This window comes from Rhizobium sp. SL86 (assembly GCF_026672545.1).
In the GTDB taxonomy this organism is placed as follows: Bacteria; Pseudomonadota; Alphaproteobacteria; order Rhizobiales; family Rhizobiaceae; genus Neorhizobium.
This window is the reverse complement of record NZ_JAPPRJ010000001.1, coordinates 1,852,652-1,908,128: the sequence shown is the minus strand read 5'-3', so window position 1 is coordinate 1,908,128 and position 55,477 is coordinate 1,852,652. Positions and strand designations below refer to the sequence as shown.

The window sequence follows — 55,477 nt, the reverse complement described above, 5'->3', positions numbered from 1 at the left end:
CCAAGCTTCAGGGCCTGGCCCGGCAACAGGAACAACAGAAGCCCGATCAGCGCAGTGGCGCCGGCGCCGAAAAAGGCCAGCTGTTCGGGAAGTTCGGTGGGAAAATAGAGATCCATGCCCGATCCTGTTCGAGAGATTGGCGTTTCGCCCGCCATAGCAGCCGCAAGGTGATTCTCAAAGGAAGCTTTGCGGATCGACATCCAGTTGGACATGCACCGTACCGCGCACCTTCGGCCCGGCGGCCAGCATGCTGCGCAGATAGGCTTGCATGTCGCTGTTGCGCCGTCCGTGCACAAGAAGGCGAAACCGGTGGCGCCCGCGCACCAGCGCCAGCGGCGCTTCGGCCGGGCCGAGCACGGAAATGCCGCTGACCTTCGGCGCCGCCGCCCGCAGGCCGCGGGCATGGGTTTCGGCATCCACGCGCGTATCGGCCGAGACGATGATCGAGGCGAGGCGCCCGAAGGGCGGCAGAAGTGCCTTTTCCCGTTCGCCGATCTCGCGCTCGTAGAAAGCGGACGCATCACCGGAGACGATCGCCTGCATCACCGGATGCTGCGGCTGGTAGGTTTGCAGCAGGCCATGGCTTTTCAGACCGGTTCGCCCGGCGCGGCCTGTCACCTGGCTCAAGAGTTGGAAGGTCCGTTCGGCGGCACGCGGATCGCCGTTTGCCAGACCGAGATCGGCATCGACAATGCCGACCAGCGTCATCAGCGGGAAGTTATGCCCCTTGGCAACGAGCTGCGTGCCGATGACGATGTCCGCCTCGCCCTTGGCAATCGCCTCAAGCTCCAGCCGCAGGCGTTTGACCCCGCCAAGCAGATCCGACGACATGACGATGGTGCGCGCCTCGGGAAAATGTTTCTCCACCTCCTCGGCAATCCGTTCCACGCCCGGTCCGCAGGCGACCAGATGGTCAAAGGTGCCGCATTCCGGGCAGGCTTCCGGCGTCTTTTCCGAATAACCGCACTGATGGCACTGGATCTGCTCCTTGAACCGGTGTTCGACCAGCCAGCTGGAGCATTGCGGGCACTGGAACCGGTGGCCGCAGACACGGCAGAGCGTGAGCGGCGCATAACCGCGCCGATTGAGGAAGAGCAGCGCCTGCTCCCCCTTCTCGATCGTCTTCTTGACCGCCCGCAGCATGACCGGGGACAGGAAACCGCCGCGCTCCGGCGGATGGCGGCGCATGTCGACAAGATGAAGATCGGGCATCGCCGCCTCGCCGAATCGCGTCGGCAGATGGACGAGATGATAACGCCCGCTCTGGCCATTCACCTGGCTCTCCACCGAAGGTGTCGCCGAGACGAGAACGATGGGGAAGGAGCCGATCCGGGCCCTGACCACCGCCATGTCGCGGGCATTGTAGAAGACCCGGTCCTCCTGTTTGTAGGCCGGGTCATGCTCTTCATCGACGACGATGAGGCCGAGTTCTTCGAAGGGCAGGAAAAGCGCGGAGCGCGCGCCGGCCACCACCCGCACCTCGCCCGTCACCACCCCGCGCCACACCTTCTCGCGCATGCGCGGCGCGAGATCGGAATGCCATTCGGCGGGTTTCGCCCCGAACCGGTCCTGGAAGCGCTCGAGGAAACTTGCCGTCAATGCGATTTCCGGCAACAGGATCAGCACCTGCTTACCCCGCCGCAGCGCTTCGGCAATCGCCTCGAAATAGACCTCCGTCTTGCCCGATCCGGTGACGCCGTCGATCAGCGAGGCGGAAAAACCGCCGGTCTGCATCGCTTCGATGATTTCGGAGGCCGCCTGCTTCTGTGGTCCTTCGATGCGGGGCGCGACATAATCCGGATCGGGCGCCGCCACCACCGGCGGAGGCGGCAGGAAGACCGATTCGAACAGGCCCTGTTTCACCAGCCCGTCAATGACGCTGAGCGAGACACCCGCCGCATGCGACAGCCCGCTGCGGGTGAAGGGGATCTCATCGCGCACCAGATCGAGCACGCGGGCACGCGCCGGTGTGATGCGATCCGGCTCGCCGCCACGGTAACGCAGTGCCTCGACCATCGGCTCCGGCTCCAGGGCCGCCGGCGCCCGCACCGCCATGCGCGCCACGAGACCGGGCGGCGAGAGCGTGTAGGAGGCGACCCAATCGACAAAATTGCGCATCTCGCGCGTCAAGGGCGGGCAATCGAAGACCTGGGTGATCGGCCGCAGCTTCTTCGGGTCGATACGGGGATCGTCCTCGCCGTCCCAGACGACGCCGATCACCTGGCGGGGACCGAGCGGCACCTGCACGACGGAGCCTGGCTCCACCGCCATCGTCTCCGGCACGGCATAACTATAGGCTTCCGGCACCGGCAGCGGCACCAGAACCGGCACGACGCGGTTCGTCGACGGCGGATCGAACAGGGCGCCAAACAGATCGGACGAATCTTTTCCCATGGAGCGGGACCATGCCCCGAGGCGGACCGAAAGGGAACCGGAATCAGGCCGCGGACTGCAGGTTATCAGCGAACTGGAACCGCGCATCCGGGTTTTCGGCAAGCTCGAACACGGTATGCCGTTCCAGCGCGCGGGTCACCAGAGCCGGATCTCCATCCAGCTCGTCCGGCGAAATCATCTGGCCGATCGAAAAGTCGAACAGGTCACCCTTCTTGTTCAACAGTTCATAAAAGACGGTCATGTCGCGCAGTTCGGTGGACCACTTGGCGAACCAGTAGAACAGGCCGGAATTGCGGGCCGTCATGTGCATCGGCAGGATCGGCAGATTGTATTTGCGCGCCAGGCTGACGGCAGAGGTCTTCCACGGCCGCTCGTTCAAGCAGCCATTGTCCCAATAGGCGATGCGGCCGGAGGGAAACAGCACCGTCACCTTGCCGGTCTCAACCGCGTGATTCGTCAGCCGCAGCGTTTCGCGCGCCTTCAGCTTCGTTTTGTGCTCCTCGCGCCATTCCACCGGAATGATCATTTCGGAAAAGCGCGGGTTCACCCGCACCGCATCCCGGTTGGCAAAGAACATCATGTCCGGCCGGCGATCCTTCAGGAGATCAAAGACCGCGACGCCATCGGCAATGCCCGTCGGGTGATTGCTGACAAGAATAAAGCCACCCGATGTCGGGATGCGCTCGGCATTGCGCACCCGGATCTCGAGTTTCAGCAGATCGCTGAGATAGGAGAAGGATTCGAAACCCGAAAGGCCTTCGATACTATCGGTAAAACGGATGGCGCTGCTGTAGCGCAGCAACGAATACAGGAAAGGCCGCATCAGGGGCCACAACGGATGTTTGACGATCCGTGTGCCGCGCTCGGCAATCAGCGTATCAACGATATGCCCCGGATTGCCCTGGGAAATGAGCGCTATGGACTGAGCCAGGTGTCCGATCGAAGACATCGATTCACGGCGTTGCATGGAAACTCCCGCCTGCACATCCCGTCGTTTTCGCAGCCGTCTGTGATCGAACTATGACAATCGATCGAATGATCACAATCCGCACTGCAGGCATATTAGCGAATTGGTAAGGCACGCATCCCAATGTGGAGCAGAGACAGGCAAAATCAACGGGCGCAGCGTGAACGAAATCCTCATCCCCGGCTCTCCCGAACTGATGGAAAAACGCCGCGAGTGGCTGCAAAGCCTTGAAAATGAACGGCGTCTGGCTAGCAATACGCTGGAAGCCTATGAACGGGACACACGCCAGTTCCTGCTTTTTCTCACAGCGCATCTCGGGGCTCCTGCAAAACTGTCGGACATCCATACGCTGCGCACGGCGGATCTGCGCGCCTTCCTGGCGCAGCGGCGACGTGATGGCGCAGGCGCCCGCTCGCTGGGCCGGCATCTGGCGGGCCTACGCTCCTTCCTGCGCTATCTGGAGCGCAAGGGGCTGATCAATGCGGCAGCCGCCGGTGCGATCCGTGCGCCAAAACAGCCGAAATCTCTGCCGAAGCCGTTGAGTGACATTCAGGCGCTGGACGTGGTGAGCATGGAGGCCCAACTGCATGAGGAACCGTGGATTGCTGCCCGCGATGCGGCGGTGCTCACTCTTCTTTACGGCTGCGGCCTGCGTATTTCCGAGGCGCTGGATCTGACGGCTGCGGATATTTCGCCCACGGCAACCTCGCTGCGCGTCACCGGCAAGGGCGGCAAGACCCGGCTCGTACCGCTGCTGGCGGTCGTTCCGAAGGCGGTGGAACATTACAAGGCGCTCTGCCCCTATCATCTGGCGCCGGAGGAACCGCTGTTCCGTGGTGCGCGCGGCGGCAAACTGAACCCCTCGATCATCCAGCGGGAAATGCAGAAGCTGCGCGGCGCGCTCGGCCTGCCGGACAGCGCGACCCCGCATGCGCTGCGCCACTCCTTTGCCACGCATCTTCTGGCCGGCGGCGGCGACCTGCGCACGATCCAGGAACTGCTTGGCCATGCCAGCCTCTCCACCACGCAGGTCTATACCGGTGTGGACCAGGCCAGACTTCTCGACGTCTACGACCGGGCCCATCCCCGCGCCTGAGATTGGCACAGAAGCAACCGCCGGCCCACAGATTAACCATGTTTGTTAAGCCATCATGGAGGCCCGACGGATAAAACGATACCATGATCACACGCGCCTTTTCCCGATCCGCTTCCCTGTTGCGCCGTCCCGGCGACCTTGCCCTGTGGGCGCTGGCCACCTTGCATCTTCTGCTGCTGTTCTCCTTCCTGCTGGTCATCGGCAGCCTGCAGCCGGCCCGCGCCGCAGACGAAGCCTGCCACGGCAAAAACCTGCTGACGGAGATGCAGGCAAACGATCCCGCAGGTTATGCGACGCTTCAGGCGGAGGCGGACCAGGTTGAGAACGGCAAGAGCATCTTCTGGAAGATCGAAAAGCCGGGCGTTGAGACCTCCTATCTGCTCGGCACGATGCATGTGACCGATCCCCGCGTGCTCGCCATGCCGAAGGGCGCGGCAGAGGCCAAGGCGGGTTCGAAGGTCGTGGTCGTCGAATCGGACGAGATCCTCGACGAGAAACAGGCCATGGGCCGGCTGCTCGCCCAGCCGCAGCTCACCATGATGACGAACGGCAAGTCGATCACCGATTACCTGTCGCCCGAGGATCAGAAGACACTGGAGGCCGGGCTGAAGGCACGCGGGATTCCGCTGTCGGCGGTCTCGCGCATGCAGCCCTGGATGCTCTCAAGCTTCATTGCGCTGCCGGCCTGCGAACTGGCGCGCAAGAGCGGCGGCGCCGACTTCCTCGACAAGAAGCTGGCGGAAGATGCCGTGCGCGAAGGCAAACCCGTCAAGGGCTTGGAGACGATGCAGGAACAGCTGGGCGCCATCGCCTCTATTCCCATCGATTTTCACATCAAGTCACTGATCGAAATGGTGCGTCTGGGCGACCGGATGGATGACGTGACGGCCACGATGACCGACCTCTATCTCAAGGGTGAGATCGGCATGATGATGCCGATGCTGAAACGCGTCGCGCCCGACAGTTCCGAAGGCGAAGGTTATGCCGAGTTCGAGGAACGGGTGGTGACGGACCGCAATCAACGGATGGCGGACCGTTCGCTGCCGGTCCTCGAACAAGGCGGCGCCTTTATCGCGGTGGGCGCCCTGCATCTCGTCGGAGACCAGGGCCTGGTGGCGCTGTTGCGCAAGGCCGGCTACACGCTCACGCCTGTTTCCTGACCCCGTGGGTCATGCGGGCCAGCACATCCGTCTTCCAGTAGAACTGGTGGACGAGTGCGCCGGCGACATGCAAAAGCAGCAAGATCCACATCAGCAGCTTCATCGGCCCGCCATGCACGAAGCCGGCGACCTCCACCCCGCCATAATAGGCGGCAATGCCGGATAGCGGCATCGCAAAGAACAGAAGATAAAGCAGGCCGTGCGTGACCTTGGCCACGATCTTCAGCGCCGGCGGCTCCGCGGCGGGCGCCTCCGGCACACCCTGCAGGAAGCGCAGACAGAGCCGCAGAATAGCGAGCGCCAGAATTGAAATCCCGACATAGGCGTGCAGATTGGCACCGAACACATCGTCCGCCGGGGGTGTGGCGCCCTCTTCAAGCGCATCGAAAACATGCTCCATGCTTTCGGCAAACAGCAGGTTGAAGAGAATGAACAGCGCCATCAGCCAATGGACGGCGCGCTGGGGAATGGAGAAGGAGAAGGGCTGCATGGGAAGATCCTCGGGAAACCGGTGACTGCTTGCCCGAAGATGAAACGGCCCCGCCTGACACGCAAGCGGGACCGTTCAACCTGTCCGATTTGTCATCCTGAACCTGACAAAGATCAGGATGCGCCGCTCCTTACATATGGATCGGCTTGAAGAAGGTGGCGAGGGCGGCTTCCTTCACGGCTTCCGACATGGTCGGGTGCGCATGGCAGGTACGGCCGAGATCTTCGGACGAACCGCCGAATTCCATCAGGACGGCGGCTTCGTGGATCATTTCGCCGGCGCCGAAGCCGATGATGTGAACGCCGAGCACGCGGTCGGTGTCCTTGTCGGCGAGAACCTTGACGAAACCGTCGGTCGCCTGCATGGCGCGGGCGCGGCCATTGGCGGTGAACGGGAACTTGCCGGCCTTGTAGGCGACGCCTGCGGCCTTCAGCTCTTCCTCGGTCTTGCCGACGGAGGCGACTTCCGGCTGGGTGTAGACGACGCCCGGAATGACATCATAGTTCACATGGCCGTGCTGGCCGGCGAGGATTTCGGCGAGCGCCACACCTTCGTCTTCCGCCTTGTGGGCGAGCATCGGGCCCTTCACCACGTCGCCGATGGCATAGATGCCCGGCACGTTGGTGGCATAATGACCGTCGATTTCGACACGGCCGCGATTGTCGAGCACGACACCTGCCTCTTCCAGGCCGAGACCGGCGGTGAAGGGCTTGCGGCCGGTGGCAATCAGCACGACATCGGCATCGATCGTCTGGGCGTCACCGCCCTTGACCGGCTCGAAGGTGACCTTGGCGCCGGTTTCCGTCTTCTCGACGCCGGTGACCTTGGCACCCAGATTAAATTCCATACCCTGCTTGGCCAGGATGCGCTGGAACTGCTTGGAAACGTCGCCGTCCATGCCGCCGAGAATGGTGTCGAGATATTCGACGACGGTGACCTTGGCGCCGAGGCGCATCCAGACCGAACCGAGTTCGAGGCCGATGACGCCGCCGCCGACCACGACCATGTGGCCCGGCACCTTGTCGAGCGCGATGCCGCCGGTGGAGGAGACGATGACCTTTTCATCGATCTCGACCGGAACGCCCGGAATGCCGGCAACGTCCGAACCGGTGGCGATCACGATGTTCTTCGTTTCGATCTCCTGGACGGCGCCGTCTTCCGCGGTGACGGAAACCTTGCCGGCGGAAACGATCTTGCCGGTGCCGATGAAGCTTTCGATCTTGTTCTTCTTGAACAGGAAGGCCACGCCATCGACGTTGGCCTTCACGGTCGCATCCTTGTGGCCCATCATCTTGTCGAGGTTGAGCGTGGTGCCGGAGACTTCGACACCGAGTTCTTCCATGCCGTGCTTGGCATGCGCGAAGACTTCGGAGGCGTGCAGCAGCGCCTTGGACGGAATGCAGCCGACATTCAGGCAGGTGCCGCCGAAGGTGGCGCGCTTTTCGACCACGGCCACCTTCATGCCGAGCTGAGCCGCCTTGATGGCGCAGACATAACCGCCGGGGCCGGTTCCGATTACAACAAGATCATAAGCCATGGATAAGTCCTTCGTTCTGGGCGGTCTATCTGCCGCCGCTGACATTCATGATGGCACCCGTCACGTAGGATGCCTGTGGCGACAGGAGGAACAGCACCGCCTCCGCCACTTCATCCGCCGAGCCGGCGCGTTGCATGGGCACCGAAGGTGCCAGATCTTTTGCCCGATCCGGCAAACCGCCGGAGGCATGGATATCGGTATCGATGATGCCGGGCCGGATCGCATTGACGCGAATGCCTTCCGTCGCGACTTCGCGCGACAGCCCGATCGTGAAGGTATCGACCGCACCCTTGGCGGCCGCATAATCCACATATTGTCCGCCGCTGCCGAGCACGGCGGCCATGGACGAGATATTGACGATCGCGCCGCCCTTGCCGCCGTGGCGGGTGGACATACGTTTAACAGCTTCCGAGGCACAGCGGATCTTGCCGATCACATTGATGGCGAACATCCGATCGAGGCGTTCGCGCGACATCTCGTCGACACGGGCTGTCTGGTCGACGACGCCGGCATTGTTGACGAGACCGTCCAGCCGGCCGAACTCCCGGTCGACAGCATCGAAGATCGCGGCGATGCCCTCTTCCGTGCCGGTATCGCCCTTCACGATACGGGCGGAGCCGCCCTTTGCCGCGATGGCATCGGCGACCGAACGGGCAGCCGACTCGTTCTGCGCGTAGTTGATCAGCACGGACCAGCCCTGTTCGGCGGCCTTCAATGCGCATGCGGCGCCGATGCCGCGGCTTGCGCCGGTGACAAGTAGGACGGGGTGTTCGCTCATCGGATGATTCCTTGGCGTTCTGCTAGACCATCAGGCCGATAATCATGAGGCCGAGGCCAAGAAGCGACCCCAACCAGACCAGCGAGCGGATATAGGGAATGCCGGCGAGGTAAAGGGGAATATAGGCGATCCGGCAGAGGAACCAGATCCATCCGCCGATCAGGCCCCAGCCGCTCGCATCACTGTAGAAGGCGAGCGCGAGGATCAGACCGACAAAGGCGGGATAGGTTTCGCGAAAATTCGAAGAGGCGCGTTCGGCGCGGCCGGCAAGCGGCGATTTGGGTTTCAGGCCTTCATCGCGCGGCCCGGCATTCCATTGGGAGCCGAGTTCACGCGTGGCCAAAAAGCCCTGCAGCATGACGTGGAGGACGAGAAGCACCACGGAAAGAACCAGCAACGCGAGATAGGGCGTGGCGAGTGCTGTAACCTGGTCCATCTCGTCCTCCTGTATTGGTTATTAGAGATCGAGAACCAGACGTTCCGGATCTTCCAGGCTTTCCTTGACGCGCACCAGGAAGGTGACGGCTTCCTTGCCGTCGACGATGCGGTGATCGTAGGAGAGCGCGAGATACATCATCGGACGTATGACGATCTGGCCGCCGACGACGACCGGGCGATCCTGGATCTTGTGCATGCCGAGGATGCCGGACTGCGGCGCGTTGAGGATCGGCGAGGACATCAGCGAACCGTAGACGCCACCATTGGTGATGGTGAAGGTGCCGCCCTGCATGTCGGCCATGCCGAGCGAACCGTCGCGGGCTGCCTTGGCAAGACGGCCGAGTTCCTTCTCGACGCCAGCGATCGACAGCTGGTCGGCATCACGGATGACCGGAACAACGAGACCCTTGTCGGTGCCGACAGCCATGCCGACGTGACAATAATTCTTGTAGATGATGTCGGTGCCGTCGATTTCGGCGTTGACGGCCGGCAGTTCCTTCAGCGCATGCGTGACGGCCTTGGTGAAGAAGCCCATGAAGCCGAGCTTCACGCCGTGCTTCTTCTCGAACACGTCCTTGTACTTGTTGCGCAGGTCCATGACCGCCTTCATGTCCACCTCGTTGTAGGTGGTCAGCATGGCAGCCGTGTTCTGGGCGTCCTTCAGGCGCTTGGCGATCGTCTGGCGCAGGCGCGTCATCTTCACGCGCTCTTCACGTACGGCATCTTCCGTCGTGGACGGTGCACGCGGCGCTGCCGGAGCAGCCGGTGCGGCAGCAGCAACCGGACCCTTGGCGATGGCGGCGAGAACGTCACCCTTCAGCACCTGGCCACGCTTGCCGGAACCATCGACGTCGGCCGTCGAGATATTGTTGTCGGCGGCGAGCTTGGCAGCAGCCGGAGCGGCCGGCATGGCCGAAGCTGCAGCGGGTGCCGGTGCGGCGGCCGGAGCCGGAGCGGCAGGGGCAGCAGCCGGAGCAGGCGTTGCGGCCGGAGCGGATGCGCCTGCGGAGCCTGCAGCGCCTTCGGCGATCTGGCCGAGCAGCGCGCCGAGACCAACGGTTTCGCCGGCCTGGGCAACGATTTCCGTCAGCACGCCGGAGGCCGGTGCCGGCACTTCGACGGTCACCTTGTCGGTTTCCAGCTCAACGATCGGCTCGTCGGCGTTCACCGTGTCGCCGACCTTCTTGAACCAGGTGCCGACGGTTGCCTCGCTGACGGATTCGCCGAGAGTAGGGACGCGAATTTCGGTTGCCATGTTCTGTTTCCGTGTTTGATCCGATGTCGTGTTTCGCAAGTGAAGGCGCTAGCGGCTGAAATCAGCCGCCGAGCGCGTCTTCGAGGAAGGCTTCGAGCTGTGCCAGATGCTTCGACATCAGGCCGGTTGCCGGAGAAGCGGCAGCCGGGCGGCCCGTGTAACGGACGCGCTGATACTTGGCATCGATATGAGCCAGCACCCATTCCAGGTACGGGTCGATGAAGGCCCAGGCGCCCATGTTCTTCGGCTCTTCCTGGCACCAGACCATTTCCGCATGGCGGAAACGGGACAGCTCGTTGATGAGCGCCTTGGCCGGGAACGGGTAGAGCTGTTCGATGCGCAGCAGATAGATGTCGTCGATGCCGCGCTTTTCGCGCTCTTCCAGCAGATCGTAATAGACCTTGCCGGTGCACATCACGACGCGACGGATCTTGGCATCCTTCTGCAGCTTGATCGGGCCGTCCTTGATGACTTCCGCATCATCCCACAGCAGGCGGTGGAACGAGCTTTCGCCTGCCATTTCCGCCAGAGTCGAGGTGGCGCGCTTGTGACGCAGCAGTGACTTCGGCGTCATCAGGATCAGCGGCTTGCGGAAATCGCGCTTCATCTGGCGACGCAGGATGTGGAAGTAGTTGGCCGGCGTCGTGCAGTTGGCGACCTGCATGTTGTCTTCGGCGCACATCTGCAGCCAACGCTCCAGACGAGCCGACGAATGTTCCGGACCCTGGCCTTCATAACCATGCGGCAGAAGGCAGACGAGACCGGACATGCGCAGCCACTTGCGTTCACCCGACGAGATGAACTGGTCGAACACCACCTGTGCGCCGTTGGCGAAGTCACCGAACTGGGCTTCCCAGAGCGTCAGCGCATTCGGACGAGCAAGCGAATAACCGTATTCGAAGCCGAGAACCGCCTCTTCCGAGAGCATCGAGTTGATGACTTCGTAGCGGGCCTGGTTCGGCGCGAGGTTGGCGAGCGGGATGTAGCGCTCTTCGGACTCCTGATCGTAGAGAACCGAATGACGCTGCGAGAAGGTGCCGCGTTCGCAATCCTGGCCGGACAGGCGAACCTTGTGGCCTTCCGTGACCAGCGAACCGAAGGCCAGTGCCTCGGCCATGGCCCAGTCGATGCCCTCGCCCGTCTCAATCATCTGAGCGCGGTTTTCCATGAAGCGCTTGATCGTGCGGTGCGCGTTGAAGCCGTCCGGAACGGTCGCCAGCTTGCGGCCGATGTCCTTCAGGCTCTTCATCGGCACGGCAGTCTTGCCGCGGCGCTGTTCGTCCGCATTGTCGGCGGAGCGCAGGCCGGACCACTGACCGTCCAGCCAGTCTGCCTTGTTCGGCTTGTAGCTCTGGCCAGCTTCGAATTCCTGCTCCAGATGCGCGCGCCAATCGGCCTTCATCTTCTGGAACTCGCCGTCGGAGATCAGGCCTTCGGCAATCAGGCGCTCGGCATAAAGCTCGGTCACCGTCTTGTGGGCGCGGATGACCTTGTACATCTTCGGCTGCGTGAACGCCGGCTCGTCGCCTTCGTTATGGCCGAAGCGGCGGTAGCAGAACATGTCCACAACCACCGGCTTGTGGAACTTCATGCGGTATTCGGTAGCGATCTTCGCGGCATAGGTGACCGCTTCCGGATCATCGCCGTTGACGTGGAAGATCGGCGCCTCGATCATCTTGGCGACGTCGGACGGATAGGGCGACGAACGCGAGAAGGCCGGGTTCGTGGTGAAACCGATCTGGTTGTTGATGATGAAGTGCATGGTACCGGCGACGCGGTGACCGCGCAGACCGGACAGGCCGAGGATTTCGGCAACCACGCCCTGGCCGGCGAACGCGGCATCGCCGTGCAGCAGCAGCGGCAGCACCTTGGCGCGTTCCTTCAAGGGAACGATGTCGCCTTCCCAGCTCTTCGTCAGCATGTCCTGCTTGGCGCGGGCCTTGCCCATGACGACCGGGTTGACGATTTCCAGGTGCGACGGGTTGGCCGTCAGCGACAGGTGCACCTTGTTGCCGTCGAATTCGCGGTCGGAGGAGGCACCGAGGTGGTACTTCACGTCGCCCGAACCTTCGACTTCATCGGGCTTGAAGGAACCGCCCTTGAACTCGTGGAAGATCGCGCGGTGCGGCTTGCCCATGACCTGGGACAGAACGTTCAGGCGGCCACGATGGGCCATGCCGAGAACGATTTCTTCCATGCCTTCCTGGCCGCCGCGCTTGATGATCTGCTCCAGCGCCGGGATCAGCGCTTCGCCGCCATCAAGGCCGAAACGCTTGGTGCCCTTGTACTTGACGTCGATGAACTGCTCGAAACCTTCCGCCTCGACCAGTTTCTGCAGGATCGCCTTCTTGCCGTTCGGCGTGAATTCGACGCCCTTGCCGGGGCCTTCGATGCGCTCCTGGATCCAGGCCTTTTCTTCCGGATTGGAGATGTGCATGAACTCGACGCCGAGCGTCGAGCAATAGGTGCGCTGCAGGATGTCGAGCATCTCGCGGATCGTCGCGTATTCGAGACCCAGCACGTTGTCGATGAAGATCTTGCGGTCATAATCGGCTTCGGTGAAGCCGTAAGCGGTCGGCGACAGTTCGTTATAGTCGTCAACCGGCGCGGCAAGGCCCAGCGGATCGAGCTTGGCATGCAGGTGGCCCCGCATACGGTAAGCGCGGATCATCATGATGGCGCGCACGCTGTCGCGGGTCGCCTGCAGCACGGCCGCCGGATCAACAGCCTTGCCGGATGCGGAGGCTGCGGCTTCCGCCTTGGCCTGCACCTTCTTTTCGATCGCCTTTTCAACGACCGGCCAGTTGCCGTCGAGTGCCGAGACCAGCTCGCCATTGGCCGGGATCGGCCAGTTCTTGCGCTGCCAGGAGGCGCCGCTTGCCGCCTTCTTCACATCGTCCGGATTGTCGCCCAGCGCCTTGAAGAAGGACTGCCATTCGGGACCGACAGACGTCGGATCTTCCTCGTAGCGCGCATAAAGCTGCTCGATATAGGCAGCATTGGCGCCGTCGAGGAAGGAGGTGATGAGGAACTGCTCGTTGGCTTCTTGCCGTGCCATGGTGCTTACGCGGACGTGGCGCCCGCCTCCTGACGTAATCTTTGGGGCCGGATCTTGGAAAGCGCCGACCATCGCTTGTCATGCTTGAACCACGGCCAGAATACGACGTGTCTCTGGTGCGGCTAAGGCAGGCGAACCATCGAATGATTCGCCTGCCAAAAGTTTAATTAGCGCTTATGAATTAGCGCCTCTTATGTGGCATCAGCCCTTCAGGACTTCAACCAGCGTCTTGCCGAGACGTGCCGGGGACGGCGAAACCTTGATACCGGCCGCTTCCATGGCCGCGATCTTCGATTCCGCATCACCCTTGCCGCCGGAAACAACAGCGCCGGCATGGCCCATGGTGCGCCCCTTCGGAGCGGTACGGCCTGCGATGAAGCCGGCCATCGGCTTCTTGCGGCCCTTCTTGGCTTCGTCGATGAGGAACTGCGCCGCATCTTCTTCCGCCGAACCGCCGATTTCGCCGATCATGATAATCGACTGGGTGGCTTCGTCGGCCAGGAACATTTCCAAGACGTCGATGAACTCGGTGCCCTTGACCGGGTCGCCGCCGATACCGACAGCCGTCGTCTGGCCAAGACCTTCGTTCGAGGTCTGGAACACGGCTTCATAGGTCAGGGTTCCCGAGCGGGACACGATACCGACCGAACCCTTGCGGAAGATGGAGCCCGGCATGATGCCGATCTTGCATTCTTCCGGCGTCAGGATGCCCGGGCAGTTGGGGCCGAGCAGGCGCGACTTCGACTTGTCGAGCTTCGCCTTGACGCGCACCATGTCCATGACCGGGATACCCTCGGTGATGCAGGTGATGAACGGGATCTCGGCGTCGATCGCTTCGATGATCGCATCCGCAGCACCTGCCGGCGGAACGTAGATCACGGATGCATCCGCACCGGTCTTTTCCTTGGCTTCGGCAACGGTTGCGAAGATCGGCAGGGTCTCGCCCTTGGAGCCGGTCCAGTTTTCGCCGCCCTTCTTCGGGTGGATGCCGCCGACCATCTGCGTGCCGTAATAGGCGAGCGCCTGTTCGGTGTGGAAGGTGCCGGTCTTGCCGGTCAGGCCCTGCACGAGGACCTTGGTATTCTTGTTTACGAGAATGGACATTGTCGTTCCGGTCCTTCCGATTAGCCGTTGATCGCCGCGACGATCTTCTTGGCCGCATCGTCCAAGTCGTCAGCTGCCGTGATGGCGAGGCCCGATTCGTTCAGGATCTTCTTGCCGAGTTCGACATTCGTGCCTTCGAGGCGCACGACGAGCGGAACCTTGAGGCCGACTTCCTTCACGGCGGCAATCACGCCTTCCGCGATGACGTCGCACTTCATGATGCCGCCGAAGATGTTGACGAGGATGCCCTCGACCTTCGGGTCAGCCGTGATGATCTTGAAGGCAGCCGCCACCTTCTCCTTGCCGGCGCCACCGCCGACGTCGCAGAAGTTTGCCGGCTCCTTGCCGTACAGCTTGATGATGTCCATGGTCGCCATGGCAAGGCCGGCGCCGTTCACCATGCAGCCGATGTTGCCGTCGAGCGCCACGTAAGCGAGGTCCCACTTGGAGGCTTCGATTTCCTTGGCGTCTTCTTCGGTCTCGTCGCGCAGCGCCTTGACGTCGTCGTGGCGGAACAGGGCGTTGCCGTCGAAAGACATCTTGGCGTCGAGGACGCGCAGGTGGCCGTTGGTCATGACGATCAGCGGGTTCACCTCGAGAAGAGCCATGTCCTTCTCGTTGAAGGCCTTGTAGAGCGCCGGGAACAGCGACTTGGCGTCTTCGGCGGCAGCGCCGTCGAGCGCGAGTGCAGCCGAGATCTTGGCAACATCATCGGCCGTGACGCCGGCTTTCGGGTCAATCGCGATGGTGTGGATCTTTTCCGGCGTGTCGTGGGCAACGGCTTCGATATCCATGCCGCCTTCCGTCGAAACGACGAAGGCAACACGACCGACCGAACGGTCGACCAGCAGCGAGCAGTAGAGTTCGCGGGCAATGTCGGCGCCGTCTTCGATGTAGAGGCGGTTGACCTGCTTGCCGGCTTCGCCGGTCTGGGCCGTCACCAGCGTGTTGCCCAGCATGTCCTTGGCGTGAGCGACGACTTCGTCGATCGACTTGGCGAGGCGAACGCCGCCCTTGGCGTCCGGGCCGAGTTCCTTGAACTTGCCCTTGCCGCGGCCGCCAGCATGGATCTGGCTCTTGACCACGTAGAGCGGGCCGGGAAGCTGCTTGGCGGCAGCTTCTGCCTCGTCGGCAGAGAGGATCGCCACACCTTCGGCGACCGGTGCGCCGTAGCCCTTCAGGAGAGCTTTGGCCTGGTATTCATGAATGTTCATCGTCTGATCCTTGGATCTTTGGCCTTGGAGGCGATTACTTCAGGGACGGCGCGATCGTGGCGCAGGCTTCGCACAGGCCGGCAACGGAGCCGACCGACTTCTCGAAGCCTTCCTTTTCGTCCTTGTTCAGGTCGATCTCGATGACGCGCTCGACACCGCCGGCACCGATGACGGTCGGAACGCCGACATACATGTCCTTGACGCCGTACTGGCCGGAGAGGTGGGCAGCGCAAGGCAGAACGCGCTTCTTGTCCTTCAGGAAGGATTCAGCCATCTCGATGGCGGAAGCGGCCGGAGCGTAGTAGGCCGAACCGGTCTTCAAGAGGCCGACGATTTCGGCGCCGCCGTCACGGGTGCGCTGGATGATCTGGTCGAGACGCTCCTGCGTGCACCAGCCCATCTTGACGAGGTCGGTCAGCGGAATGCCGGCAACGGTGGAGTAGCGTGCGAGCGGCACCATGGTATCGCCATGGCCACCGAGAACGAAGGCCGTGACGTCTTCAACCGATACGTTGAATTCTTCGGCGAGGAAGAGACGGAAGCGGGCCGAGTCGAGAACGCCGGCCATGCCGACGACCATGTTCTTCGGCAGGCCGGAGAACTTCTGCAGCGCCCAGACCATGGCATCAAGCGGGTTGGTGATGCAGATCACGAAGGCGTTCGGGGCATATTTCTTGATGCCGGCGCCGACCTGTTCCATGACCTTGAGGTTGATGCCGAGAAGGTCGTCGCGGCTCATGCCCGGCTTGCGCGGCACGCCGGCGGTGACGATGCAGACATCAGCGCCTTCGATGGCAGCGTAGTCGCTGGCGCCGGAGAGCTTGGCATTGAAGCCTTCAACCGGACCGGACTGGGCGATGTCGAGACCCTTGCCCTGCGGAATGCCGTCGGCAATGTCGAACAGGACGATATCGCCCAGCTCCTTCAGGCTGGCCAGGTGAGCCAGCGTGCCGCCGATCATGCCGGAACCAATAAGTGCAATCTTCTTGCGAGCCATCGAAATGCTTCCTCTCCATTGGAATGCACGGCCGGCACGGGACCTGTCGACCGATGTGGCACCTCGATTAGCTTCATTGCCAGAAAAAGGCAATCGATTATTTGGGACGCAGTAATTTCAAACGGTTAGATCATAAAATTCTTACGTAAACGTAAGAATTTGTGTCAGAAAATTGTTAACTTCCGCTGCGTTTTTCATGATGCAGCGCAAGATAGTCGGGGCTGCGCATTTCAAACAGGCGGGAAATCGTCCGATCGAACTCGAAGCCCTCGGTACCACGCCTTTCTGTCAGCAGTGCGTCAGGCGCCGTCGCCGCCGACACGAAAAGCCGCACGGTCTTGTCGTAAAGTGCATCGACGAGGTTGATGAACCGTTTCGTCTGGTTGCGCTTATCTGGCCCGAGCTGCGGCACGCCCTCAACGAAGACCACGTCGAACCTTGCGGCGATCTCCAGGTAGTCGGAGGCGCCGAGCGGGTTTTCGCAGAGATCCGCAAAACTGAAGCGCGCCGCCCGACCTGCCGCACATGGAACCTTGATGACCCGGCCCTTGCGGGGAATTTCTGTCGGCTGAGCCTTGGCGCCGCCGGTCACCTGATGCCAGGCGTTCTCCATGGCGATCTCGCTCTGCCCGCCGAGCGGCGTCACGTAAACGGGCAGGCTTGCCGTCTTCTCCATCCGGTAATCGGTGGGGGAATCGAGCGAGGTAATGTCCACATACTGCTTGAGCAGTTCGATGAACGGCAGGAAGAGCCCGCGGTTCAGCCCGTCGCGGTAAAGATCGTTCGGCGCGACGTTGGAGGTGGTGACGAGCACGCAGCCGAGCGAAAAAAGCTCGGTGAACAGTCGGCCGAGGATCATCGCATCGGCGATATCGGTGACGGAAAACTCGTCGAAGCAGAGCAGTTCCGCTTGCGCGAAGAGATCCGCCGCGACCGGCGGAACGGGATCGGCCTGCTTCGTTTCGCCGGCCTTCAGCTTCTGCCGATGCGCATGGATGCGCGCATGCACATCCGCCATGAATTCGTGAAAATGGCAACGACGCTTCTTCGCCACGGTTGCTTTGGCAAAGAACATGTCCATCAGCATGGTCTTGCCGCGCCCGACCGATCCGTAGACATAGAGACCACGGATCGTCTCGGAGGATCGCTTGCTGTTCTTGGCGAACAGCCAGCCGAGCGCGCTGGTCTTTTTGGCCGGCCCGCGGCTGCGCAGTTGCGAGAGAACATGATCGAGCTTGGCAGCCACCGCCATCTGCGCCTGGTCGAGCTGCAGCGTACCGGCAGCCGTCAGCGACGTCAGTTCGTCGCTGACACTGTTGTTGTAATCGGGGAGTTTCGCCATGGGGCGGTCCTATGCGCCGGACGCGGGACGGGCGCCCTTAGCGTGACAGGCTGATCGGCTGGCCGGAATTGGTGGTTCCGTCGAAGCGGGTATCGGCGCTCTTGTAGACGCGGCCGATGATGTCGCCATTGCGGTTCTTAAAGAGCACGGTCTTGCCGTTGACTTCCCAGGAGCCCATGGCCGTCAGGTCGCCGGCGCAGCCGCGCGTACCGCCACGCGAACCGCTGCCGAGATTGGTCAGCGTCAGGAACATGTCGCAGGTGGTGCCGCCGTTCGACACACGCCAGTTGCCGACCATCGATTCCTTCGTCACATCAAGTGCCGTCGGCGGAGCATCCGAGGAACCGGGCGGCAGGGATGCGACGGCAGTGTTTCCGGTCGTCGGAGCGGCGGGGAACTGCGACGGATCGGCAGCGCCCGGAGGCGGCAGCGCCCCGGACTGCACGCTCGGCACCGGCTGGGCCTGCAGCGGTGCAGGAGACGGCAGATCGGAATAGGGATTGTACGAGGTACGCTGGCAACCGGCCAAGGAAATCGCGACCACTACGCCGGCCACCACATATCTGAATTGCATCACCAAGCTCCCACTATGCGCGCTGCCCGCACGACGCTGACGTGTGTTCCAGAATTACCGTCAAAGGTCGTGCCAAATCAAGCCACTGAAACGGAACCCGCTCCATTTCAAGGCCGTTCTCACGCAGATGGAACACATCTGCGCGAGGTCAAGGCCATTTCAGGTCACACGTCAGACGCGACGCTCGACCATCATCTTCTTGATTTCGGCAATTGCCTTGGCCGGGTTCAGACCCTTCGGACAGGTTTGCGCACAGTTCATGATGGTGTGGCAGCGATAGAGGCGGAAGGGATCTTCCAGATTGTCCAGACGCTCGCCCTTGGCCTCGTCGCGGCTATCGATCAGCCAACGATAGGCCTGCAGCAGAACAGCCGGGCCGAGATAACGGTCGCCGTTCCACCAATAGCTCGGACAGGAGGTCGAGCAGCAGGCGCACAGAATGCACTCGTAGAGGCCGTCGAGCTTCTGGCGGTCGTCGTGGCTCTGTTTCCATTCCTTGGCCGGCGTCGGGGAAACAGTCTTCAGCCAGGGTTCGATCGAGCGATGCTGGGCGTAGAAATTGGTCAGATCCGGCACGAGATCCTTTACCACCGGCATGTGCGGCAGCGGATAGATCTTCACCGTGCCCTTCACGTCGTCCATGCCCTTGGTGCAGGCGAGCGTGTTGGCGCCGTCGATGTTCATCGCGCAGGAACCGCAGATGCCTTCGCGGCAGGAACGGCGCAGCGTCAGCGTCGGGTCGATGTTGTTCTTGATGTAGAGGAGACCATCCAGCACCATCGGACCGCAATCGTCGATATCGACGTAATAGGTATCGATGCGCGGGTTCTGGCCGTCATCCGGATTCCAGCGATAGATGCGGAATTCGCGAAGGTTCTTCGCCCCGGCCGGCTTCGGCCAGGTCTTGCCTTCGGTCATCTGGGAATTTTTCGGGAGAGCAAGTTCAACCATTGCTGGACCTTTGATCCTCGGCGGTCACCGCCGTTCTGTTTCCTAGGTTATAATCATCCGGCACCCACGGCGCCATGGTTGGATTCAACAGTCTGTGAGGTCGGCCTTCGCAGGCGGACCAGAGGAGCGCGACACGCTCGACGCCGCGACGAACGGCGGTCGAAAGGCCGCGCAGGAACGGCTTGCGCGCCGCCTGTTTTGCCGACCGCCCGGTGGCGATCACGCTCGCCGCCCCGGACTGCATGACCACGAAGGGCGCGACATCCGCGACCTTCAGGCCGTGCCACGACGGCGCCCAGAGGAAATCATCCGCCGGGATCAGCACCGTTCCGATCCGCTCCAGCAGGCGTTGTGCCGCCTTGCGCGTGATCAGATAGGCCGCAGCCCCCGAGACCGGGCGCAGCGAACGCACCAGACGACGATCACCGACGGCACCCAGCGGCAAAACCTTTCGGCCGCCTGCTCGGTAGATGCCTTCCAGCTTGACGACATCCGCATCGAAACCCTTGCCGAGAAGATCGGTCACCACCGTTGCGAAGCCGGCGAGCGGCACGGCATCGTCCTCGAGAATGATCGCATGCTCGAAATCCGATGCCAGGAACTGCCGCCAGGCCATCACGTGACCGGCAAGGCAAGCCTCCTCCGTCAACATGAACAACCGGTTACGGTGTGCGTTCCATCCGAGTGCCTGCGGCGGCATTTGAAGCGCCGTGCCGCGAACGGCCAGCACCTCTTGCGCATCCTTGCGGGCATCGACGGCCTTCACACGGGTGACCGGCCAGGGCAGGTTACCGAAACCGCGCTCGATCTCGGCCCACCGGTCCGGCGAACGGTCGAGATTGATGGCAAACAGGCCAAGCGGCCTCCCCCCGGGAGCGATCGTCTTCGCATCGATATGGGAGGCCGCCATGTTCATCGTCAGTACACGCGTGCCTTCGGTTCGATCTTCACCGGATCAATGCCGTCAGCGATCAGATCGGTGTGGACCGGGCGGTAGTCGAGCGTCACGTCGCCGTTGTCGCCGACCCAGGCCAGCGTATGCTTGCGCCAGTTTTCGTCGTCGCGGCCGCCCATCGGACCATCCTTGTAGTCCTCGCGGGCGTGTGCACCACGGCTCTCCTTACGGGCCTCGGCGCTGTAGACCGTGGTGATGGCGTTGGCCATCAGGTTCTGCAGTTCGAGGGTTTCCACGAGATCCGAGTTCCAGATCATCGACCGGTCGGTGACCTTGATGTCCTTCATCTCGCTCCAGATCGACGACAGGCGCTGGCAACCGCTTTCCAGCGATTCCTGCGTGCGGAACACGGCCGCATCTTCCTGCATGGCGCGCTGCATCTTGTCGCGCAGCACGGCCGTCGGCGTGCCGCCGGAGGCATGACGCAGTCCGTCGAAGCGGTCCATGATCTTGTCGCAGGCAGCGGTGTTAAGCGCCGGCACCGGCGACACGCGGTCGATGACCTGGCCGGCGCGGATGGCGGCGGCACGACCGAAGACCACGAGGTCGATCAGCGAGTTGGAGCCGAGGCGGTTGGCGCCGTGCACCGAAGCGCAGCCGGCTTCACCAACGGCCATCAGGCCCGGCAGAAGCCGTTCCGGATTGGCGCTGTCGGCATTCAGCACTTCGCCCCAGTAGTTGGTCGGAATGCCGCCCATGTTGTAGTGAACGGTCGGCAGAACCGGGATCGGTTCGCGGGTCACATCGACGCCGGCAAAGATCTTCGCGCTTTCCGAAATGCCCGGCAGGCGTTCGTGCAGAACGGCGGGATCCAGGTGATCGAGGTGCAGGAAGATGTGGTCCTTGTTCTTGCCGACGCCACGGCCTTCACGGATTTCCAGCGTCATGCAGCGCGAGACAACGTCACGCGAGGCAAGGTCCTTCGCCGACGGGGCGTAACGTTCCATGAAACGTTCGCCTTCGGAATTGACGAGATAACCGCCTTCGCCGCGTGCGCCTTCGGTGATGAGGCAGCCCGAACCGTAGATGCCGGTCGGGTGGAACTGGACGAATTCCATGTCCTGCAGCGGAAGGCCGGCACGGGCCACCATGCCGCCACCGTCGCCGGTGCAGGTATGGGCGGACGTTGCGGAGAAATAGGCGCGGCCATAACCACCCGTCGCCAGCACCACCATCTTGGCGGCGAAACGATGGATGGTGCCGTCGTCGAGGTTCCAGGCGACGACGCCCGTGCAGCGGCCATCATCCGACATGATGAGGTCGATGGCGAAGTATTCGATGAAGAATTCGGCGTTGTTCTTCAGCGACTGGCCGTAAAGCGTGTGCAGGATGGCGTGACCGGTACGGTCCGCTGCCGCGCAGGTGCGCTGCACCGGCGGGCCGGCGCCGAAATTCTGCATGTGGCCGCCGAACGGCCGCTGGTAGATCTTGCCCTCTTCGTTACGGGAGAAAGGCACGCCGTAATGTTCCAGCTCATAGACCGCCTTCGGCGCTTCCATGACCATGTACTGCATGGCGTCCACGTCGCCCAGCCAGTCGGAGCCCTTCACGGTATCGTAAAGGTGCCACTGCCAGCTGTCCGGCGTCATGTTCTGCAGCGAGGCCGCAATGCCGCCCTGGGCTGCGACCGTGTGGGAACGGGTGGGGAAGACCTTGGTGATGCAGGCCGTCTTGAAGCCCTGCTCGGCCATGCCGAGGGTCGCGCGAAGACCGGCGCCGCCGGCGCCTACGACGATGACGTCATAGGAGTGGTCGACATAGGTATAGGCCTTGCCGGTCTGCGCAATGGGGGTGATCGATGCCATGGAGGGTTATCCTGCGAATGCGATCTTCAAGGCGGCGAAGAGACAGAGCCCGCCGACCAGAAGCGAAAAGAAGGAATTGAGCATGAGAAGCGTCAGCTTCATCACTTCGGAATGGATGTAATCCTGGATGATCTCTTCCATGCCGAGCTTCATGTGCACGATGCTGGCGATGATCGTCAGCGCGTTGATGGTCGCGACGAACGGGTTGGAGAGTGCCGAGATCACGTCGGCATAGGGTTTTCCGGCATACATGACCAGAAAGACCACATAGAACAGAAGAAGGGGAACCAGGGCGATCGACGTCGTCCGGACCTTCCAGAAATGCTCGGTGCCGCTCTTGGCCGAACCAAGACCACGAACCTTGCCGAGGGGTGTGCGCATGTCCATCGCTTGTCTCCTTACCGAACGATCAGCACCACCGCCCACACAAGGACGGTGAGCGCGATGGAAGCAACCAGGCTGGCCTTGGCGAGCATGGTCGAGAATTCCTTCTCGAAACCATAACCGAGGTCCCACATGATGTGCCTCAGACCACCAACCAGGTGATGCAGCAGCGCCCAGGTGTAACCGAACAGGATGATCTGTCCTACGATGGAACCGAACAACCAGTTCACCGTGTTGAAGGCTTCCTCACCGGAAGCTGCGGCAATGAGCCAGGCAGCGACAAGCACGGTGCCGAAATACAGCGCACCGCCGGTAATGCGGTGGACGATCGACATGGCCATGGTGGGGACGAAACGATAAATTTGAAGGTGCGGCGACAGAGGCCGATTTTTTGTCATATTCGCCATCATATCCTCGCGGCGTTCGGTGCGCATTCACGCGGGAGCGCGTCCGGCAATGCACGATGCCGTCAAGATGTGCATTGCATCATCGGGTGATTTACCCATCGGATTGGCAGATCACAAGCCGATTTCAGAAGGATTTTAAATTTAATCGATTGTGGTCTGTTCTGCCCGATCAACCAGACACCTAACACGCCCCGCCTTAACCATCTTCCGATAAAATCTATCAGTTTTTCACCAGTTTAGGAGCAAACGGGAAGATTGTGTGTTAACGCTTGGTTAACCACTGCGAACCCGGAGGCCCGCCATGATGGCGAAAGCTTTGAAATCCGGCATGTTAGCCGCCTTCCTTCTTGCACTGGCCGCGGATATGTCAGCGGCCGGCGACCGCAACGTCTTCTCCGGCCGCGACAGCGGATGGCATGGGCGCTCACATGACGGGCGCAGCCGGGACCACCACTGGCGCGGCAATGCCCGCGACAGATTGGCGCAAGACCGCCACGAGAGGCGCGACAGATCCTTCAGGAGCGCCCAGCAGGTGATCGGCACCGACGGCCTGCCCTCCGTCATCCCCGGCGTCGGCACGTTTTCGGGTGGCATCTCGGCCGTGCGCATCAAAGGAAACGGCATCTTTTTTGCCGGCGAAGGCGGGCTTCTCAGCGTACCGGATATCGACCGCCTGAACCCGAGCGCCAAGATCATCTCCGTTGACGAGGACGTGGCGAGCAACGCCTTCCTGCCACACGAGGCCTGCGAATACGAAGCCGGCGTCTGCGTGATCCGCGGCAGCCGCTGACGGTTCTTCAGACAAAACGCCAGACGGTGGTCTTCTTCACCTCGCTGTCTTCCAGCGCCCGGGTGACCGGCACCTGATAGGTGGCCAGCGCTTCAAGCCGCTCCTTCGGCAGATAGGCACGCCCCGGATCGCCGACAATCACCGTCCTGCCCTCCCCGGCAAGGCGCGTGAACCAGGGCAGAAGCGCATCGGCAAAGGCGCGGTCGTAAAAGACATCGCCAGCCAGGACCACATCCGCATCGACCCGCTGCCCGACAAGGTTTTCGCCGCAGAAGGTGAGCGCCACGCCGTTTTCCTGCGCATTCAGCGTGACGGCGCTCTGCGTCCACGGATCGATATCGGCGGCCGTCACCGAAGAAGCGCCTGCCATCATAGCGGCAATTGCCACAAGACCGGAGCCGGAAGCGAAATCCAGCACCGACCGCCCTCGGACGGTCTCCGGATGATCCAGCACATACCGCGACAGCCCCTGCCCGCCCGCCCAGGCAAAGGCCCAGAAGGGAGGCGGAAGGCCGATCGCCTCCAGATCCTCCTCCGTCTTCAGCCAGAGATCATGCGCCTCGTCGGCCAGATGCAGCCGGATTTCCGGCACATGCGGCGGTGCCATCAGGCTGGTATTGGCAAGGATGAAGGCCCGCGGCTCCGTCTTCAGAGGTGCCCCCTTCTAGAGCATGATGCCGAAAAGTGTATGCGGTTTTCGGTCGACATCATGCTCTCCTTCTTTGATTCTAGAGTGGATTCAGATTTTAGGTCGAATCGACCTAAAATCATCCGGCTCTAGTCCGGCGACCGCGGCGGGTTGTCGAGCCCGCCCATACGGCAGACCTCGGCATATTCCTCTTCCGTCACCGGCTGGACCGAAAGCCGCATCGAGGTGACGAGCGACATCTTTTCGAGCTTCGGGTTTGCCTTCACGTCCTTCAGCGAGACCGGTTTCGGCATGTCGCAGACGGCGCGGATATCGACGCAATCCCAGCGCAGGTCACCCTCGGCGGTCGAATCGGGATGCGAGAGCGCACAGACCTCAACGATGCCGACGATCTCCAGACCCTCGTTCGAATGGTAGAAGAAGCCCTTGTCGCCGATCTTCATGGCCCGCATGTTGTTGCGCGCCAGATAGTTGCGCACGCCGGTCCATTCCTCGCCGGCCTCGCCCTTGGCCTTCTGCATCTCCCAGGACCACTTGAAGGGTTCCGACTTGTAGAGCCAGTAGGATGCCATTGTCGCCTCACGCACCCGGCTTGTTGAAGACCCAGTTGAAGGGTTTTACCTCGACGGAGGCGAAAAGGCCGGCCTTCGTGTAAGGATCGGCATCGGCGATCGCCTGTGCCGCTTCGATCGATTCGGCTTCAACGATGACAAGGCTGCCATTCGGCTTGCCTTCGCCGTCCAGGAACGGGCCGGCCATCTTGAGGATGCCCTTTTCGTTGAGCGCATTCAGGTGATCCACATGGGCCGGGCGCGTGTCCATGCGGACATTCAGGTGGCCGGGCTTGTCGGCGCAGACGAAAGCAAAAAGTGCCATGGTCGGATGTCTCCTGTTTTATTCCGTGGTGATGGGCCGGGTCATCAGCTGTTCCATCGCAGTGGTAACGGCAAGCCGACCCTCGATGATGGCGGCAACCGCTTCCGTCACCGGCAGCTCGACCTGGTGACGCTCCGCAAGGCTTGCCGCGATCGAGGCCGTAAACGCCCCCTCGATAAGCTGACCGCCCGACATGTCCGAAGGTTCGCCCTGGCCAAGCCCGATGCCGAAACGCAGGTTGCGTGATTGATGGCTGGTGGCGGTCAGGACGAGGTCGCCGAGGCCGGAGAGCCCGCGTACCGTATCGGCCCGCCCGCCCATGGCGGCCACAAGCCGCGACATTTCCGCGAGCCCGCGCGAAATCAGCGCGGCGCGGGCGGAATCGCCGAGCCCCGCGCCTTCGACAATGCCACCGGCAATCGCCAGCACGTTTTTGAGCGCACCGCCGAGCTGCACGCCGATCCGGTCGGTCGAGGGATAAAGCCGGAAGGTGCGACCCGAGATGGCGTGCGCCAGCCGCTCCGCGACCGGCTGATCGGCGGCCGCAATCACCATCGCCGTCGGCAGGCCACGGGCAATATCGGCGGCAAAACCGGGACCGGAGAGCACCGCCACCGGATGATGCGGCAGTTCCTGTTCCAACACATCCGTCAGCAGCCGGCCGGAGGAGCGTTCGATGCCCTTGGCGCAGCTGACGACGATCGCCTCTGCTTTGAGATACGGGCCGTAATGACGCGCCGCATCGGCATGCGCCTGCGAAGGCATGGCAAACAGCACGATGCTCGCCTCTTCCAGCGCATCCGGTTCGGTCGAGAAATCCAGCACATCCGGCAGCGGCACGCCGGGAAGGGCGACATCATGGGTCCGGTCGTTGCGCAGATCCGCCATCAGCGAGGGATCGCGCCCGAGAAGCGTGACGGCAGCCTTGCCTTCCAGCGCAATCACGGTGGCGAGTGCCGTGCCGAAGGCGCCGGCACCGATGACGACGATCTTTTCCCGTTCGCTCATAGGAGATGCCTCATGCCTTTGCTCCACGTTTGCCCGATCCGATCAGGGCCGCGGCATCCGCATCGAGCGGCCAGCGCGACCGGGGCGCGACCGAAATCGGATCATCGGCAAGGCCCGCAGCCATCCGCTCGAGCCCTGCCCAGGCGATCATCGCGGCATTGTCCGTGCACAGGCGGATCGGCGGCGCGATGAAACGGAAACCGTGCTGCTGGCACAGCGCCTGCAGCGTGTCGCGGATGACCTGATTGGCGGCAACCCCGCCGGCCACGACCAGCGCCGGCTGGCTCTCCTGCGGGAAACGTTCACGGAATCGTGCAAGCCCACGGCCGATGCGGTCCTTCAACGTGCGCGAGATGGCGCGCTGGAAGGAGGCGCAGATATCGGCGATATCCTGTTCCGTCAGCGGCTGGATGGCGGTTGCCGCCTGGCGCACCGCCGTCTTCAGGCCGGAGAAGGAAAAATCGAGCCGCGCTTCGCCGACAAGCGGCCGCGGCAGGTCGAAACGCTCCGGATTGCCGGTGAGCGCCGCCTTTTCCACGGCGGGACCGCCGGGATAAGGAAGACCGAGCAGCTTCGCCGTCTTGTCGAAGGCCTCGCCCAGCGCATCGTCGATCGTCGTGCCCCAGCGCTCGTAGTCGCCGACGCCCTTGACCAGCACGAGCTGCGTGTGGCCGCCGGAAACGAGCAGCATCAGATAAGGAAAAGAAAGTCCGTCTGTCAGCCGCGCCGTCAGCGCATGGCCTTCCAGATGGTTGACCGCGTAAAGCGGCTTTTTCGCCGCCATGGCGATCGCCTTGCCGGTCATCAGGCCGACGAGCAGGCCGCCGATCAGGCCGGGACCGGCCGTGGCCGCCACCGCATCGATATCCTCCAGGGTTATGCCCGCCCGCGCCAGCGCCTCCTCGATCAGGCCATCCAGCGCATCGACATGCGCACGCGCGGCAATTTCCGGAACCACGCCGCCAAAGGCGCTGTGTTCATCAAGCTGCGACAAAACGACGTCGGAAACGATCTCGCCACGCCCGTCCGGATGCCGCACGACAATCGCCGCAGCGGTTTCGTCGCAGCTGGTTTCGATGCCGAGGATACGTGAGGAAGAGGTCATGAAACGTTCGGGTGAATTGCGGTGTCCGCCAAAGCCGGTTACGAAGCAGACGCGTAACAATGGATGACGGCAGATGCAAACAAAACCTTTCCGGATCGGCACGCGCGGCAGCCCGCTGGCATTGGCGCAGGCCTCTGAAACCCGCGCCCGGCTGATGGCGGCACACGGGCTTCCGGAAGAGATGTTCGAGATCGTCGTGCTCTCCACCAAGGGCGACCGCATCACCGACCGTCCGCTGGCAGAAGTTGGCGGCAAGGGCCTGTTCACCCAGGAACTGGAAGACCAGCTTTCGTCCGGCGAGCTGGATTTTGCCGTGCATTCCTCGAAGGACATGCCGACCGTGCTGCCGGACGGCCTGGAACTCTCCGCCTTCCTGCCGCGCGAGGATTTTCGCGATGCCTTTATCGGCCGCACGGCACCGACTCTTGCGGCGCTACCGGATGGCGCCACGATCGGCTCGTCGTCGCTGCGCCGCCAGGCCCTCATTCGCCGCCGCCGACCGGACATTTCCGTCATCACCTTCCGCGGCCTGGTGGAAACCCGCCTGCGCAAGCTGGAGGAAGGCCAGGTGGATGCCACGCTGCTGGCGCTTGCCGGCCTCAACCGGCTGACGATGAGCGATGTGGTGACGGAAGTCATGGACCCGGCCGATTTTCCGCCGGCGCCGGCGCAAGGGGCAATCTGCATCGAAAGCCGGATCGGCGACGACCGTGTGCTCGACCTGCTCGAGGCGATCAATGACCGCCCCACCTCAGATGCGGTCAGCTGCGAGCGCGCCTTTCTCGCCGCCCTCGACGGATCCTGTCGCACGCCGATTGCCGGTTATGCCCGCTGTGACGGCGATCACCTGCATTTTTCCGGCCTGATCCTGACGCCGGACGGCCAGCAGGAACACGCGGTCGAGATTTCCGGGCTTCGCCGCGACGCCCTGGCACTGGGACGGAAGGCCGGCGAGACCGTGCGTTCTGCCGCCGGTCCGGATTTCTTCGCTGACTGGACTTGAGCAGACATACGGAGGCCTGCATGCGGGTGATCGTCACACGGCCTCCGACCAGTGCCGCCCGCACCGCGGAAAAGCTGACCCACCTCGGCCATGAGCCGGTTCTTCTGCCAGTGAGCGTCCCGGTTCACGATCCCGACGCCGCAGCCGATGCGCTGGCGCTTGCGCATGCAGCGCTTGCCATCACGAGCGCGGAAGCGGTCCGTGTCTTGACGGACCTCGATCTTTCAGCGCATCGGGATACCCCTGTTTTTACCGTGGGCGAAACAACGGCAGAGGCTGCACGGCAGGCCGGTTTCCGGCATGTCGAGGCAGGCCCCGGGGATGGCGAGCATCTGGCGCGCCTGCTGGCCGAACGCGGTGCCGAGGACATTCTCTACCTGGCAGGCTCCCCCCGCGCACCGGGCTTCGAGGCCGGTCTTCGCACCGCCGGTCTGCATTTCCGCACGGCCGACGTCTACGCCATGCGCGCGGTCGACTGGACCGAAGAACAGCGGGCGAGCCTTCACCCGTTTCCGGATGCCGTTCTCCTTTATTCGCGCGAAACCGCGCGCCGCTTTTTCCAGCGGGCCCTGCCCCTGCTGCCGGAAGGCTCAGGCCGCCTCTTCCATGTTCTGTGCCTCAGCCCGCAGATCGCAGCCGATGTTCCGCAAAAAGACACGATCGCCCTGCATGTCGCGGATCATCCGAAGGAAGACGAGCTTCTCCTTCTTCTTTCGTCGTGCGCGGGAACCAAAATCGGCTGAGGCTCTTTCCATCTGTCCCCCGGCTGACTAGGTTCCAGGTGAGACAGTCCAGAATGAGGTTGCCATGGTTTCCGATAAGCCGCCCCGCCGTTCCCGTTCGGGAAAGACACCGGTCACGATCGATCTGGCAGCCGAGGCTGTCGGACCGGACAATGCCGCAAAGGACGATGCGAGCCCGGTGGCCGAACCGGCGCGCAGCAACGATACCGATGCGCCGGAGCCAGCGGTCGCCGCAAACGAGAGTTCCGCGCCGGAAGCCGTGGAGGGCAATGCAGCGCCCTCGACCGAGCAGCCCGCCGCACCCGAGGCCGAAACACCCGATTTTGCAGCACAGACAGCCGTGGAACAGGCCTCCGGCGAGCCGGCGCCGGCCGAGAAGGCTGCCGAGGCTCCGGCGGAAAGCCCGACGGACACCCGGACGGACGACGAGCCCGCCCTGGCATCCGCGCCCCCAACCCCGGACATGCCCCGCACGGATTCAACAGACACTCCGAGACCCGTTCCGGACGAGGCTCCGGCGCCTCCGCCGCCCGTCGCAAGCCAGGACAAGGGCGCCCGCACCTCGGCGATGGTGGCTTCCGGCATTCTCGGCGGTCTTGTCGCCCTGTTTCTCGCCGGCAGCATGCAATATGCCGGTTATCTTCCGGGCCTCAGCCAACAGCCGTCCGCCGCCACACGCGCCGAACTGGATGAACTTCGCCAGCAGATGGATTCCCTGCGCGTCAGCGCGGCAACCTCGCCCGCAGGTGGAGAAGAGCTTCAGCAGCGCATCCAGGCGCTCGAAAGTGCCGCCGGCCAGAACGGTCAGGGGGAACTCGAGCAGCGGCTCGCCACGCTGCAGAAGGATCTCGACGCGCTGAAATCGGCGACCGAAGCCGAAAGCGCCAACGATGCGGAACTTGGCCAGCGGTTGAACACGTTGGAGACCCGCGTGAACCAGCCGGGCCGCGAACAGGCGGTCGCCCGGGCGCTTGCCGCGGCTGCACTGAAGGCTGCGACCGAACGCGGCGGCTCGTTTGCCGCCGAACTGCAGACCTTTGCCCAGGTGGCCGAGGATGATCCGGCTGTCGCCGAACTGCGCGCCTATGCCGAACAGGGCGTGCCGACCCGGGCGGAGCTGACGCGCCGCCTGCAGCCGGCGACCAGCGCGATCCTCGATGCCGTCCACCAGCCGGTCGAAGGCGAAAGCATTACCGACCGCCTGTTCTCCAGCGCCATGCGCATGGTCAAGGTCCGCCCCGTGGGCGAGGTGGAAGGCGAGACACCGGAAGCGATCGTTGCCCGCATGGAGGAGCGCGTGAAGAGCGGAGACCTCAAGGCCGCCGTGGCCGAGTGGAACAGCCTTCCCGATGCCGGAAAGCAGGCCTCCGCAGACTTCAAGAAGGCGCTCGACGCCCGTATTGCCGTGGAAGATCTGATGAATGCGACGTTGACCCGCGCCATGGCCAGCGCCGGCACGAACGGTTGAGGAGACCAGACAGATGATCCGCCTATTCCTCTTCGCCGTCGTCACGCTTGCCCTTGGCTGGGGTTTCTCCTGGCTCGCCGACCGGCCAGGCCTGATCACCGTCACCTGGCAGAACATGGAGATCGAGACGAGCATCATGGTGGCGGCCACCGCCATCGTCGCGCTCGTCTTTGCCGTGATGTTCGTGTGGTGGCTGATCCAGACGATCTGGACCTCGCCGCATTCCGTGCGCCGCTTCTTCCGCGCCCGCAAGCGGGATCGCGGTTATCAGGCGCTCTCGACCGGCCTGATCGCCGCCGGTGCCGGCAATGCGCTTCTGGCGCGCAAGATGAGTGCGCGTGCCCGCGGCCTGCTGCGGGCCGACCAGGAGCCGCTGATCCAGCTTCTGGAAGCCCAGACCGCACTGATCGAGGGCCGCAACGAGGAGGCCCGCGAACTCTTTGAAAAGATGGCCGAGGACCCGGAAACGCGCGAACTCGGCCTGCGCGGCCTTTATATGGAGGCACGCCGCCTGGGCGCCAACGAGGCGGCCCGCCAGTATGCCGAGACCGCCGTCGAACATGCGCCCTACCTGCCCTGGGCCGCGGAAGCGACGCTCGAATATCGCTGTCAGGCCGGTCGCTGGGAGGATGCCGTCAGGCTGCTCGACCAGCAGAAGATCGCCAATGTCATCGAACGCAAGCAGGCCGACCGCTGGAAGGCCGTGCTGCTCACCGCACGCGCCACCGAACGGCTGGAATCCGATCCGAAGGGGGCTCGCGACGATGCCAAGGCTGCCTTGAAGCTCGCCAAGGATCTCGTGCCCGCTGGCATCATCGCGGCAAAGGCCTATCTGCGCGAAGACAATTTGCGCAAGGCGGCCTCCACACTCGAAAGCCTCTGGAAGATCGAACCCCATCCGCAAGTCGCCGAAGCCTATGTGCGGGCGAGAAGCGGCGACAGCGCCGCCGATCGCCTGAAGCGCGCCGAGAAGCTGGAAGCGCTGAAACCCAACAACCCGGAATCGCTGCTGGCCGTCGCCCAGGCCGCGCTCGACACGCAGGATTTCACCCGCGCCCGCGCCAAGGCGGAGGCAGCACTGCGCATGGATGCGCGCGAAAGCACCTATCTGCTGCTCGCCGATATCGAGGAGCGCGAGACGGGTGATCAGGGCCGCATCCGCCACTGGCTGAACCAGGCGCTGCGCGCGCCGCGTGATCCGGCCTGGGTCGCCGATGGTTTCGTCTCGGAACGCTGGCTGCCGCTTTCGCCGGTCACCGGCCGGCTGGATGCCTTTGAATGGAAACGCCCCTTCGGCCAGCTGGAAGGACCGGTCGAGGAAGGGTCCCTCGCCGCCGAAACCGCAATCGCCAGCCTGCCCCCGCTTCGGGAACAGCAACCGGTCGAGCCGCCGGCCGAACCGCGGCTGGAACCGAGCGAAACACCGAAGGTTGTGGACGTGGAGCCGCCGAAGGCACCGTCGCTCAGCATCGTCCGGGACAAGGACGCCGCTACTGCGGAGCCGGCTGCCAAACCGAAGCCGGAGATGGCAACGGTGTCCGCCGAAAAGCCGAAGGATCCGGCCGATGACCCGTTCAACGGCCGCCCGCCGGACGATCCCGGCGTAAAAGACCACGAGGCCGCCTCCGCGCCGACCACGCGACTCAAGCTCTTCTAGGGTGACAATGTTCGATCGTATTCTCGACGTCTTCCACCAGTTGACCGGCGACCGCCCCTCCGGCGACTTTGCTCCGGATGATCCGCGCGTCGCCTTCGTCGCCCTGTGTTTCCAGGTGATGGAAGCGGATGGGAGGATCTCGAAGGACGAGCAGGCCCGCCTGGAGGAACTCCTGCGGGAACGTTACCAGCTCGACAAGGCGCATCTGCGCACATTGATGGAAACGGGCCGGGCGATGGGCTCGGAAGCGGTTGACTACTATCGTTTTACCTCCGATCTTAAACGACATCTTGGTCCGGACGAGTGCGTCGTGCTGGTGGGAGCCCTCTGGGATCTCGTTTATGCCGACGGCGAGCGCAGCGAGATGGAAGATCACGTGATCTGGAGGATAGCGGATCTTCTGGGCGTCTCGGCGCGAGACCGGGTGCTGGAACGACAGAAGATTGCCGCACGAACCGCGGGAGGAGATACGGGAGGAGAGTGAGGACGACGCAATGCTGATGACACCTCTCCGAAGGTCCGAAAGGGCGCCCATCCTGATCGTGCTCCACCAGGAGCGATCATCTCCCGGACGCGTCGGCCAGATGCTGGTCGAAAAAGGTTTTCCCCTCGATATCCGCCGCCCGGCGCTGGGCGATCCCCTCCCCGAGACGCTGGCGGCCCATTCCGGCGCCGTCATCTTCGGCGGGCCGATGAGCGCCAATGATCCAGATCCCTTCGTCAAGACGGAGATCGACTGGGTCTCCGTCCCGCTCAAGGAAAACAAACCCTATCTCGGCATCTGTCTCGGCGCGCAGATGATGGTCAAGAACCTGGGCGGCAAGGTGGGACCGGACCGGCAGGGCCTGACGGAGATCGGCTGGTATCCGCTGCGCGCCACCGAACACGGCCGCCGCCTGATGCACTGGCCGCGCATGGTCTATCATTTCCACCGCGAAGGGTTCGACGTACCGCGCGGCGTGCAGCTCTTGGCAGAAGGTGACGCCTATCCGCACCAGGCGATCCGTTATGGCGACAATGCCTGGGGCGTGCAGTTCCACGCCGAGCTGACGCGGGCGATGATGCACAGCTGGGTGGTGCGCGGCGCCTCGCGTTTTGTCCTGCCGAATGCGCAACAGGGCCGCGAACACCTGGAAGGCCGGATGATCTTCGACCAGCCGCTGAAGGCCTGGTTATGGTCCTTCCTCGACATGGTCTTCGACCGCGAGGCGCTGGACGACCAGCCGACGCTTCCGAAACTGGAAAAGACGCCGGCCTGACAAGGCGACATCCAGATCCTGGCCGTTACCGGTCCGAGGGCGCGTCGAGGCTGTCGATCTTGCGCAGCTTCGGGAAACCCATGGCCCAGATCACGGCAACCGCCAGCGTGCCGAAACCACCGATGACGACGGCCGGCACGGCGCCGATGAGATGCGCCATGGTGCCGGCACGGAATTCGCCAAGCTCGTTCGACGCCCCGACGAAGACCATGTTGACCGCGTTGACGCGTCCGCGCACTTCATCCGGGGTCCACAGCATGATCAGGCTTTCCCGCACATAAACGGAAATCATGTCGGAGGCGCCCATCAGCATCAGCGCACCGATCGACAGCCAGACCGTCTGCGACAGGCCGAAAACGACAGTTCCGATGCCAAACAGCGCGACGCCGACGAACATGAACGTGCCGGCATGATGTTTGATCGGATAGGCGGCAAGCAGGACCGCGACGACAATCGCACCGATGCCGGGGGCCGCACGCAAAAGACCGAGGCCCCAGGGGCCGAGCTCCAGGATATCGCGGGCAAAGACCGGCATCAGCGCCACAGCACCGCCGAGCAGCACGGCGAAGAGATCGAGCGAAATGGCGCCGAGCACCACCTTCTCGCCCCAGATGAAGCGGAAGCCGGCGAGGATGGTGGAGAGATTGACCGCCTTGGAGGCACTTCGCTGCTGGTTCGGCTTCGGGATGCTGATGATCAGCACGGCGGCCGCCAGCATGAAGGCAAGTGCGACGGAATAGGCGGCTGTGGCGCTTGCCCCGTAGAGCAGCCCGCCGGCGACAGGACCCAGGATGGAGGCGGTCTGCCAGGAGGAGGAATTCCACGCCACCGCATTCGGCAGGGCATGTTCCGGAACGAGGTTCGGCGCCAGCGACTGCACGGCAGGCCCCATGAAGGCGCGTTCGATGCCGAAGACGATCAGGATGGCAAAGACCGGCCAGGGTGAAAAGGTGCCGGTCACCGTCAGGCCCAGCAGGGCCCCGGTGCAGAGACAGCCGAGAAGCAGGCAGCCCGCCACGATGGCGCGGCGATTGTAACGATCGGCAACCGTTCCCGTGACCAGGATCAAAAGCAGCGACGGCAGGAACTGGAAGAGCCCGATCAGACCGAGATAGAGCGCATTGCCGGTTACGTCGTACATCTGCCAGCCGACGGCAACGCTGACGATCTGGATGGCGAAGGCGGCGAGGAAACGACAGAAGAAGAAACGGGTGTAGGAACTGTGCCGGAAGGCGGCAAAGCGATCATCGGAAACAGGAACGGACATGGGAAACGCTTTCCACCGGACGCTGCCGGAACGGGACGCCCGTTAAACATGATGTGCCAGACGAATGCCTCGGCACTTGCCGCCTAAGTCGCCAATGTCTACATGTCTGTCAACTCAGAAATGGAGACTTGGATGATCGCGCTGTTTCAGACCATCGATCTGGCTTTGAACCTGTACACATGGGTGCTCATCATCAGCGCCATCTTCTCATGGCTCTACGCCTTCAACGTGATCAATTCGAGCAACCAGTTCGTCAATTCGATCGGCACCATGCTCTACAATCTGACGGAGCCGGCGCTGCGCCCGATCCGCCGGGTGATGCCCAATCTCGGCGGCATCGACATCTCGCCGGTCATTCTGCTGCTGATCATCTTCTTCATCCGCTCGCTGATGTGGACCACCATCGTCCCGGCACTGGTGTGACCGAGGCGATCTCTGCCTTTGCCGATCATGTGCGTGTCAGCATCCGGCTGACGCCGAACGCCTCGCGCGATCAGATCGAAGGTCTGGAGCGGTCAGACGATGGCGACGCCCATGTCAAGGCGAAGGTGACGGCCGTGCCGGAAGATGGCAAGGCCAACAAGGCGCTGATCCAGTTGCTCGCCAAGCAGCTGCGCGTGCCGAAATCCTCGATCTCATTTATTGCCGGCGAAACGTCGCGCAAAAAAATCCTCCGGATCGACGGCGACCCGGAGGATCTGATGAAGAGGCTCAATGCGCTTCTGGCGCGCTGATTACTTCTGAGCGTTGTAACGCTCGATCGCTTCGACGATCAGCTTCTTGGCAACCGTCACATCCTGCCAGCCGCCGATCTTCACCCACTTGCCGGGCTCCAGATCCTTGTAGTGCTCGAAGAAATGCTCGATCTGCTTCAGGGTGATTTCCGGCAGATCCGTGTAGTTGTGGATCTTGTCGTAACGCTGGGTCAGCTTCGGCACCGGAACCGCGAGGATCTTTTCGTCCTTGCCGCCGTCATCTTCCATGATCATCACGCCGATCGGACGCACGGCGATGACGCAGCCCGGAACCAGCGGGCGGGTGTTGCAGATCAGAACGTCCACGGGGTCGCCGTCTTCCGAAAGCGTATGCGGCACGAAGCCGTAATTGCCCGGATAGGTCATCGGCGTGTAGAGGAAACGGTCGACGATCAGGGCGCCGGCTTCCTTGTCCATTTCGTACTTGATCGGGTGGCCGCCAACCGGCACTTCCACGATGACGTTGACATCGTCCGGCGGGTTCTTGCCGATCTTGATTGCATCAATACGCATGTTTCTCCCCGAGTGCTGTGTATGAGAGCGTTGAAATGGGTGACGCCTCGATACTCAGAAAACCGGTGCAATGCAACACGGCCTTTCGGTGGGGGAAGAGCTATCGCATTGGAACAAAGCCCCTCCCAACCCTCGCCACAAGGGGGAGGGCTTTAACCTAGCCGACCCGCCGAAACCGATTGAAGCCGATGTGGGATCTGCAATGTGTCTCCCCCCTTGTGGAGGAGATGCCCGGCAGGGCAGAGGGGGTTTTCTCCCCTATGCAATAGACCTGTCGCGGAGGGGGGGAACGGTCTGAGGCTCAGGGCCAGACGAAGCCGATTTTGCGCAGCCGCACATCGGCGAAGTCTTCCATGCCCTCGACAATATCCATCCCGCCATGCCGGCGGAAGAAACGGATGGCATGTTCGCTGTCTTCCAGGCACCAGACCACGAGACCGTTGCAGCCGAGCGATTTCAACAGTCGGCGCGCCTCGCCGAACAGCTTGCGGCCAAGGCCGATGCCTTGGAATTCCGGGCGCAGATAGATTTCGTAGATCTCGCCGTCCTGCGGCAGGGCCCGTGCACGGTTGAGACCGATCGTGGCATAACCGGCAATTGTGCCGGCAACATCGAGAACCAGGAGCGTCGCTGGGCCGCGGGTCGCCCGCCGCCACCAGGCCTCGCCACGCCGCTCCAGCATTTCCGTCAACGGCCGGTATGGAATAAGTCCGGCATAGGCTTGCGACCAGGCGGCACGATGAACCTCGGACACGGCTGTCGCGTCATCTGCGCCCGCTTGCCGAACATCAATGGAGAGTGTCTTCATGACAGTGCTTCTCACCTCGCCGCCACAGATTCGTCTCCCTCGAAAGTGGGCTGACGAGACGTTGCCCACAGATGAATTCTCCGGGCCGACGAGCAGAAGTTAACGCTTTTTTAACACTTGGAACAAGGGTCGGAAGCAAAGCAGGCACATAAAAAAGCCCCGGACCATGCCGGGGCTCTTGCTAGTCTCTTATCTCGCCGATCAGGCGACGCGCGACTTTTCGAAGCGCTTGCGATCGTTCGGGTCGAGATACATCTTACGCAGACGGATCGACTTCGGCGTGACTTCCATCAGCTCGTCGTCCTGGATCCAGGAGAGCGCGCGGTCGAGCGTCATGCGGATCGGCGGGGTGAGCTTCACGGCTTCATCCTTGCCGGCGGCGCGGATGTTGGTGAGCTGCTTGCCCTTCAGAACGTTGACTTCGAGGTCGTTGTCGCGGGAGTGGATGCCGATGATCATGCCCTGATAGACCTTTTCACCCGGCTCGATGATCATCGGGCCACGGTCTTCCAGGTTGAACATGGCATAGGCGACAGCCTCGCCCGAACCGTTCGACAGGAGAACGCCGTTGTTGCGGCCGGCGATTGCGCCCTTGAACGGCTGGTAGCTGTGGAACAGGCGGTTCATGATCGCGGTGCCGCGGGTATCGGTCAGGAGTTCCGACTGATAACCGATGAGGCCGCGGGTCGGTGCCAGGAACTTCAGGCGCACGCGGTTGCCGCCGGAGGGGCGCAGTTCCGTCATTTCGGCCTTGCGCTCGGACATCTTCTGCACGACGACGCCGGAATGTTCCTCATCGACGTCGATGACGACTTCCTCGATCGGCTCCATCGTTTCACCGGTCGTCTCGTCCTTGTGCATAACGACGCGCGGACGCGACACGGCAAGCTCGAAACCTTCGCGGCGCATGGTTTCGATCAGAACGGCGAGCTGGAGTTCGCCGCGGCCGGACACGAAGAACGAATCCTTGCCTTCGGCTTCCTCGATCTTGAGCGCGACGTTGCCTTCGGCTTCCTTGAACAGACGGTCGCGGATCACGCGGCTCGTCACCTTGTCGCCTTCGGTGCCAGCCAGCGGGCTGTCGTTGACGATGAAGGACATGGTGACCGTCGGCGGGTCGATCGGCTGCGCGGTCATGGCTTCGGTGACGGAGGGGTCACAGAAGGTATCGGCAACGGTGCCCTTGGAGAGACCGGCGATCGCGACGATATCGCCCGCATAGGCTTCGTCGATGGCCGTGCGCTCGATGCCGCGGAAAGCGAGGATCTTGGAAATACGGCCGGTTTCGATCGTCTTGCCATCCTGGCCCAGAACCTTGACGGCCTGGTTCGGCTTGATCGAACCGGAAGCGATACGGCCGGTGATGATGCGGCCGAGGAAGTTGTTGGCTTCCAGGATCGTGCCGATCATGCGGAACGGGCCTTCTTCGACCGTCGGCTCCGGCACATGCTTCAGGACGAGGTCGAGCAGCGGCGCAAGACCTTCTTCCTTCGGACCTTCCGGATTGAAGTTCATCCAGCCGTCGCGACCCGAACCGTAGAGGATCGGGAAATCGAGCTGCTCGTCGGTGGCGTCGAGGTTGGCGAAGAGGTCGAAGACCTCGTTGATCACTTCCTCATGACGGCCGTCCGGACGGTCGATCTTGTTGATCGCAACGATCGGGCGAAGACCGACCTTGAGCGCCTTGGAGACCACGAACTTGGTCTGCGGCATCGGGCCTTCGGAGGAATCGACGAGAACGATCGCGCCGTCCACCATCGAGAGGATACGCTCGACTTCGCCGCCGAAGTCGGCGTGGCCGGGGGTATCGACGATGTTGATGCGCACACCCTTCCACTCCACCGAGGTGGCCTTGGCGAGAATGGTGATGCCACGTTCCTTTTCGAGGTCGTTCGAGTCCATCACGCGTTCTGCAACGCGCTGGTTTTCGCGGAACGAGCCCGACTGCTTCAGAAGTTCGTCGACAAGGGTCGTTTTTCCATGGTCAACGTGCGCGATGATCGCGATGTTGCGAAGTGCCATATTGGTTTCTCTGGGGCTGTGGCGCACGCCGGGAGCTCTACGCGCCAATTTTCATTTGGCGCGCTCATACCCTGTTTTTCGCATTTGCGAAAGGGGGCGGCTGAACGCACGGTTAAAGCTGGCGATATTCTTCCGCTCATCCGCCACCACCCTGGTAACGTCTGAGGCAGAAACGCCAGAAGAAAAAGGCCGCCGCGACCGAAAGCGGGCCGGCGGCGAGCGCAGCCAATCCGGCCGCAGAACCGAGATAGGGCACCGTCCGGCCGAGCAGGACCGACACCGGCACATAGGCCATGTAGCCGAGCGGCATGATCGACAGCAGCGCAATCTGGAAGGGGCCGGCAAAAATGCTGGCCGGATAACGCGACAGCTCCCAGAAATCGAAATAGATGCCGAAGAGATAACGCGCGCGGCCGAGCACCATGGCGCAGGCGCTGATGATCGTGATCAGCGAGGCGGTGATCAGCGCCGCACTCAGGAGGCTGCCCACCATCAGCAAGGACGTGCCAACCGTCCAGTGGACGGCAAGTTGCGGCAGCGCCCAGAGGATCAGTCCGGCGCCGAGCAGGATATGGCCGCCATATTCGATGTTGAAGCCGGAAAACACGAGATAGGCCCAGGGGTTCAGCGGCCGCACCAGGAGCGTGTCGAACTCGCCGCCGAGCACGATCTCCTCCATGCGCCGCAACTGCACGAGCGTGAAACAGGCGCCGAGCGCATAACCCAGCGTATGGAAACCAAGCAGCAGCGCCATCTGCGGCCAGGTCCAGCCACCGATGTTTTCGAAACGTGTCAGGATCAGCCAGATCGAGGTGAAGACACCGGCATAACCGAAGGCCTGCGCCGCCCAGGCGATCACCAGGCTGGCGCGAAATTCCAGCCGGGTCCTGACCCGAAGGCGCATGAGATAAAAAAGCAGCGACAATGTTTCGCGCATCCCTCAGCCCCCCTGCACCACGACCTGGCCGCAGGCGCGCGACCAGACGAAGGAGACGGCACCGGCCAATACCAGGACCCAGGCGCCACCGGCCAGAAGGGTAAGCGATGAGGCGGCAAGATCCCGCTCGCCGAGATAAACGGCCATCGGATGATAGGTAATCCACGAAAACGGCAGCACATGCGCCACCTCCGCCAGTCCCTTCGGAAAAAACCAGATCGGCACCAGCCCGCCGGACAAGACGGCCAGGATGCCGCGCATGAACCATTCCAGCGAATGGGCATCGAAGACCCAGAAGGAGAACAGGCCGATCAGGATGCCCGACAGCATCAGGACGGCGAGCGAAACGACGAGAAAACCGAGGAACAGCAGGCCATGGCCGAGGCTCGCCGGCGGTTGCACGCCATAGATCAGCCCCATGATGAGAATGACCGGAAGCGAGGTCATCAGCCAGTCGAAAAACCGTGACCCCAGCTGTTCGGCGAGCAGCATCACCGGATAAGCGACCGGGCGCAGCAGGGTGGAGCCGATCGCGCCGGTGCGGATCGTTCCGCCGACCTCGCGGACGATCATCGTCGCATCCCAGCTGGACAGGATGGTGCCGCCGATCAGCGCATAGGTGATCATCTGCGACAGCGTGATGCCGTTCATGCTGCCATGTCCGGCAAAGACCGCCTGCCAGATGGAGATGCGGGCCAGAATATCGACGAGCGTGCCGAAGATGCGGGCAATGCTGCGCGAGCGGTGTTCCAGTTCCCGCTGGAAGGCGGCGCGGATGAGGGCGAGAAAGGCACTCATGCGGCGGCCTTCGCCTGGTAATGGGTGCGGATGATCTCCTCGATGCCGGGTTCGTGCAGCCTGACGTCGCGCAGGTCCGTATCGGTCTGAAGGTCTGCCAGCAGCTGGACGAGCGAACGGCCGTCATCCGACAGCAGGAATTCGCGGACATGGCCCTCACCACCGGCAGGTTCGGTGCCGGGCAGATACACGGTACCCGGTTCGCCGGCAAACTCCAGCACCAGCTTGCGGCGTGCGCCAAACCGGGTCCTCAGCGCCCCGATAGCACCGTCGAACAACAGCCGCCCTTCGTCCACCATGATCAACCGCGGGCAGATCTCCTCGATGTCCTGCAGGTCATGGGTGGTGAGGATGATCGTCGTTCCGCGCTCGCGGTTCATGCGCGAGAGGAACTTGCGCACCACATCCTTTGCCACGACGTCGAGGCCGATCGTCGGTTCGTCGAGAAAGAGGATCTTTGGATCATGCATGAGCGCCATGGCGATCTCGGCGCGCATGCGCTGGCCGAGGCTCAGGTGACGCACCGGGCGCTCCAGGAAGGAGGCAAGGCCCATCATTTCGGTGAGATCCGCGCGGTTACGCTCGAAGACCGGCTCCGGCACGCGGTACATGCGCCGGTGCAGCTCGAAACTTTCAAACAGCGGCAGCTCCCACCAGAGCTGCGTGCGCTGGCCGAAGACAACGCCGATATCGCGCGCATTGGCCACCCGCTCCGCCTGCGGATGACGACCGAGCACGGTCACCGTTCCGGCACTCGGCGCCAGGATGCCGGTCAGCATCTTGATCATCGTCGATTTGCCGGCCCCATTCGGGCCGAGATAACCGACAGCCTCGCCGGCCGCGATCTCGAAGGAGATGTCTTCGACCGCCCGGACGGGTTTCGTAACAGGGGAAACGAAGCTTCTGACGGCACCGGCCAGGCCCGGCTGCGGCACACGTTGCTGGAATGTCTTGGAAACAGAGGCTGCGGAAATGATGGGAGCCATGGCGGGAGATCCTGACGAGTGCACCGCTTAAAGCGGGTCAGCATGAAATTTATGCGACACTCGTCTGATTCGCCCGCCACTTCTTTTGATGGCTTGCATTCGCGGCGCGTATTGCCGCTTCGCCTAATGTGCGCGAAGCCGCCTCAGGCGTCGCTGCCGGACAGTTCTCCCACCATGGCAAGCCCCTTCTTCTTCAGCATCGCATCCGGATCCGGCAATTTGCCGCGGAAGGCCTTGTAGGTTTCCTCCGGATCGATCGATCCGCCGACCGAATAGATGTTGTTCTTCAGCTTGCGTGCCATCACCGGATCAAAGGCATTGCCCGTCTCCTCGAAGGCGGCAAAGGCATCGGCATCCAGCACTTCCGACCACATGTAGGAATAATAACCCGCCGAATAACCATCGCCGGAGAAGACATGCTGGAAATGCGGCGTGGCGTGACGCATGACGATGGAGGACGGCATGCCGATTGAAGACAGCACCTCCGCCTGCACCGCCATCGGGTCCTCCACCGCTCCGTCGCGGGTATGGAAGGCCATGTCGACCAGCGCCGAAGACGTGTATTCCACCGTGTTGAAGCCGGCATTGAAGGTGCGTGCCGCCAGCACCTTGTCGAGCAGCGCCTTCGGCATCGGCGCGCCCGTTTCGTAATGCACGGCATAACGGGTGAGGATCTCCGGCACCGTCAGCCAGTGTTCGTAAAGCTGCGAGGGCAATTCGACGAAATCACGCGAGACGCCGGTGCCGGACACGGACGGATAGTTCACATCCGAGAGGATGCCGTGCAGACCATGGCCGAATTCGTGGAACAGCGTGCGGGCATCATCGAGCGACAGGAGCGCCGGTCTGCCTTCCGCGGGTTTGGCAAAATTGCAGACATTGTAGATGATCGGCAGTTCGCCCTGCGCTCCGTTCTTCAGCATCAGCTTGTGCTGGCTCTGGAAGGAACTCATCCAGGCGCCGGAGCGCTTGGAGGGGCGGGCGAAATAATCGCCGAGGAACATGGCCTTCAGCGTGCCGTCGCTCTCACGCACTTCGAAGACGCGTACATCCGGGTGATAGGCTTCGACACCCTGCGCCTCGGTGATGGTGATGCCGAACAGGCGATGGGCAACGTCGAAACAGGCGTCGATGATCTTTTCGAGCTGCAGATAGGGCTTCAGTTCGGATTCGGAGAAATCGAACATCCGCTCGCGCAGTTTTTCCGCATAATAGCGCCAGTCATGCGGCTGGACCGGACCGTTGATGCCGTCTTCGGCCATCAGGCCGGCGAGAGAGGATTCCTCGTCCAGCGCCTTGGAGCGCGCCTTCGCCCAGACCTTCATCAGGAGATCGTTTACATTGGCGGGGGTCTTCGCCATCGTCTCGTCGAGCTTGTAGGCGGCAAAGTTCGGATAACCGAGCAGCCTGGCCTTTTCGGCACGTAGCGACAGGATTTCCCGGACAATGGCGATATTGTCGCGCTCTGCGCCATTTTCACCGCGCTTTACCCAGGCGGCAAAGGCCTTTTCGCGCAGGTCCCGCCGGCTGGAGAAGGTGAGGAAAGGTTCGATGATCGAGCGCGACAGCGTGACGGCGAAGCTGCCTTCCGGCGCGCTGCGTTCGCGTGCGGCACCGGCCATGGCATCACGCAGGAAATCCGGCAGGCCGGCCAGATCCTCCTCGGTCGTCAGGATCATCGACCAGGCCTTCTCGTCGCCCAGCACGTTCTGGCCGAACTGCGCGCCGAGCCCCGCAAGCCGCTCGTTGATTGCGGCCAGCCGCTCCTGCTCACTCTTGGAGAGTTTCGCACCTGCACGCACGAAACCCTTCCAGTGCCGTTCCAGCACCCGGGTTTCCTCCAGTGTCAGGCCAAGGTTCTCGCGCGCCTCCCACAGCTGATCGACGCGTTTGAACAGCGCCTCGTTCATGGCGATTTTCGAATAATGGCGCGACATCTTTGGCGCGATCTCGCGTTCCAGCGACTGGATCAGGTCGTTGGTATGGGCACCCGCCTTGTTCCAGAACAGAGCCGAGACCCGCGAAAGATCATCGCCGGCAATTTCCAGCGCCGTGATCGTATTGGCAAAGCTCGGGCTTTCGGGGTTGTTGGCGATCGCATCGATCTCGGCATCATGCAGGTCGAGTGCCGCATCGAAGGCAGAGGCGAAATCCTCGTCCTTGACCTGATCAAAATGCGGAAGGCCGTTGAGCCCTTTCCATTCGACGAGGGCCGGCTTGATCTTCGAGTGCATGGTCATTGGATGATCCCCTGAGGATGATGCTGAACTGTTCTTCTGCAACAGAAAAACGGCAAGTGTGGGAAGGCAACGGGCATGTCATACAAGAAGTGTTAACTGATTATTGACGATTGACGATTTCAACGACAGCTAATACATCCAGGACGATATCCGATGATTAGGATATAGCGCCATGGAAATCACTTCCCTCAGCTGGTCCGGCAGCCTCCTGCAACAGGAAAAAGCCCGCGACACCAGAATGGAACGTCCTCAGTTCACCGTCCGTGCAGAAGCGCGTCCTGTGTTCGAGGTTCCAGAAACGACTGTGTCGGATGTCGATTTCTCCGCGATGTCGCCACGACTGCTGCGCGAGATTGCCCTCCAGAAATATGTCGCCGGGGACATTCAGCAAGACATCTACATTGCGCTGGCCCAGGAATTGCCGATGGAGGCCGCCGACTCGGCAGGCAATGTCATCGACCTGTCCATGGTGACGGACGATACGGCCTTCGATTTCCAGGCCTATTTCCGCGATCAGCGCGATCTCGCCGCCGCTCTCGGTGATGACGAACGGGCGTCCACCCTGAATGCGGCCCTGGAATTCGTGAAGGGCTGACCCCATCCATTCGCACGTCCTGTGCGAGATGCTTCGGTTTTCGGTTGCTTGCTCCGTCAAAGATAGTAAGCGTGCCTTAGCAACCGGCTGGACCTCATGGCAACGCGACACGAACTTCACGATCTGGGTTTTCTCCTGACCGACAGTGCGCGGCTTCTGCGTACCGCCTTCGAACGGCGTATCGGTGAGGCAGGGCTAGGCGTGACGCCCGGCGAGGCCCGCACGCTTCTCAACATTCACGCGTTGAAGGATGCGCGGCAGCTCGACATCGCCGCCCGCATGGGCGTCGAACCGATGACGGTCTGTTCCTTTCTCGACAAGCTGCAGGGTCAGGGACTGATCGAGCGGCAGCCGGACCCGGCAGACCGGCGCGCCAAGCGCGTGACGCTGACGGCGGAGTCAGAACCGCTGATTGCCAAGCTGAAGCTGGAGATTGCCGACGTGCTGACCGATGCCTGCACGGGTCTTGGCGAAGAGGACGTGGACCGGCTGCGCCATGTGCTGACCACGCTTTCCGTCAACCTCCAGGCCGCGGCCGCTCCGGATCAGGTGGATCTGTCGTGACGGCACGCGACATGCAGCCAAAACCGCGGATGAGCGAAGCAAGGACCACCTTCCTTGGTGCCCTTTTGACGACGCTCGGCCCCATTTCCATGGCGATCTATACACCGGCCATGCCGGAACTGGTGCGCGCCTTCGGCACGACGGAGGCGGCCATCAAGCTCAGCCTGTCGCTGTTCTTCGGCGGTTTCGCTCTGGCGCAACTCGTGGCCGGTCCGCTTTCCGATGCGCTCGGCCGCAGGGCGGCGACGCTGATCTTTCTCGCCATCTATCTGGCAGGTTCCGTGCTCGCGGCCATTGCACCATCGGTGGAGTTCATCCTGGCGGCCCGCCTCATCCAGGGGATCGGCGCCTCCGTCGGTGTCGTCGTCGGCCGCGCCATCGTCCGGGATCTCTACGCGGGAACCGACGCCGCGCGGATCCTGAACACGATCGGCATCTTCCTGGCGGTCGGTCCCGCCATGGGGCCGACATTGGGCGGCCTGACGCTCGCCGCCTTCAGCTGGCATGCGGTGTTTGTCCTGATGATCGGATTCGGGCTCGCCGCCGGCCTCTGCACGATCGTTCTGATGCGCGAGACGGTGATCCCCGATCTTGCCCGCCTGCAGCCGGCCAGGCTGATCCGAAACTATCTGGAAGTGGCCCGAAACCGGCAGTTCCTGGCGACCGCGGTGATCCTCAGCGGCACGATCGGGGCGCTCTATACGCAGGCGACCATGCTCTCCTTCGTGCTGATCAACCGGGTGGGGCTGACCCCCACACAGTTCGGCATCGGCATGCTGATGCAATCCGGTTTTTATCTTCTGGGCTCGATCACCTTGAAGCTCGTGGTGAAACGGCTGGGCGGCGCGCGCTGTGCCCTGATCGGCATCACGCTCTGCGGCATCGGCGGCACGATCATGGCGCTTTCGGTAGCACTGGTGCCGCCCTTCTTCCTGTCGATCATGGGACCCGTGGCGATCTGCACCTTCGGTCTCGCCCTTTTGACACCTTATATCGTGACGCTGAGCCTTGCGCCGTTTGCACATGTGGCGGGGTCTGCGTCGGCGCTGTCCGGCTTCCTGCAGATGAGTTCGGGTTTCATCGGCGGGATTGCCGCCGCGCTGATCGGCGATCCGCTCACCGCGTTTGGCATCATCATTCCGACCATGGAACTTTGTGCCGTTGCCGGTTTTCTCTGGCTGCGCCACCTCACCCGCCACGCATGAAAAAATCCGCCCTCCCGGAAGGAGAGCGGGCGATCTCTTTTCAACGATGCGGCTTACTTGCCGAGATTGCGCTTGGCGAGCGTGCGCAGACGAAGTGCGTTCAGCTTGATGAAGCCAGCGGCATCCTTCTGGTCGTAGGCGCCCTGGTCGTCCTCGAAGGTGACCAGCTTGTCGGAATAAAGCGACTTTGCCGATTCACGGCCGATGACCATGACATTGCCCTTGTAGAGCTTCAGCGTCACTTCGCCTTCCACATGCTCCTGGCTCTTGTCGATGAGAGCCTGCAGCATTTCGCGCTCCGGCGAGAACCAGAAGCCGTAATAGATGAGTTCCGCATAACGCGGCATCAGCTCGTCCTTGAGGTGGGCGGCGCCGCGGTCGAGCGTGATGCTCTCGATCGCACGGTGGGCGGCGAGCAGGATCGTGCCGCCGGGGGTCTCGTAGACGCCGCGGCTCTTCATGCCGACGAAGCGGTTCTCGACGAGGTCGAGACGGCCGATGCCATTGTCGCGGCCATAATTGTTGAGTTCGGCGAGCAGGGTGGCCGGGCTCATCTCGACGCCATTGATCGAGCAGGCATCGCCCTTGCGGAAACCGACCTTGATGACGGTCGCCTTGTCCGGAGCGGCTTCCGGCGAAATCGTGCGCATGTGCACGTATTCCGGCGCTTCCTGGGCGGGATCTTCGAGAACCTTGCCTTCGGAGGAGGAGTGCAGCAGGTTGGCATCGACGGAGAACGGCGCTTCGCCCTTCTTGTCCTTGGCGACAGGGATCTGGTGCTGTTCAGCGAAGTTCAGGAGATCGGTACGGCTCTTGAACGACCAGTCGCGCCAGGGGGCGATGATCTTGATGTCCGGGTTCAGGGCATAGGCCGACAGCTCGAAACGAACCTGGTCATTGCCCTTGCCGGTGGCGCCATGCGCGATGGCGTCTGCACCGGTCTTCTTGGCGATCTCGATCAGGTGCTTGGAGATCAGCGGGCGGGCAATCGAGGTGCCGAGCAGGTAGACGCCTTCATAAACGGCATTGGCGCGGAACATCGGGAAGACGAAATCGCGCACGAATTCCTCGCGCACATCCTCGATGAAGATCTCCTTGATGCCGAGCATCTCGGCCTTCTTGCGCGCCGGCTCGAGCTCTTCGCCCTGGCCGAGATCGGCGGTGAAGGTCACGACTTCCGCGCCGAGTTCGGTCTGGAGCCATTTCAGGATGATGGAGGTGTCGAGACCGCCGGAATAGGCGAGGACGACTTTCTTCACGTCTTTGGGGAGTGCCATATCGATTGCGTTCCGTCTGGAGGGCAGGCCGTTCAAACCTGCCGCTTGAAGTCTGGGATCGCGGCACTTTTAGCGAGTTTGCCGCAGCGTGCAAGGGCAAGCGCGGGCCCAAAGCGTCACAGATGGCGGCCGATGTTCATCCGCTGGTGAAGGATGCGGATGAGAATGAGCGATGCAGCCTTTTCTTGATAAATCAGGTAGTGGGAGCGAAAGGACAGTGACATCGCACCCTTGCGGATATGATCGATGGACCTTCCTTTTTTCGTCCCTCGGCAAACATCCTGCAATGCCTGCCAAATACCAAAGATATAATCTTCCGCCTGGTCCTGTCCCCAACGAGCCTCAGTGTAGTCGTAGATTTCATCGATATCGTCGGCAGCCCGCGGCGAAATGATGAGGGTCTTCATCGCGATGCATTTCGTGCACGCTTCCGCTCAATGAAGGCATCGAAATCAAACGGCTGCGGCTCGCCCGACGCCTCGCCTTCCTCGATGGCCGCGCGGATGGCCAGCAAACCATCTTGGTCCCGCAGCAGTTCGAGAGCTGCTTCGACAACCTCCGCTTCCGATGCGTAGTCCCCGACGCTCACCTTGTGCTGCATGAATTCGGCCAGTTCGCCCTGAACGGTGATCGTAGCAATCCTGCCCATGCCTCATCCTCCGGCCACAGCCGTCATGTTGACGATAGGACCCGAGGATACCATATCCGCCGCGACCTTAAAAACCGAAACAACCCGCGGAGCTTTGCCCATGACCCATCAGCATCCCGCCCTGCAACAGGGCCACGTGGCTGTCGTCACCGGAGCCGCCTCCGGCATCGGCCTTGCCGCCGCCAAGGCCTTTGCCAGGCTCGGCCTCTGCGTCGTGCTCGTCGATCTGGAGGGAGACCGGCTGGCAGAGGCCTGCCGCGAGGTCGTGAGCCTGTCTGCCGGCGGCGAGGCGGATGTGGTGGCGATCGGCACCGATGTCGCGAAGCTGGACGAGGTGGAGGCACTGGAACGTGCGGTGATCCAGCGCTTCGGGCGCGTGCATGTGCTGATGAACAATGCCGGCATCCAGCCGGGCAGTTCTCTCTTCGGCCCGCAGGCGAATTGGGACAATGTCCTGGCCGTCAACCTGATGGGCGTGATCCATGGCACCCGTGCCTTCGGGCCCGGCATGATTGCTCACAATGATCCGGCGCTGATCATCAATACCGGTTCGAAACAAGGGATCACCACGCCGCCCGGCGATCCGGCCTACAACGTCGCCAAGGCCGGTGTGAAGGCCTTCACCGAAGCCCTGGAGCACGAGTTGCGCAACATCGAGGGTGGCCACATCTCGGCGCATCTCCTGATTCCGGGCTTCGTCTACACCGGACTGACCGCCAACGGCCGCACCGAAAAGCCGGCCGGCGCGTGGACGCCGGAACAGACGGTCGACTTCATGCTGGAGAGCCTGACGCGCGGCGATTTCTATATTCTCTGCCCAGACAACGACGTGGACCGCAAGACCGACGAGCGCCGTATGGCCTGGGCGATCGGCGACATCATCGAAAACCGCCCGCCGCTCTCGCGCTGGCATCCGGAGTATGCCGAGGCAGCAAAGACCTTCATCAGCCAAAGAGACTGATTGGCAATCGCCTGCGCACCCTGTAAGTCTCGGTGAACATCTGGTCGCCGAGACAACATCATGGATTTCCTGCCGAGCCTCCCCACGCTGATCACCTTCACCGGCATGTGCCTGCTTCTGGCGATCACGCCGGGACCGGACATGACGCTGTCGATCAGCCGGGCGCTGTCGCAGGGCAGCAAGCGGGCGCTGTATGTCGTGCTCGGCACGACGATCGGCATCATGATCCACACGCTTCTGGTGGCCTTCGGCGTCTCCGCGCTGATCACCGCATCCCCCACGGCCTTCTTTCTGTTAAAAACCGGCGGAGCCGCTTATCTGCTGTGGCTTGCCATTCAGGCGGTGCGTTATGGCTCCAATCTCAAGGTGGAGTCTGTGGAGGGTGCGAAGACCTCTGCCTGGAGCAATATTTCGACCGGGCTCTGGGTCAACCTGCTGAACCCCAAGGTCATCATCTTTTTCATGACCTTCCTGCCGCAGTTCGTCACTGCGGGAGATCCGGCGGTCACGCAGAAGCTGATCTTCCTCGGTTTCTTCTTCATCTTCGTCGGAAGCCCGGTGAATGTGGTGGTGATTCTCGCGGCGGACAAACTGGCCAAATGGCTGCAGGCCAACCCGAAGATCCTGCGCGGCATCGACTACACCTTTGCGGGCGTCTTTTCGGTGTTTGCAGTGAAGATCTTCATGACGCAGGCGCGCTGAGCCTTCCGGTTCAGCTGAGGTCGAGGCCCATCTGCCAGAAATCGGCCTCAAGCCGGGTGGCATCGCGGAACACCACCGACAGCTGCTTCAACCGGCCGGCATCGAGATGAGCCAGCCGATCATTTAGCCAGCGAACTTCCGCTGCCACCAGTTGCTGATATTCCTCGCCCGCGTACATCTCGATCCAGTCGGCATAGGGATTGCCGTCGAGGCGGGTAAAGGTCTGCTGCCGGATCCAGGTCGCGATCTCGCCATAGCCGATGATGCAGGGAGCAAGCGCCACATGCAGGTCGAGGAGATCGCCGCTCATGCCGGCATCCAGCACATAACGGGTATAGGCGAGCGTCGCTTTCGATTCGGCAAGCTCGGCCAGATCCGCCTCGGAAATTCCCCACTGCGCGCAATAGCCGATATGTAAACCAAGCTCGATGTCGACGATGGCCTTCAGGCTGTCGAGGCTCTGGCGCAGATCGACAAGGTCACGGCTCTTGTAGACCGCAAGCCCCCAGGCGCGGGCGAACTGGATCAGGAACAGGTAATCCTGCTTCAGGTAGTGCTGGAAGGCCGCTTGCGGCAGGTCCCCGGTGGCAAGCTCCCGCACGAAACGATGCTCGACATAGGCATGCCAGTCCGCTGCATGGTCCTGTTTCAGGCGCTCGAACGGGCTTGCCAACGGGCTTGCCATGGCACTCAGTCGTCCTCGCCGTGGCCGGCGATCATCATCGCCTCAAACGCCAGTCGCTCGGTCTTGCGCATGCGTTCCGATTCCGATTTCAGCTGACCGCAGGCGGCCAGAATGTCACGACCGCGCGGCGTGCGGATCGGCGAGGCATAACCGGCCTGGTTGATGAAATCGGCGAACTTCTCGATCGTCGCCCAGTCGGAACACTGGTAGTTGGTGCCCGGCCAGGGGTTGAACGGGATGAGGTTGATCTTGGCGGGAACGCCCTTCAGGAGCTTGATCAGTTCCTTGGCATCCTCCAGGCTGTCGTTGACATCCTTCAGCATCACATATTCGAAGGTGATACGACGGGCATTCGACAGGCCGGGATAATTCCGGCAGGCCTCGATCAGTTCCTTCAGCGGATATTTCTTGTTGATCGGCACCAGCATGTCGCGCAACTCGTCGCGCACCGCATGCAGGGAAATCGCCAGCATGACGCCGATCTCGTCACCGGTGCGGAAAATTTCCGGCACGACGCCGGAGGTCGACAGCGTCACGCGGCGCTTCGACAGCGACAAGCCGTCACCATCGGTCGCGATCAAAAGCGCATCCTTCACATTGTCGAAATTGTAGAGCGGCTCGCCCATGCCCATCATGACGATGTTCGTGACCTTGCGCTCGCCCGTCGGCACAAAGGCGCCGGGCGGCGTATCGGTGCCCGGAAAATCACCCAGACGATCGCGCGCCAGAAGCAGCTGGCTGAGAATTTCCTCTGCCGTCAGATTGCGCACCAGACGCTGCGTGCCCGTGTGACAGAAGGAACAGGTGAGCGAACAGCCGACCTGGCTGGAAATGCACAGCGTGCCGCGACCTTCTTCGGGAATGTAGACGGTTTCCACCTCGACCGGACGACCGGCGCCGCGCGGCGGAAAGCGCAGCAGCCATTTGCGGGTGCCGTCGTTCGAGACCTGTTCCTCGACGATTTCGGGACGCGCGATGGTGAAATGCTGCTTCAGCATCTCGCGCATGTCCTTCGCCACATTGGTCATGGCGTCGAAATCGGACACACCGCGGATGTAGAGCCAGTGCCAGAGCTGGCTGACGCGCATGCGCACCTGCTTTTCCGGCACGCCCTTTTCGATCAGCGCCTTGGACATCTGCTCGCGGGTCAGGCCGATCAGCGAAGGTTTGCCGGACATGAGATCCGGCTGTGGCACGAGCGGCGGCTTGACGGTGAGGGCCGGTGCGGCGACTTGCGATACGGACATGGCTCAGGTTCTTCCACTCAACGGATCGGCATCTCGGCGCGCCGGCGCCGGGCAATCCGGATTATCTCGTGTGAAATGCGTCGGGCGGTCTGTTGCGCATGGGGGTCCATGGGGATCTCCATGTCGGGCTTCGACCACGGTTGCCGCGCCCTTTAGCATCAAATAGCGCGCGCGTCACCACCCAACGGAAAAAGGCCGGTCAAGCGACCAGCCTTCCTATCGCTATGGCAAACGCTGCTTATTTGCAGGTTTCGATCTGCTTCAGCGCGGCGGCAATGCCCGAAAGCGAATAGGTGTAGCTGGTATTGGTGCCGCGGACGGAGACCGCCTTGACGGTCATCGACTTGCCGCCCTTCATCGCAGCAACCAAAGCCGGCTCTTCAGCCGCATTTTCCACCCAGGCCGCCTTGTCCTTGACGAACATGACGAAGTTCTTCTTGTCGATGGTGACGTTCACCTTCGAATCCGGCTTCAGCGGATAACCCACCATCACCTGCGGCTCATAGGAAATGTTCTGGCCGGGACGCTGGGAGACCATGAAGAAGATGTCCCCGTGATCGACGCTCGCCGGCTCCTTGGCCGTCGGGATCGAAAGGACGTAGCACACCGTGCTGTTGCCGGATTTGTAGGAATAGGCGCCCCAGTTCTGGAAGGTCCCAATTCTGTTCGGCGCCTGGGCCGAAGCCACTGCAACGGATGCGAGCAGAAGGGTCGACGCGATGGCGATCTGTCTTACAAACATTGTGTCCTGCCAATTTATGTTCAACGGCCGACCTTGCACCACAGGTCGGGCGCGGTCGCGATCCGTTAGACTTTGACTTAATTTCGGTTACCAAACCGTCAACGGCATACATCGACAGTCAAGCCAAGGGGGTCGGTTCGCCATCGAACAGTGTCCGCCATCGCCGCTTCCCCTCGCCTGTCGAATGAACCGAGGAATTCGGCAAGATTGGGGCCGACGGCAGATGGTGCTGATCGGACATCCATTCCTAAGCAGACGAGTGAAAGGTTTTGGCGTGGCGCCCTCTCTGGTCCGCTGCAATCAGCGCCCTGCAGGGGCGGCGGCGGGATCGCGCTTGTCGTCGCTCACATCTTCGTTCGACAGGGCCTCGTCGGCAGCCTGGTAGTGACTGTCCTTGATATGCGCCTGGATCATCCGGAAGGCGGCCATCAGCACCGCCACATCGTCGGTAAAGCCGACAACGGCAAAAATGTCCGGCAGGAAATCCAGCGGCAGGACGAAATAACCGAGCGCCGCCAGAAGCACGCCGCGAACACGGGTTGGCGTCTGCGGGTCCATGGCACAGAAATAGGCTGCCGCAAGATCACGGCTGAAAGGGATATAACGGACGGCACGTTTCATCGTCGGCCAGAATTTCGAGCGAACCTGACGTTCCTGACGCTCCTGGGTGTCTTCATCCCCGGGCAGAAGGATCTCACCGATCTTGACGTCGTCCATTGCGCGCTCCCATGCAGTTCGTGACATCGCAGAACCATATGGTCCCGAAGCCACGCGACTTCAATCGGTGCGGGCTGCCGCCTTGTTCATGGCTTCTGCCAGCCTGAAATCGCGGTCCGTCAGCCCACCACTGTCATGCGTGGTAAGGCGCACCTCCACCCTGGAATAGACATTGCTCCATTCCGGATGATGGTCGAGTTTCTCCGCAATCAGCGCGCAGCGCGTCATGAATCCGAAAGCCTCGGCGAAATCGCCGAACCGGAAGCTGCGTCTGATCGAAAGCCCGTCTTCATCGAGCGCCCAGCCGTCGAGCCCCTCAAGCTTTGCCGCAACAGCCTCAGGATCCAACCGCGCGTCCCGCATGCCTGTCTCCTCAGAGGTTTTGATCAATAGAGGGACTTTTCCACGACATAATCACTGGTGGCATAACGCGACCGGTTTTCCTGAAGCGGAAACACTTCCTCCGTCAGGTAAGGCCCGCCCCCGACCGATTCCTTAGACGACATCAGGACGAACCTGCCGACATTAAAGGGCACCGTGTGGAAATTGCCGCGTCCGGCGAGATAATGCACGACGTCCTCGACCCGTGCAGACCGCAGCCGTGCCAGCGTCACATGGGGCATGAACTTGCGTGGATCCGGCGGAAGACCGATCCGCTGGCAGATCCGCTCGATCTCGCCCTGAAGGGCCGTGAGTTCCGCCGAAGGCGAGACACCCGCCCAGACGGAATGCGGTTTCTTCGAGCCGAAGGAGCCGATGCCGTTCAGGCTGATCTGGAATTCCTCCCGATCGATCCGGTCAAGCCGGGTGACGATCTCGTCGGCCGTACGACCGTCGACATCGCCGATGAAGCGCAATGTGATGTGGTAGTTCTCGACATCGATCCAGCGTGCACCAGGCAGGCCACCACGCAGCAGGGAAAGGCTCATGGCGGCATTACGCGGGACTTCGAGGGCGGTGAAAAGTCTCGGCATAGCGAACCTCCTCGAATCTCTTGCGATATCAATAGCGGAACACGCAATCGGGTTCCGCGCAAGCTATGATTTTTGCCCTGCAACAATCATTTGGGGGTCGGAAGCGATTTTACGAAGGCTTCCACCGCCGGAAGCGACTTTTCCACCATCACCGCGACCCCCTTTTCGTTGGGATGCATGCGATCCTGAAGCTGCAGATCCTCATGCGTCACCACGCCATCGAGGAAGAACGGATAAAGCGGCACATTATATTTTGCCGCAAGCTTGGGGAAAATCGCATTGAAGCGCTGCCCGTAATCACCGCCCATGTTCGGCGGCGCCATCATGCCGACGAGAAGCACCGGAATATTGCGCTCCTTCAACCGGGCCAGCATGGAGTCGAGGTTCTTCTCCGTCTGCTCCGGCGAGACGCCGCGCAGCGCATCATTGGCGCCCAGTTCGAGGATCACGCCATGCGTGCCGTCCGGTACCGACCAATCGATGCGCGACAGCCCGCCCGACGTCGTATCACCGGAGACGCCCGCATTGGTGATCACCACGTCATGCCCCCTGGCCTTCAGCGCGGTCTCGAGCTGCGCCGTGTAGGACTCCTTCGGCGCCAGCTGATAACCGGCCATCAGGCTGTCGCCGAAACCGACCAGTTGCAGTGTCTGCGCCTGAACCGCAAAAGCGGAGCCGAAGATCAGTCCGGTGATGACAATCACGTGATACGCGGCTGCTTTGAATTTCATGAAGCTTTTCCCTAGATTGGGTTGGTCTGTCGCGCTGCAGGAGCCGTAGCGTAAAGATATAACGCCGGTAGCCTTGCTGATATCGATATCTCTCCCGCCAATATAGGATGGCTTTTCGTGACTAAAACCATCATCGAGCTGAAGAAGGCCGATCTGACCCTTGGAAGCGCAGCCGCCTCGGTTCATGTGCTGAAGGGAATTGACCTGCGAATTGGCGAGGGAGAGGCTGTCGGGATCGTCGGTCCATCGGGCTCCGGCAAATCGACGCTTCTGATGGTGCTTGCCGGCCTGGAACGGCTCGACAGTGGCGAGATCAACATCCTCGGCACGCCGCTGCATTCGCTCGGCGAAGATGCGCTCGCGGATTTCCGCGGCCGCAATATCGGCATCGTCTTCCAGTCCTTCCAGCTGATCGCCAACATGACGGCGCTGGAAAACGTGGCGGTGCCACTGGAACTCGCAAACGTGAAAAATGCCTTCGACATCGCGCGGCGCGAGCTGACCGCTGTCGGGCTCGGCGAGCGGCTCAGCCACTATCCCGGCCAGTTGTCGGGTGGCGAACAGCAACGTGTGGCGATCGCAAGGGCGCTTGCCCCCTCGCCGGCCGTTCTGATCGCCGATGAACCGACCGGCAATCT

Annotated in this window: 59 protein-coding genes (2 of these 59 cut by a window edge); 17 read left to right on the top strand and 42 right to left on the bottom strand. The window is 62.3% G+C overall.

Annotation, left to right across the window (positions count from 1 at the left end):
• The 3 genes in view from OU993_RS09470 to OU993_RS09460 are tightly spaced (at most 58 nt apart) and all read right to left on the bottom strand, a layout consistent with a single transcriptional unit that may run on beyond the window.
• Positions 1 to 116: the 5' end (the start) of an AGROH133_08824 family phage infection protein gene (locus tag OU993_RS09470; RefSeq protein ID WP_268156501.1), read on the bottom strand. 268 nt of this gene lie to the left of the window's left edge; the window shows 116 of its 384 coding nt (coding positions 1-116); its start codon is at positions 114 to 116; the stop codon falls past the left edge of the window.
• Positions 117 to 174: 58 nt separating this feature from the next.
• Positions 175 to 2,394 (bottom strand): primosomal protein N', encoded by a 2,220-nt coding sequence (locus OU993_RS09465; protein ID WP_268156499.1) that lies wholly within the window; start codon positions 2,392 to 2,394, stop codon positions 175 to 177.
• A 43-nt stretch (positions 2,395 to 2,437) separates the two neighbouring features.
• Positions 2,438 to 3,361: a GNAT family N-acetyltransferase gene (locus OU993_RS09460; RefSeq protein ID WP_268156498.1), complete on the bottom strand. Its 924-nt coding sequence runs from the start codon at positions 3,359 to 3,361 to the stop codon at positions 2,438 to 2,440.
• A gap of 196 nt (positions 3,362 to 3,557) precedes the next feature.
• Here OU993_RS09460 and OU993_RS09455 point away from each other — a divergent pair, with 196 nt between their 5' ends.
• A complete protein-coding gene (locus tag OU993_RS09455) occupies positions 3,558 to 4,457 on the top strand; it encodes a tyrosine recombinase XerC (RefSeq protein ID WP_442792944.1) in 900 nt (299 codons plus the stop codon).
• A gap of 86 nt (positions 4,458 to 4,543) precedes the next feature.
• Entirely contained in the window at positions 4,544 to 5,617 is a 1,074-nt protein-coding gene (locus OU993_RS09450) for a TraB/GumN family protein (protein WP_442792942.1), read from the top strand.
• On the opposite strand, the gene OU993_RS09445 is transcribed toward OU993_RS09450, so the two are convergent.
• The 16 genes from OU993_RS09445 to sdhC all read right to left on the bottom strand — a co-directional run bounded on the left by OU993_RS09445 (position 5,601) and on the right by sdhC (position 22,906).
• Positions 5,601 to 6,107 carry a cytochrome b gene (locus OU993_RS09445; protein WP_268156492.1) on the bottom strand — a complete coding sequence of 169 codons (507 nt, stop codon included), beginning with the start codon at positions 6,105 to 6,107 and terminating at the stop codon, positions 5,601 to 5,603. The two genes, OU993_RS09450 and OU993_RS09445, sit on opposite strands and share 17 nt — an antisense overlap.
• Before the next feature lie 130 nt (positions 6,108 to 6,237).
• Entirely contained in the window at positions 6,238 to 7,644 is a 1,407-nt protein-coding gene (lpdA, locus tag OU993_RS09440; protein ID WP_268156490.1) for a dihydrolipoyl dehydrogenase, read from the bottom strand.
• Between the two features lie 25 nt (positions 7,645 to 7,669).
• On the bottom strand, positions 7,670 to 8,422 hold the full coding sequence (locus OU993_RS09435; RefSeq protein WP_268156488.1) for an SDR family oxidoreductase: 753 nt from the start codon (positions 8,420 to 8,422) through the stop codon (positions 7,670 to 7,672).
• 22 nt (positions 8,423 to 8,444) lie between these two features.
• Positions 8,445 to 8,858, bottom strand: a complete 414-nt coding sequence (locus OU993_RS09430) for an MAPEG family protein (protein ID WP_268156486.1) — start codon at positions 8,856 to 8,858, stop codon at positions 8,445 to 8,447.
• 21 nt (positions 8,859 to 8,879) lie between these two features.
• Entirely contained in the window at positions 8,880 to 10,115 is a 1,236-nt protein-coding gene (odhB, locus tag OU993_RS09425) for a 2-oxoglutarate dehydrogenase complex dihydrolipoyllysine-residue succinyltransferase (protein WP_268156484.1), read from the bottom strand.
• A gap of 61 nt (positions 10,116 to 10,176) precedes the next feature.
• Positions 10,177 to 13,173: a 2-oxoglutarate dehydrogenase E1 component gene (locus tag OU993_RS09420; RefSeq protein WP_268156482.1), complete on the bottom strand. Its 2,997-nt coding sequence runs from the start codon at positions 13,171 to 13,173 to the stop codon at positions 10,177 to 10,179.
• A 201-nt stretch (positions 13,174 to 13,374) separates the two neighbouring features.
• Positions 13,375 to 14,277, bottom strand: coding sequence for a succinate--CoA ligase subunit alpha (gene sucD / locus OU993_RS09415; protein ID WP_268156480.1), 903 nt, complete (start codon positions 14,275 to 14,277; stop codon positions 13,375 to 13,377).
• A 20-nt stretch (positions 14,278 to 14,297) separates the two neighbouring features.
• Positions 14,298 to 15,491: an ADP-forming succinate--CoA ligase subunit beta gene (gene sucC / locus OU993_RS09410; RefSeq protein WP_268156478.1), complete on the bottom strand. Its 1,194-nt coding sequence runs from the start codon at positions 15,489 to 15,491 to the stop codon at positions 14,298 to 14,300.
• A gap of 34 nt (positions 15,492 to 15,525) precedes the next feature.
• The gene (gene mdh, locus OU993_RS09405) at positions 15,526 to 16,488 is read right to left on the bottom strand and encodes a malate dehydrogenase (RefSeq protein WP_268156476.1); all 963 of its coding nucleotides are present in this window, start codon (positions 16,486 to 16,488) and stop codon (positions 15,526 to 15,528) included.
• Between the two features lie 175 nt (positions 16,489 to 16,663).
• On the bottom strand, positions 16,664 to 17,830 hold the full coding sequence (gene zapE, locus OU993_RS09400; RefSeq protein ID WP_268156474.1) for a cell division protein ZapE: 1,167 nt from the start codon (positions 17,828 to 17,830) through the stop codon (positions 16,664 to 16,666).
• 37 nt (positions 17,831 to 17,867) lie between these two features.
• Positions 17,868 to 18,404 (bottom strand): protease inhibitor Inh/omp19 family protein, encoded by a 537-nt coding sequence (locus tag OU993_RS09395; protein WP_268156472.1) that lies wholly within the window; start codon positions 18,402 to 18,404, stop codon positions 17,868 to 17,870.
• 171 nt (positions 18,405 to 18,575) lie between these two features.
• Positions 18,576 to 19,355, bottom strand: a complete 780-nt coding sequence (locus OU993_RS09390; RefSeq protein WP_268156470.1) for a succinate dehydrogenase iron-sulfur subunit — start codon at positions 19,353 to 19,355, stop codon at positions 18,576 to 18,578.
• The gene (locus OU993_RS09385) at positions 19,348 to 20,265 is read right to left on the bottom strand and encodes a glycosyltransferase family 25 protein (protein WP_268156468.1); all 918 of its coding nucleotides are present in this window, start codon (positions 20,263 to 20,265) and stop codon (positions 19,348 to 19,350) included. Before OU993_RS09385 ends, OU993_RS09390 begins: the two co-directional genes overlap by 8 nt.
• 8 nt (positions 20,266 to 20,273) lie before the next feature.
• A complete protein-coding gene (gene sdhA, locus OU993_RS09380; protein ID WP_268156466.1) occupies positions 20,274 to 22,115 on the bottom strand; it encodes a succinate dehydrogenase flavoprotein subunit in 1,842 nt (613 codons plus the stop codon).
• Positions 22,116 to 22,121: 6 nt separating this feature from the next.
• Entirely contained in the window at positions 22,122 to 22,502 is a 381-nt protein-coding gene (gene sdhD / locus OU993_RS09375; protein WP_268156465.1) for a succinate dehydrogenase, hydrophobic membrane anchor protein, read from the bottom strand.
• Positions 22,503 to 22,513: 11 nt separating this feature from the next.
• The gene (gene sdhC / locus OU993_RS09370; protein WP_268156463.1) at positions 22,514 to 22,906 is read right to left on the bottom strand and encodes a succinate dehydrogenase, cytochrome b556 subunit; all 393 of its coding nucleotides are present in this window, start codon (positions 22,904 to 22,906) and stop codon (positions 22,514 to 22,516) included.
• Positions 22,907 to 23,207: 301 nt separating this feature from the next.
• Here sdhC and OU993_RS09365 point away from each other — a divergent pair, with 301 nt between their 5' ends.
• Complete coding sequence (locus OU993_RS09365) at positions 23,208 to 23,696, top strand: hypothetical protein (RefSeq protein WP_268156461.1); 489 nt, start codon at positions 23,208 to 23,210, stop codon at positions 23,694 to 23,696.
• 7 nt (positions 23,697 to 23,703) lie between these two features.
• Here OU993_RS09365 and OU993_RS09360 read toward each other — a convergent pair whose 3' ends face one another.
• The 5 genes from OU993_RS09360 to tsaD all read right to left on the bottom strand — a co-directional run bounded on the left by OU993_RS09360 (position 23,704) and on the right by tsaD (position 27,334).
• Positions 23,704 to 24,348, bottom strand: a complete 645-nt coding sequence (locus tag OU993_RS09360) for a class I SAM-dependent methyltransferase (protein ID WP_268157623.1) — start codon at positions 24,346 to 24,348, stop codon at positions 23,704 to 23,706.
• 125 nt (positions 24,349 to 24,473) lie between these two features.
• Positions 24,474 to 24,917, bottom strand: coding sequence for an EVE domain-containing protein (locus OU993_RS09355; RefSeq protein ID WP_268156459.1), 444 nt, complete (start codon positions 24,915 to 24,917; stop codon positions 24,474 to 24,476).
• Between the two features lie 7 nt (positions 24,918 to 24,924).
• A complete protein-coding gene (locus OU993_RS09350) occupies positions 24,925 to 25,221 on the bottom strand; it encodes a YciI-like protein (RefSeq protein WP_268156457.1) in 297 nt (98 codons plus the stop codon).
• An 18-nt stretch (positions 25,222 to 25,239) separates the two neighbouring features.
• On the bottom strand, positions 25,240 to 26,229 hold the full coding sequence (locus tag OU993_RS09345; RefSeq protein WP_268156455.1) for an NAD(P)H-dependent glycerol-3-phosphate dehydrogenase: 990 nt from the start codon (positions 26,227 to 26,229) through the stop codon (positions 25,240 to 25,242).
• A 10-nt stretch (positions 26,230 to 26,239) separates the two neighbouring features.
• Positions 26,240 to 27,334, bottom strand: a complete 1,095-nt coding sequence (gene tsaD, locus OU993_RS09340) for a tRNA (adenosine(37)-N6)-threonylcarbamoyltransferase complex transferase subunit TsaD (RefSeq protein WP_268156453.1) — start codon at positions 27,332 to 27,334, stop codon at positions 26,240 to 26,242.
• Between the two features lie 73 nt (positions 27,335 to 27,407).
• Here tsaD and hemC point away from each other — a divergent pair, with 73 nt between their 5' ends.
• The 6 genes from hemC to OU993_RS09310 all read left to right on the top strand — a co-directional run bounded on the left by hemC (position 27,408) and on the right by OU993_RS09310 (position 33,464).
• A complete protein-coding gene (hemC, locus tag OU993_RS09335) occupies positions 27,408 to 28,337 on the top strand; it encodes a hydroxymethylbilane synthase (RefSeq protein WP_268156451.1) in 930 nt (309 codons plus the stop codon).
• Between the two features lie 20 nt (positions 28,338 to 28,357).
• Complete coding sequence (locus OU993_RS09330) at positions 28,358 to 29,080, top strand: uroporphyrinogen-III synthase (protein ID WP_268156449.1); 723 nt, start codon at positions 28,358 to 28,360, stop codon at positions 29,078 to 29,080.
• Positions 29,081 to 29,144: 64 nt separating this feature from the next.
• Positions 29,145 to 30,548 carry a hypothetical protein gene (locus OU993_RS09325; protein WP_268156446.1) on the top strand — a complete coding sequence of 468 codons (1,404 nt, stop codon included), beginning with the start codon at positions 29,145 to 29,147 and terminating at the stop codon, positions 30,546 to 30,548.
• 13 nt (positions 30,549 to 30,561) lie between these two features.
• Positions 30,562 to 32,205, top strand: coding sequence for a heme biosynthesis protein HemY (locus OU993_RS09320; protein WP_268156445.1), 1,644 nt, complete (start codon positions 30,562 to 30,564; stop codon positions 32,203 to 32,205).
• Positions 32,206 to 32,212: 7 nt separating this feature from the next.
• A complete protein-coding gene (locus OU993_RS09315) occupies positions 32,213 to 32,689 on the top strand; it encodes a tellurite resistance TerB family protein (RefSeq protein ID WP_268156443.1) in 477 nt (158 codons plus the stop codon).
• 10 nt (positions 32,690 to 32,699) lie between these two features.
• Positions 32,700 to 33,464: a glutamine amidotransferase gene (locus tag OU993_RS09310; RefSeq protein ID WP_268156441.1), complete on the top strand. Its 765-nt coding sequence runs from the start codon at positions 32,700 to 32,702 to the stop codon at positions 33,462 to 33,464.
• Positions 33,465 to 33,489: 25 nt separating this feature from the next.
• On the opposite strand, the gene OU993_RS09305 is transcribed toward OU993_RS09310, so the two are convergent.
• Positions 33,490 to 34,731 carry an MFS transporter gene (locus tag OU993_RS09305; RefSeq protein ID WP_268156439.1) on the bottom strand — a complete coding sequence of 414 codons (1,242 nt, stop codon included), beginning with the start codon at positions 34,729 to 34,731 and terminating at the stop codon, positions 33,490 to 33,492.
• A gap of 132 nt (positions 34,732 to 34,863) precedes the next feature.
• Here OU993_RS09305 and OU993_RS09300 point away from each other — a divergent pair, with 132 nt between their 5' ends.
• Together OU993_RS09300 and OU993_RS09295 are read left to right on the top strand one after the other, a co-directional pair.
• Positions 34,864 to 35,154 (top strand): YggT family protein, encoded by a 291-nt coding sequence (locus OU993_RS09300; protein ID WP_268156437.1) that lies wholly within the window; start codon positions 34,864 to 34,866, stop codon positions 35,152 to 35,154.
• Entirely contained in the window at positions 35,151 to 35,465 is a 315-nt protein-coding gene (locus OU993_RS09295) for a DUF167 domain-containing protein (RefSeq protein WP_268156435.1), read from the top strand. The genes OU993_RS09300 and OU993_RS09295 overlap by 4 nt, the downstream gene beginning before the upstream one ends.
• Here the strand turns inward: OU993_RS09295 and ppa are convergent, their stop codons facing one another.
• The 7 genes from ppa to OU993_RS09260 all read right to left on the bottom strand — a co-directional run bounded on the left by ppa (position 35,466) and on the right by OU993_RS09260 (position 43,790).
• Positions 35,466 to 35,999: an inorganic diphosphatase gene (gene ppa / locus OU993_RS09290; RefSeq protein ID WP_165216663.1), complete on the bottom strand. Its 534-nt coding sequence runs from the start codon at positions 35,997 to 35,999 to the stop codon at positions 35,466 to 35,468.
• A gap of 301 nt (positions 36,000 to 36,300) precedes the next feature.
• Complete coding sequence (locus tag OU993_RS09285; RefSeq protein ID WP_268156433.1) at positions 36,301 to 36,807, bottom strand: GNAT family N-acetyltransferase; 507 nt, start codon at positions 36,805 to 36,807, stop codon at positions 36,301 to 36,303.
• Between the two features lie 201 nt (positions 36,808 to 37,008).
• Entirely contained in the window at positions 37,009 to 38,829 is a 1,821-nt protein-coding gene (typA, locus tag OU993_RS09280) for a translational GTPase TypA (RefSeq protein ID WP_268156431.1), read from the bottom strand.
• Positions 38,830 to 38,965: 136 nt separating this feature from the next.
• Positions 38,966 to 39,766 (bottom strand): ABC transporter permease, encoded by an 801-nt coding sequence (locus OU993_RS09275; protein ID WP_268156429.1) that lies wholly within the window; start codon positions 39,764 to 39,766, stop codon positions 38,966 to 38,968.
• 3 nt (positions 39,767 to 39,769) lie between these two features.
• Positions 39,770 to 40,564, bottom strand: a complete 795-nt coding sequence (locus OU993_RS09270; protein WP_268156427.1) for an ABC transporter permease — start codon at positions 40,562 to 40,564, stop codon at positions 39,770 to 39,772.
• Positions 40,561 to 41,550 carry an ABC transporter ATP-binding protein gene (locus OU993_RS09265; protein ID WP_268156425.1) on the bottom strand — a complete coding sequence of 330 codons (990 nt, stop codon included), beginning with the start codon at positions 41,548 to 41,550 and terminating at the stop codon, positions 40,561 to 40,563. The genes OU993_RS09270 and OU993_RS09265 overlap by 4 nt, the downstream gene beginning before the upstream one ends.
• Positions 41,551 to 41,693: 143 nt before the next feature.
• Entirely contained in the window at positions 41,694 to 43,790 is a 2,097-nt protein-coding gene (locus OU993_RS09260; protein ID WP_268156423.1) for a M3 family metallopeptidase, read from the bottom strand.
• 172 nt (positions 43,791 to 43,962) lie between these two features.
• Here OU993_RS09260 and OU993_RS09255 point away from each other — a divergent pair, with 172 nt between their 5' ends.
• The 3 genes from OU993_RS09255 to OU993_RS09245 all read left to right on the top strand — a co-directional run bounded on the left by OU993_RS09255 (position 43,963) and on the right by OU993_RS09245 (position 46,154).
• Entirely contained in the window at positions 43,963 to 44,385 is a 423-nt protein-coding gene (locus OU993_RS09255) for a hypothetical protein (RefSeq protein WP_268156421.1), read from the top strand.
• 96 nt (positions 44,386 to 44,481) lie between these two features.
• Complete coding sequence (locus OU993_RS09250; protein ID WP_268156417.1) at positions 44,482 to 44,949, top strand: MarR family winged helix-turn-helix transcriptional regulator; 468 nt, start codon at positions 44,482 to 44,484, stop codon at positions 44,947 to 44,949.
• An 11-nt stretch (positions 44,950 to 44,960) separates the two neighbouring features.
• Positions 44,961 to 46,154 carry a multidrug effflux MFS transporter gene (locus tag OU993_RS09245; RefSeq protein WP_268157621.1) on the top strand — a complete coding sequence of 398 codons (1,194 nt, stop codon included), beginning with the start codon at positions 44,961 to 44,963 and terminating at the stop codon, positions 46,152 to 46,154.
• Between the two features lie 53 nt (positions 46,155 to 46,207).
• On the opposite strand, the gene OU993_RS09240 is transcribed toward OU993_RS09245, so the two are convergent.
• From OU993_RS09240 to OU993_RS09230, 3 genes are all read right to left on the bottom strand, one after another.
• On the bottom strand, positions 46,208 to 47,431 hold the full coding sequence (locus tag OU993_RS09240; RefSeq protein WP_268156411.1) for an argininosuccinate synthase: 1,224 nt from the start codon (positions 47,429 to 47,431) through the stop codon (positions 46,208 to 46,210).
• 116 nt (positions 47,432 to 47,547) lie between these two features.
• Entirely contained in the window at positions 47,548 to 47,838 is a 291-nt protein-coding gene (locus tag OU993_RS09235; protein ID WP_268156409.1) for a type II toxin-antitoxin system RelE/ParE family toxin, read from the bottom strand.
• Complete coding sequence (locus OU993_RS09230) at positions 47,835 to 48,080, bottom strand: type II toxin-antitoxin system ParD family antitoxin (RefSeq protein ID WP_215567026.1); 246 nt, start codon at positions 48,078 to 48,080, stop codon at positions 47,835 to 47,837. The genes OU993_RS09235 and OU993_RS09230 overlap by 4 nt, the downstream gene beginning before the upstream one ends.
• A 100-nt stretch (positions 48,081 to 48,180) precedes the next feature.
• Here OU993_RS09230 and OU993_RS09225 point away from each other — a divergent pair, with 100 nt between their 5' ends.
• The gene (locus tag OU993_RS09225) at positions 48,181 to 49,041 is read left to right on the top strand and encodes an SDR family NAD(P)-dependent oxidoreductase (RefSeq protein ID WP_268156404.1); all 861 of its coding nucleotides are present in this window, start codon (positions 48,181 to 48,183) and stop codon (positions 49,039 to 49,041) included.
• A gap of 60 nt (positions 49,042 to 49,101) precedes the next feature.
• A complete protein-coding gene (locus OU993_RS09220) occupies positions 49,102 to 49,743 on the top strand; it encodes a LysE family translocator (protein ID WP_268156402.1) in 642 nt (213 codons plus the stop codon).
• Positions 49,744 to 49,753: 10 nt separating this feature from the next.
• On the opposite strand, the gene tenA is transcribed toward OU993_RS09220, so the two are convergent.
• The 7 genes from tenA to OU993_RS09185 all read right to left on the bottom strand — a co-directional run bounded on the left by tenA (position 49,754) and on the right by OU993_RS09185 (position 54,839).
• On the bottom strand, positions 49,754 to 50,428 hold the full coding sequence (gene tenA / locus OU993_RS09215) for a thiaminase II (RefSeq protein ID WP_268156400.1): 675 nt from the start codon (positions 50,426 to 50,428) through the stop codon (positions 49,754 to 49,756).
• Positions 50,429 to 50,433: 5 nt separating this feature from the next.
• Entirely contained in the window at positions 50,434 to 51,675 is a 1,242-nt protein-coding gene (gene rlmN / locus OU993_RS09210) for a 23S rRNA (adenine(2503)-C(2))-methyltransferase RlmN (protein ID WP_268156397.1), read from the bottom strand.
• 238 nt (positions 51,676 to 51,913) lie between these two features.
• Entirely contained in the window at positions 51,914 to 52,417 is a 504-nt protein-coding gene (locus OU993_RS09205; RefSeq protein ID WP_165216710.1) for an invasion associated locus B family protein, read from the bottom strand.
• 300 nt (positions 52,418 to 52,717) lie between these two features.
• A complete protein-coding gene (locus OU993_RS09200; protein WP_268156393.1) occupies positions 52,718 to 53,134 on the bottom strand; it encodes a YkvA family protein in 417 nt (138 codons plus the stop codon).
• A 60-nt stretch (positions 53,135 to 53,194) separates the two neighbouring features.
• Positions 53,195 to 53,497, bottom strand: a complete 303-nt coding sequence (locus OU993_RS09195; RefSeq protein ID WP_268156391.1) for a 4a-hydroxytetrahydrobiopterin dehydratase — start codon at positions 53,495 to 53,497, stop codon at positions 53,195 to 53,197.
• Between the two features lie 23 nt (positions 53,498 to 53,520).
• On the bottom strand, positions 53,521 to 54,108 hold the full coding sequence (gene thpR / locus OU993_RS09190; protein ID WP_268156388.1) for an RNA 2',3'-cyclic phosphodiesterase: 588 nt from the start codon (positions 54,106 to 54,108) through the stop codon (positions 53,521 to 53,523).
• 86 nt (positions 54,109 to 54,194) lie between these two features.
• Entirely contained in the window at positions 54,195 to 54,839 is a 645-nt protein-coding gene (locus tag OU993_RS09185) for an arylesterase (RefSeq protein ID WP_268156386.1), read from the bottom strand.
• Positions 54,840 to 54,956: 117 nt separating this feature from the next.
• On the opposite strand from OU993_RS09185, the gene OU993_RS09180 reads away from it, so the two are divergent.
• Positions 54,957 to 55,477 carry the 5' portion of an ABC transporter ATP-binding protein gene (locus tag OU993_RS09180; protein ID WP_268156384.1) on the top strand. It continues 190 nt past the right edge of the window, so 521 of the gene's 711 nt are visible here — the first part of the coding sequence; the start codon lies at positions 54,957 to 54,959; its stop codon lies off the right edge, out of view.

Coding starts and splice junctions, on each gene's coding strand:
- OU993_RS09465 (WP_268156499.1), bottom strand. CDS start 2,394: ATGGGAAAAGATTCGTCCGATCTGTTTGGCGCCCTGTTCGATCCGCCG.
- OU993_RS09460 (WP_268156498.1), bottom strand. CDS start 3,361: ATGCAACGCCGTGAATCGATGTCTTCGATCGGACACCTGGCTCAGTCC.
- OU993_RS09455 (WP_442792944.1), top strand. CDS start 3,558: ATGGAAAAACGCCGCGAGTGGCTGCAAAGCCTTGAAAATGAACGGCGT.
- OU993_RS09445 (WP_268156492.1), bottom strand. CDS start 6,107: ATGCAGCCCTTCTCCTTCTCCATTCCCCAGCGCGCCGTCCATTGGCTG.
- lpdA (WP_268156490.1), bottom strand. CDS start 7,644: ATGGCTTATGATCTTGTTGTAATCGGAACCGGCCCCGGCGGTTATGTC.
- OU993_RS09435 (WP_268156488.1), bottom strand. CDS start 8,422: ATGAGCGAACACCCCGTCCTACTTGTCACCGGCGCAAGCCGCGGCATC.
- OU993_RS09430 (WP_268156486.1), bottom strand. CDS start 8,858: ATGGACCAGGTTACAGCACTCGCCACGCCCTATCTCGCGTTGCTGGTT.
- odhB (WP_268156484.1), bottom strand. CDS start 10,115: ATGGCAACCGAAATTCGCGTCCCTACTCTCGGCGAATCCGTCAGCGAG.
- OU993_RS09420 (WP_268156482.1), bottom strand. CDS start 13,173: ATGGCACGGCAAGAAGCCAACGAGCAGTTCCTCATCACCTCCTTCCTC.
- sucD (WP_268156480.1), bottom strand. CDS start 14,277: ATGTCCATTCTCGTAAACAAGAATACCAAGGTCCTCGTGCAGGGCCTG.
- sucC (WP_268156478.1), bottom strand. CDS start 15,491: ATGAACATTCATGAATACCAGGCCAAAGCTCTCCTGAAGGGCTACGGC.
- mdh (WP_268156476.1), bottom strand. CDS start 16,488: ATGGCTCGCAAGAAGATTGCACTTATTGGTTCCGGCATGATCGGCGGC.
- zapE (WP_268156474.1), bottom strand. CDS start 17,830: ATGGCGAAACTCCCCGATTACAACAACAGTGTCAGCGACGAACTGACG.
- OU993_RS09395 (WP_268156472.1), bottom strand. CDS start 18,404: ATGCAATTCAGATATGTGGTGGCCGGCGTAGTGGTCGCGATTTCCTTG.
- OU993_RS09390 (WP_268156470.1), bottom strand. CDS start 19,355: ATGGTTGAACTTGCTCTCCCGAAAAATTCCCAGATGACCGAAGGCAAG.
- OU993_RS09385 (WP_268156468.1), bottom strand. CDS start 20,265: ATGGCGGCCTCCCATATCGATGCGAAGACGATCGCTCCCGGGGGGAGG.
- sdhA (WP_268156466.1), bottom strand. CDS start 22,115: ATGGCATCGATCACCCCCATTGCGCAGACCGGCAAGGCCTATACCTAT.
- sdhD (WP_268156465.1), bottom strand. CDS start 22,502: ATGGACATGCGCACACCCCTCGGCAAGGTTCGTGGTCTTGGTTCGGCC.
- sdhC (WP_268156463.1), bottom strand. CDS start 22,906: ATGGCGAATATGACAAAAAATCGGCCTCTGTCGCCGCACCTTCAAATT.
- OU993_RS09365 (WP_268156461.1), top strand. CDS start 23,208: ATGATGGCGAAAGCTTTGAAATCCGGCATGTTAGCCGCCTTCCTTCTT.
- OU993_RS09355 (WP_268156459.1), bottom strand. CDS start 24,917: ATGGCATCCTACTGGCTCTACAAGTCGGAACCCTTCAAGTGGTCCTGG.
- OU993_RS09350 (WP_268156457.1), bottom strand. CDS start 25,221: ATGGCACTTTTTGCTTTCGTCTGCGCCGACAAGCCCGGCCACCTGAAT.
- OU993_RS09345 (WP_268156455.1), bottom strand. CDS start 26,229: ATGAGCGAACGGGAAAAGATCGTCGTCATCGGTGCCGGCGCCTTCGGC.
- tsaD (WP_268156453.1), bottom strand. CDS start 27,334: ATGACCTCTTCCTCACGTATCCTCGGCATCGAAACCAGCTGCGACGAA.
- hemC (WP_268156451.1), top strand. CDS start 27,408: ATGCAAACAAAACCTTTCCGGATCGGCACGCGCGGCAGCCCGCTGGCA.
- OU993_RS09330 (WP_268156449.1), top strand. CDS start 28,358: ATGCGGGTGATCGTCACACGGCCTCCGACCAGTGCCGCCCGCACCGCG.
- OU993_RS09325 (WP_268156446.1), top strand. CDS start 29,145: ATGGTTTCCGATAAGCCGCCCCGCCGTTCCCGTTCGGGAAAGACACCG.
- OU993_RS09320 (WP_268156445.1), top strand. CDS start 30,562: ATGATCCGCCTATTCCTCTTCGCCGTCGTCACGCTTGCCCTTGGCTGG.
- OU993_RS09315 (WP_268156443.1), top strand. CDS start 32,213: ATGTTCGATCGTATTCTCGACGTCTTCCACCAGTTGACCGGCGACCGC.
- OU993_RS09310 (WP_268156441.1), top strand. CDS start 32,700: ATGCTGATGACACCTCTCCGAAGGTCCGAAAGGGCGCCCATCCTGATC.
- OU993_RS09305 (WP_268156439.1), bottom strand. CDS start 34,731: ATGTCCGTTCCTGTTTCCGATGATCGCTTTGCCGCCTTCCGGCACAGT.
- OU993_RS09300 (WP_268156437.1), top strand. CDS start 34,864: ATGATCGCGCTGTTTCAGACCATCGATCTGGCTTTGAACCTGTACACA.
- ppa (WP_165216663.1), bottom strand. CDS start 35,999: ATGCGTATTGATGCAATCAAGATCGGCAAGAACCCGCCGGACGATGTC.
- OU993_RS09285 (WP_268156433.1), bottom strand. CDS start 36,807: ATGAAGACACTCTCCATTGATGTTCGGCAAGCGGGCGCAGATGACGCG.
- typA (WP_268156431.1), bottom strand. CDS start 38,829: ATGGCACTTCGCAACATCGCGATCATCGCGCACGTTGACCATGGAAAA.
- OU993_RS09275 (WP_268156429.1), bottom strand. CDS start 39,766: ATGCGCGAAACATTGTCGCTGCTTTTTTATCTCATGCGCCTTCGGGTC.
- OU993_RS09270 (WP_268156427.1), bottom strand. CDS start 40,564: ATGAGTGCCTTTCTCGCCCTCATCCGCGCCGCCTTCCAGCGGGAACTG.
- OU993_RS09265 (WP_268156425.1), bottom strand. CDS start 41,550: ATGGCTCCCATCATTTCCGCAGCCTCTGTTTCCAAGACATTCCAGCAA.
- OU993_RS09260 (WP_268156423.1), bottom strand. CDS start 43,790: ATGACCATGCACTCGAAGATCAAGCCGGCCCTCGTCGAATGGAAAGGG.
- OU993_RS09255 (WP_268156421.1), top strand. CDS start 43,963: ATGGAAATCACTTCCCTCAGCTGGTCCGGCAGCCTCCTGCAACAGGAA.
- OU993_RS09250 (WP_268156417.1), top strand. CDS start 44,482: ATGGCAACGCGACACGAACTTCACGATCTGGGTTTTCTCCTGACCGAC.
- OU993_RS09245 (WP_268157621.1), top strand. CDS start 44,961: ATGCAGCCAAAACCGCGGATGAGCGAAGCAAGGACCACCTTCCTTGGT.
- OU993_RS09240 (WP_268156411.1), bottom strand. CDS start 47,431: ATGGCACTCCCCAAAGACGTGAAGAAAGTCGTCCTCGCCTATTCCGGC.
- OU993_RS09235 (WP_268156409.1), bottom strand. CDS start 47,838: ATGAAGACCCTCATCATTTCGCCGCGGGCTGCCGACGATATCGATGAA.
- OU993_RS09230 (WP_215567026.1), bottom strand. CDS start 48,080: ATGGGCAGGATTGCTACGATCACCGTTCAGGGCGAACTGGCCGAATTC.
- OU993_RS09225 (WP_268156404.1), top strand. CDS start 48,181: ATGACCCATCAGCATCCCGCCCTGCAACAGGGCCACGTGGCTGTCGTC.
- OU993_RS09220 (WP_268156402.1), top strand. CDS start 49,102: ATGGATTTCCTGCCGAGCCTCCCCACGCTGATCACCTTCACCGGCATG.
- tenA (WP_268156400.1), bottom strand. CDS start 50,428: ATGGCAAGCCCGTTGGCAAGCCCGTTCGAGCGCCTGAAACAGGACCAT.
- rlmN (WP_268156397.1), bottom strand. CDS start 51,675: ATGTCCGTATCGCAAGTCGCCGCACCGGCCCTCACCGTCAAGCCGCCG.
- OU993_RS09205 (WP_165216710.1), bottom strand. CDS start 52,417: ATGTTTGTAAGACAGATCGCCATCGCGTCGACCCTTCTGCTCGCATCC.
- OU993_RS09200 (WP_268156393.1), bottom strand. CDS start 53,134: ATGGACGACGTCAAGATCGGTGAGATCCTTCTGCCCGGGGATGAAGAC.
- OU993_RS09195 (WP_268156391.1), bottom strand. CDS start 53,497: ATGCGGGACGCGCGGTTGGATCCTGAGGCTGTTGCGGCAAAGCTTGAG.
- thpR (WP_268156388.1), bottom strand. CDS start 54,108: ATGCCGAGACTTTTCACCGCCCTCGAAGTCCCGCGTAATGCCGCCATG.
- OU993_RS09185 (WP_268156386.1), bottom strand. CDS start 54,839: ATGAAATTCAAAGCAGCCGCGTATCACGTGATTGTCATCACCGGACTG.